The sequence below is a fragment of the Oscillibacter valericigenes genome, assembly GCF_016902445.1.
Taxonomy (GTDB): domain Bacteria; phylum Bacillota; class Clostridia; order Oscillospirales; family Oscillospiraceae; genus Oscillibacter; species Oscillibacter avistercoris.
This window is the reverse complement of record NZ_JACSNX010000006.1, coordinates 54,877-104,689: the sequence shown is the minus strand read 5'-3', so window position 1 is coordinate 104,689 and position 49,813 is coordinate 54,877. Positions and strand designations below refer to the sequence as shown.

63 protein-coding genes, 1 rRNA gene and 1 riboswitch (1 of these 65 cut by a window edge) are annotated in these 49,813 nt (G+C 62.5%); of the genes, 43 read left to right on the top strand and 21 right to left on the bottom strand.

Annotated features, from left to right (window positions below):
• The 6 genes from rrf to H9X91_RS06745 form a co-directional block, all read left to right on the top strand.
• Positions 1–105: ribosomal RNA gene (gene rrf / locus H9X91_RS06770) — 5S ribosomal RNA — on the top strand; the annotation flags it as partial.
• Between the two features lie 289 nt (positions 106–394).
• Positions 395–1,066 carry a VanW family protein gene (locus H9X91_RS06765; protein WP_338111957.1) on the top strand — a complete coding sequence of 224 codons (672 nt, stop codon included), beginning with the start codon at positions 395–397 and terminating at the stop codon, positions 1,064–1,066.
• A 241-nt stretch (positions 1,067–1,307) separates the two neighbouring features.
• Positions 1,308–1,574, top strand: coding sequence for a hypothetical protein (locus tag H9X91_RS06760; RefSeq protein WP_204803779.1), 267 nt, complete (start codon positions 1,308–1,310; stop codon positions 1,572–1,574).
• 52 nt (positions 1,575–1,626) lie between these two features.
• Positions 1,627–2,040, top strand: a complete 414-nt coding sequence (locus H9X91_RS06755) for a DUF2752 domain-containing protein (protein ID WP_204803777.1) — start codon at positions 1,627–1,629, stop codon at positions 2,038–2,040.
• A 110-nt stretch (positions 2,041–2,150) separates the two neighbouring features.
• Positions 2,151–2,645, top strand: coding sequence for an RNA polymerase sigma factor (locus H9X91_RS06750; protein WP_204803776.1), 495 nt, complete (start codon positions 2,151–2,153; stop codon positions 2,643–2,645).
• The gene (locus H9X91_RS06745; protein ID WP_204803775.1) at positions 2,638–3,696 is read left to right on the top strand and encodes a hypothetical protein; all 1,059 of its coding nucleotides are present in this window, start codon (positions 2,638–2,640) and stop codon (positions 3,694–3,696) included. Before H9X91_RS06750 ends, H9X91_RS06745 begins: the two co-directional genes overlap by 8 nt.
• Before the next feature lie 62 nt (positions 3,697–3,758).
• Here the strand turns inward: H9X91_RS06745 and glyA are convergent, their stop codons facing one another.
• The 4 genes from glyA to H9X91_RS06725 form a co-directional block, all read right to left on the bottom strand.
• The gene (gene glyA, locus H9X91_RS06740; protein ID WP_204803791.1) at positions 3,759–4,997 is read right to left on the bottom strand and encodes a serine hydroxymethyltransferase; all 1,239 of its coding nucleotides are present in this window, start codon (positions 4,995–4,997) and stop codon (positions 3,759–3,761) included.
• 181 nt (positions 4,998–5,178) lie between these two features.
• Positions 5,179–5,766: a 5-formyltetrahydrofolate cyclo-ligase gene (locus H9X91_RS06735; protein ID WP_204803774.1), complete on the bottom strand. Its 588-nt coding sequence runs from the start codon at positions 5,764–5,766 to the stop codon at positions 5,179–5,181.
• On the bottom strand, positions 5,763–6,977 hold the full coding sequence (gene dinB / locus H9X91_RS06730) for a DNA polymerase IV (protein ID WP_204803773.1): 1,215 nt from the start codon (positions 6,975–6,977) through the stop codon (positions 5,763–5,765). The genes H9X91_RS06735 and dinB overlap by 4 nt, the downstream gene beginning before the upstream one ends.
• Before the next feature lie 209 nt (positions 6,978–7,186).
• The gene (locus tag H9X91_RS06725; RefSeq protein WP_204803769.1) at positions 7,187–7,888 is read right to left on the bottom strand and encodes an ECF transporter S component; all 702 of its coding nucleotides are present in this window, start codon (positions 7,886–7,888) and stop codon (positions 7,187–7,189) included.
• A 101-nt stretch (positions 7,889–7,989) separates the two neighbouring features.
• A riboswitch (FMN riboswitch) is annotated at positions 7,990–8,114 on the bottom strand.
• A 131-nt stretch (positions 8,115–8,245) separates the two neighbouring features.
• Here H9X91_RS06725 and H9X91_RS06720 point away from each other — a divergent pair.
• The 5 genes from H9X91_RS06720 to H9X91_RS06700 all read left to right on the top strand — a co-directional run bounded on the left by H9X91_RS06720 (position 8,246) and on the right by H9X91_RS06700 (position 11,110).
• Positions 8,246–8,764, top strand: coding sequence for an SLOG family protein (locus tag H9X91_RS06720; protein ID WP_204803768.1), 519 nt, complete (start codon positions 8,246–8,248; stop codon positions 8,762–8,764).
• Between the two features lie 362 nt (positions 8,765–9,126).
• Positions 9,127–9,528 carry a helix-turn-helix domain-containing protein gene (locus tag H9X91_RS06715; RefSeq protein ID WP_204803767.1) on the top strand — a complete coding sequence of 134 codons (402 nt, stop codon included), beginning with the start codon at positions 9,127–9,129 and terminating at the stop codon, positions 9,526–9,528.
• A 13-nt stretch (positions 9,529–9,541) separates the two neighbouring features.
• On the top strand, positions 9,542–9,691 hold the full coding sequence (locus H9X91_RS06710) for a hypothetical protein (protein WP_204803766.1): 150 nt from the start codon (positions 9,542–9,544) through the stop codon (positions 9,689–9,691).
• On the top strand, positions 9,688–10,245 hold the full coding sequence (locus H9X91_RS06705; RefSeq protein WP_204803765.1) for a hypothetical protein: 558 nt from the start codon (positions 9,688–9,690) through the stop codon (positions 10,243–10,245). Before H9X91_RS06710 ends, H9X91_RS06705 begins: the two co-directional genes overlap by 4 nt.
• A gap of 22 nt (positions 10,246–10,267) precedes the next feature.
• On the top strand, positions 10,268–11,110 hold the full coding sequence (locus H9X91_RS06700; RefSeq protein WP_204803763.1) for a magnesium transporter CorA family protein: 843 nt from the start codon (positions 10,268–10,270) through the stop codon (positions 11,108–11,110).
• Between the two features lie 59 nt (positions 11,111–11,169).
• On the opposite strand, the gene H9X91_RS06695 is transcribed toward H9X91_RS06700, so the two are convergent.
• The 3 genes from H9X91_RS06695 to H9X91_RS06685 are packed head-to-tail and all read right to left on the bottom strand — an operon-like array spanning position 11,170 to position 13,569.
• Positions 11,170–11,322: a FeoB-associated Cys-rich membrane protein gene (locus tag H9X91_RS06695; RefSeq protein WP_204803761.1), complete on the bottom strand. Its 153-nt coding sequence runs from the start codon at positions 11,320–11,322 to the stop codon at positions 11,170–11,172.
• Positions 11,323–11,332: 10 nt separating this feature from the next.
• Positions 11,333–13,342, bottom strand: a complete 2,010-nt coding sequence (feoB, locus tag H9X91_RS06690; protein ID WP_204803759.1) for a ferrous iron transport protein B — start codon at positions 13,340–13,342, stop codon at positions 11,333–11,335.
• Positions 13,339–13,569, bottom strand: a complete 231-nt coding sequence (locus H9X91_RS06685) for a FeoA family protein (RefSeq protein WP_204803757.1) — start codon at positions 13,567–13,569, stop codon at positions 13,339–13,341. Before H9X91_RS06685 ends, feoB begins: the two co-directional genes overlap by 4 nt.
• 242 nt (positions 13,570–13,811) lie before the next feature.
• Here H9X91_RS06685 and H9X91_RS06680 point away from each other — a divergent pair, with 242 nt between their 5' ends.
• Together H9X91_RS06680 and H9X91_RS06675 are read left to right on the top strand one after the other, a co-directional pair.
• Entirely contained in the window at positions 13,812–14,180 is a 369-nt protein-coding gene (locus H9X91_RS06680; protein WP_204803755.1) for a VOC family protein, read from the top strand.
• Positions 14,181–14,333: 153 nt separating this feature from the next.
• A complete protein-coding gene (locus tag H9X91_RS06675) occupies positions 14,334–14,876 on the top strand; it encodes a DUF4352 domain-containing protein (RefSeq protein WP_204803752.1) in 543 nt (180 codons plus the stop codon).
• A gap of 50 nt (positions 14,877–14,926) precedes the next feature.
• Here the strand turns inward: H9X91_RS06675 and H9X91_RS06670 are convergent, their stop codons facing one another.
• Positions 14,927–16,183 carry a diaminopimelate decarboxylase gene (locus H9X91_RS06670; RefSeq protein WP_204803750.1) on the bottom strand — a complete coding sequence of 419 codons (1,257 nt, stop codon included), beginning with the start codon at positions 16,181–16,183 and terminating at the stop codon, positions 14,927–14,929.
• A gap of 256 nt (positions 16,184–16,439) precedes the next feature.
• Between H9X91_RS06670 and yedF the strand changes: the two genes are divergently transcribed.
• The 4 genes from yedF to H9X91_RS06650 are packed head-to-tail and all read left to right on the top strand — an operon-like array spanning position 16,440 to position 18,624.
• Positions 16,440–17,057 carry a sulfurtransferase-like selenium metabolism protein YedF gene (gene yedF / locus H9X91_RS06665; RefSeq protein WP_204803748.1) on the top strand — a complete coding sequence of 206 codons (618 nt, stop codon included), beginning with the start codon at positions 16,440–16,442 and terminating at the stop codon, positions 17,055–17,057.
• Positions 17,054–18,196: an aminotransferase class V-fold PLP-dependent enzyme gene (locus tag H9X91_RS06660; RefSeq protein WP_204803746.1), complete on the top strand. Its 1,143-nt coding sequence runs from the start codon at positions 17,054–17,056 to the stop codon at positions 18,194–18,196. The genes yedF and H9X91_RS06660 overlap by 4 nt, the downstream gene beginning before the upstream one ends.
• Positions 18,197–18,198: 2 nt before the next feature.
• Positions 18,199–18,435, top strand: a complete 237-nt coding sequence (locus H9X91_RS06655) for a putative Se/S carrier protein (protein WP_204803744.1) — start codon at positions 18,199–18,201, stop codon at positions 18,433–18,435.
• Positions 18,436–18,450: 15 nt separating this feature from the next.
• Positions 18,451–18,624 carry a DUF6472 family protein gene (locus H9X91_RS06650; RefSeq protein WP_204803742.1) on the top strand — a complete coding sequence of 58 codons (174 nt, stop codon included), beginning with the start codon at positions 18,451–18,453 and terminating at the stop codon, positions 18,622–18,624.
• A 69-nt stretch (positions 18,625–18,693) separates the two neighbouring features.
• Here H9X91_RS06650 and H9X91_RS06645 read toward each other — a convergent pair whose 3' ends face one another.
• Positions 18,694–19,530 (bottom strand): M15 family metallopeptidase, encoded by an 837-nt coding sequence (locus H9X91_RS06645; protein WP_204803740.1) that lies wholly within the window; start codon positions 19,528–19,530, stop codon positions 18,694–18,696.
• A 368-nt stretch (positions 19,531–19,898) separates the two neighbouring features.
• On the opposite strand from H9X91_RS06645, the gene H9X91_RS06640 reads away from it, so the two are divergent.
• The 5 genes from H9X91_RS06640 to H9X91_RS06620 all read left to right on the top strand — a co-directional run bounded on the left by H9X91_RS06640 (position 19,899) and on the right by H9X91_RS06620 (position 23,913).
• The gene (locus H9X91_RS06640) at positions 19,899–20,444 is read left to right on the top strand and encodes an LptM family lipoprotein (RefSeq protein ID WP_204803739.1); all 546 of its coding nucleotides are present in this window, start codon (positions 19,899–19,901) and stop codon (positions 20,442–20,444) included.
• Between the two features lie 121 nt (positions 20,445–20,565).
• Entirely contained in the window at positions 20,566–21,222 is a 657-nt protein-coding gene (locus tag H9X91_RS06635) for a response regulator transcription factor (protein WP_204803738.1), read from the top strand.
• Positions 21,223–21,225: 3 nt separating this feature from the next.
• A complete protein-coding gene (locus H9X91_RS06630; protein ID WP_204803737.1) occupies positions 21,226–22,626 on the top strand; it encodes a sensor histidine kinase in 1,401 nt (466 codons plus the stop codon).
• Positions 22,623–23,369: a hypothetical protein gene (locus H9X91_RS06625; protein ID WP_204803736.1), complete on the top strand. Its 747-nt coding sequence runs from the start codon at positions 22,623–22,625 to the stop codon at positions 23,367–23,369. Before H9X91_RS06630 ends, H9X91_RS06625 begins: the two co-directional genes overlap by 4 nt.
• Before the next feature lie 118 nt (positions 23,370–23,487).
• Complete coding sequence (locus H9X91_RS06620; RefSeq protein ID WP_204803735.1) at positions 23,488–23,913, top strand: DUF3298 domain-containing protein; 426 nt, start codon at positions 23,488–23,490, stop codon at positions 23,911–23,913.
• Between the two features lie 441 nt (positions 23,914–24,354).
• On the opposite strand, the gene H9X91_RS06615 is transcribed toward H9X91_RS06620, so the two are convergent.
• Entirely contained in the window at positions 24,355–26,118 is a 1,764-nt protein-coding gene (locus H9X91_RS06615) for a PstS family phosphate ABC transporter substrate-binding protein (RefSeq protein WP_243414468.1), read from the bottom strand.
• A 482-nt stretch (positions 26,119–26,600) separates the two neighbouring features.
• Here H9X91_RS06615 and H9X91_RS06610 point away from each other — a divergent pair, with 482 nt between their 5' ends.
• The 7 genes from H9X91_RS06610 to H9X91_RS06580 all read left to right on the top strand — a co-directional run bounded on the left by H9X91_RS06610 (position 26,601) and on the right by H9X91_RS06580 (position 33,126).
• A complete protein-coding gene (locus H9X91_RS06610) occupies positions 26,601–27,662 on the top strand; it encodes a type II glyceraldehyde-3-phosphate dehydrogenase (RefSeq protein WP_204803733.1) in 1,062 nt (353 codons plus the stop codon).
• Positions 27,663–27,674: 12 nt separating this feature from the next.
• Positions 27,675–28,934, top strand: coding sequence for a phosphoglycerate kinase (locus tag H9X91_RS06605; RefSeq protein ID WP_204803731.1), 1,260 nt, complete (start codon positions 27,675–27,677; stop codon positions 28,932–28,934).
• Between the two features lie 192 nt (positions 28,935–29,126).
• Positions 29,127–30,053, top strand: coding sequence for a sugar-binding domain-containing protein (locus H9X91_RS06600; protein ID WP_204803729.1), 927 nt, complete (start codon positions 29,127–29,129; stop codon positions 30,051–30,053).
• 202 nt (positions 30,054–30,255) lie between these two features.
• Complete coding sequence (locus H9X91_RS06595; RefSeq protein WP_204803726.1) at positions 30,256–30,864, top strand: DAK2 domain-containing protein; 609 nt, start codon at positions 30,256–30,258, stop codon at positions 30,862–30,864.
• A 39-nt stretch (positions 30,865–30,903) separates the two neighbouring features.
• Complete coding sequence (locus H9X91_RS06590; RefSeq protein ID WP_204803724.1) at positions 30,904–31,902, top strand: dihydroxyacetone kinase subunit DhaK; 999 nt, start codon at positions 30,904–30,906, stop codon at positions 31,900–31,902.
• 3 nt (positions 31,903–31,905) lie between these two features.
• On the top strand, positions 31,906–32,790 hold the full coding sequence (lsrF, locus tag H9X91_RS06585) for a 3-hydroxy-5-phosphonooxypentane-2,4-dione thiolase (protein ID WP_204803722.1): 885 nt from the start codon (positions 31,906–31,908) through the stop codon (positions 32,788–32,790).
• 12 nt (positions 32,791–32,802) lie between these two features.
• Positions 32,803–33,126: a VOC family protein gene (locus H9X91_RS06580; RefSeq protein ID WP_087292014.1), complete on the top strand. Its 324-nt coding sequence runs from the start codon at positions 32,803–32,805 to the stop codon at positions 33,124–33,126.
• A gap of 150 nt (positions 33,127–33,276) precedes the next feature.
• Here H9X91_RS06580 and H9X91_RS06575 read toward each other — a convergent pair whose 3' ends face one another.
• The 5 genes from H9X91_RS06575 to H9X91_RS06555 are packed head-to-tail and all read right to left on the bottom strand — an operon-like array spanning position 33,277 to position 37,743.
• Positions 33,277–34,485, bottom strand: a complete 1,209-nt coding sequence (locus H9X91_RS06575) for a hypothetical protein (RefSeq protein WP_204803719.1) — start codon at positions 34,483–34,485, stop codon at positions 33,277–33,279.
• Positions 34,485–35,630 (bottom strand): hypothetical protein, encoded by a 1,146-nt coding sequence (locus H9X91_RS06570; protein WP_204803717.1) that lies wholly within the window; start codon positions 35,628–35,630, stop codon positions 34,485–34,487. The genes H9X91_RS06575 and H9X91_RS06570 overlap by 1 nt, the downstream gene beginning before the upstream one ends.
• The gene (locus H9X91_RS06565) at positions 35,627–36,478 is read right to left on the bottom strand and encodes an ABC transporter ATP-binding protein (RefSeq protein WP_204803715.1); all 852 of its coding nucleotides are present in this window, start codon (positions 36,476–36,478) and stop codon (positions 35,627–35,629) included. The genes H9X91_RS06570 and H9X91_RS06565 overlap by 4 nt, the downstream gene beginning before the upstream one ends.
• Positions 36,465–37,214 carry a hypothetical protein gene (locus H9X91_RS06560; protein WP_204803713.1) on the bottom strand — a complete coding sequence of 250 codons (750 nt, stop codon included), beginning with the start codon at positions 37,212–37,214 and terminating at the stop codon, positions 36,465–36,467. The genes H9X91_RS06565 and H9X91_RS06560 overlap by 14 nt, the downstream gene beginning before the upstream one ends.
• On the bottom strand, positions 37,207–37,743 hold the full coding sequence (locus H9X91_RS06555) for an RNA polymerase sigma factor (protein WP_204803711.1): 537 nt from the start codon (positions 37,741–37,743) through the stop codon (positions 37,207–37,209). Before H9X91_RS06555 ends, H9X91_RS06560 begins: the two co-directional genes overlap by 8 nt.
• A gap of 439 nt (positions 37,744–38,182) precedes the next feature.
• On the opposite strand from H9X91_RS06555, the gene H9X91_RS06550 reads away from it, so the two are divergent.
• From H9X91_RS06550 to H9X91_RS06540, 3 genes are read left to right on the top strand one after another with little or no spacing between them, the layout of a single operon-like run.
• Positions 38,183–38,593 carry a peptide deformylase gene (locus H9X91_RS06550; RefSeq protein ID WP_204803709.1) on the top strand — a complete coding sequence of 137 codons (411 nt, stop codon included), beginning with the start codon at positions 38,183–38,185 and terminating at the stop codon, positions 38,591–38,593.
• A 13-nt stretch (positions 38,594–38,606) separates the two neighbouring features.
• Complete coding sequence (locus tag H9X91_RS06545; RefSeq protein WP_204803707.1) at positions 38,607–39,065, top strand: YfcE family phosphodiesterase; 459 nt, start codon at positions 38,607–38,609, stop codon at positions 39,063–39,065.
• Positions 39,065–39,565 carry a DUF6933 domain-containing protein gene (locus tag H9X91_RS06540; protein ID WP_204803705.1) on the top strand — a complete coding sequence of 167 codons (501 nt, stop codon included), beginning with the start codon at positions 39,065–39,067 and terminating at the stop codon, positions 39,563–39,565. Before H9X91_RS06545 ends, H9X91_RS06540 begins: the two co-directional genes overlap by 1 nt.
• 151 nt (positions 39,566–39,716) lie before the next feature.
• Here H9X91_RS06540 and trxB read toward each other — a convergent pair whose 3' ends face one another.
• Both trxB and trxA read right to left on the bottom strand, forming a co-directional pair.
• Positions 39,717–40,673 carry a thioredoxin-disulfide reductase gene (gene trxB / locus H9X91_RS06535; protein WP_204803702.1) on the bottom strand — a complete coding sequence of 319 codons (957 nt, stop codon included), beginning with the start codon at positions 40,671–40,673 and terminating at the stop codon, positions 39,717–39,719.
• Between the two features lie 13 nt (positions 40,674–40,686).
• Positions 40,687–41,010, bottom strand: a complete 324-nt coding sequence (trxA, locus tag H9X91_RS06530; RefSeq protein WP_204803700.1) for a thioredoxin — start codon at positions 41,008–41,010, stop codon at positions 40,687–40,689.
• 158 nt (positions 41,011–41,168) lie between these two features.
• Here trxA and H9X91_RS06525 point away from each other — a divergent pair, with 158 nt between their 5' ends.
• Positions 41,169–41,834, top strand: coding sequence for a Crp/Fnr family transcriptional regulator (locus H9X91_RS06525; protein WP_204803698.1), 666 nt, complete (start codon positions 41,169–41,171; stop codon positions 41,832–41,834).
• Between the two features lie 11 nt (positions 41,835–41,845).
• Here H9X91_RS06525 and H9X91_RS06520 read toward each other — a convergent pair whose 3' ends face one another.
• From H9X91_RS06520 to H9X91_RS06505, 4 genes are all read right to left on the bottom strand, one after another.
• A complete protein-coding gene (locus H9X91_RS06520) occupies positions 41,846–42,421 on the bottom strand; it encodes a 4Fe-4S binding protein (RefSeq protein ID WP_204803696.1) in 576 nt (191 codons plus the stop codon).
• Positions 42,418–42,627, bottom strand: coding sequence for an ATP-binding protein (locus H9X91_RS06515; RefSeq protein WP_204803694.1), 210 nt, complete (start codon positions 42,625–42,627; stop codon positions 42,418–42,420). The genes H9X91_RS06520 and H9X91_RS06515 overlap by 4 nt, the downstream gene beginning before the upstream one ends.
• Positions 42,628–42,881: 254 nt before the next feature.
• Complete coding sequence (locus H9X91_RS06510; protein ID WP_204803692.1) at positions 42,882–43,664, bottom strand: hypothetical protein; 783 nt, start codon at positions 43,662–43,664, stop codon at positions 42,882–42,884.
• A gap of 123 nt (positions 43,665–43,787) precedes the next feature.
• Positions 43,788–44,132, bottom strand: coding sequence for a winged helix-turn-helix transcriptional regulator (locus tag H9X91_RS06505; RefSeq protein WP_204803691.1), 345 nt, complete (start codon positions 44,130–44,132; stop codon positions 43,788–43,790).
• A 159-nt stretch (positions 44,133–44,291) separates the two neighbouring features.
• Between H9X91_RS06505 and acgA the strand changes: the two genes are divergently transcribed.
• From acgA to H9X91_RS06460, 10 genes are all read left to right on the top strand, one after another.
• Positions 44,292–44,708, top strand: a complete 417-nt coding sequence (acgA, locus tag H9X91_RS14795; RefSeq protein ID WP_420850732.1) for an ACGX-repeat peptide — start codon at positions 44,292–44,294, stop codon at positions 44,706–44,708.
• Positions 44,603–45,634 carry a radical SAM/SPASM domain protein, ACGX system gene (gene acgM, locus H9X91_RS06495; RefSeq protein ID WP_204803689.1) on the top strand — a complete coding sequence of 344 codons (1,032 nt, stop codon included), beginning with the start codon at positions 44,603–44,605 and terminating at the stop codon, positions 45,632–45,634. The genes acgA and acgM overlap by 106 nt, the downstream gene beginning before the upstream one ends.
• Positions 45,631–46,230 (top strand): pyridoxamine 5'-phosphate oxidase family protein, encoded by a 600-nt coding sequence (locus H9X91_RS06490; RefSeq protein ID WP_243414461.1) that lies wholly within the window; start codon positions 45,631–45,633, stop codon positions 46,228–46,230. The genes acgM and H9X91_RS06490 overlap by 4 nt, the downstream gene beginning before the upstream one ends.
• Before the next feature lie 2 nt (positions 46,231–46,232).
• Positions 46,233–46,844 carry a nitroreductase family protein gene (locus H9X91_RS06485; RefSeq protein WP_204803686.1) on the top strand — a complete coding sequence of 204 codons (612 nt, stop codon included), beginning with the start codon at positions 46,233–46,235 and terminating at the stop codon, positions 46,842–46,844.
• A 17-nt stretch (positions 46,845–46,861) separates the two neighbouring features.
• On the top strand, positions 46,862–47,818 hold the full coding sequence (locus H9X91_RS06480; RefSeq protein WP_243414460.1) for an SIR2 family NAD-dependent protein deacylase: 957 nt from the start codon (positions 46,862–46,864) through the stop codon (positions 47,816–47,818).
• The gene (locus H9X91_RS06475; RefSeq protein ID WP_204803684.1) at positions 47,787–47,960 is read left to right on the top strand and encodes a hypothetical protein; all 174 of its coding nucleotides are present in this window, start codon (positions 47,787–47,789) and stop codon (positions 47,958–47,960) included. The genes H9X91_RS06480 and H9X91_RS06475 overlap by 32 nt, the downstream gene beginning before the upstream one ends.
• Positions 47,961–48,158: 198 nt before the next feature.
• The gene (locus H9X91_RS06470) at positions 48,159–48,296 is read left to right on the top strand and encodes a hypothetical protein (protein ID WP_204803682.1); all 138 of its coding nucleotides are present in this window, start codon (positions 48,159–48,161) and stop codon (positions 48,294–48,296) included.
• A gap of 390 nt (positions 48,297–48,686) precedes the next feature.
• Positions 48,687–48,872 (top strand): excisionase family DNA-binding protein, encoded by a 186-nt coding sequence (locus H9X91_RS14790; RefSeq protein ID WP_204803680.1) that lies wholly within the window; start codon positions 48,687–48,689, stop codon positions 48,870–48,872.
• On the top strand, positions 48,869–49,270 hold the full coding sequence (locus H9X91_RS14340; RefSeq protein ID WP_243414459.1) for a hypothetical protein: 402 nt from the start codon (positions 48,869–48,871) through the stop codon (positions 49,268–49,270). The genes H9X91_RS14790 and H9X91_RS14340 overlap by 4 nt, the downstream gene beginning before the upstream one ends.
• Positions 49,194–49,813, top strand: the 5' portion of a protein-coding gene (locus tag H9X91_RS06460) for a phage/plasmid primase, P4 family (RefSeq protein ID WP_338111954.1). It continues 1,702 nt past the right edge of the window; the window shows 620 of its 2,322 coding nt (coding positions 1–620); the start codon lies at positions 49,194–49,196; its stop codon lies off the right edge, out of view. The genes H9X91_RS14340 and H9X91_RS06460 overlap by 77 nt, the downstream gene beginning before the upstream one ends.

Genomic DNA, 49,813 nt, shown 5'->3' with positions numbered 1-49,813 from the left:
TTAGGGCGAGGGTCCACCCGTTCCCATTCCGAACACGGTAGTTAAGCTCGTTCCTGCCGACAATACTTGGCTGGCGACGGCCCGGGAAAATAGGTAGCGCCAACACAGAGAGACAGTCTATGGACTGTCTCTTTTTGTTACTCTTTGTTATCGTTTTGCGGTGAATTCTCTTGAGATACCTCCTAAAATAGAGTAAAATACCGATGAAGTCGAAACAGCAGAGGAGGCTTCCTGCATGGTCGATCCGCAAAACAGGCAGCTCAGACCACCTGTCCACCGCAGCTGGCTCCGCCTGCGGTTGGGAAAGCTCTATTATGGCGGGCGGCGCAGGATGCTTTGGTTGTCTCCCCGGTTTCACTGGGCCAGACGGCGCAGGGCAGAACGGCTGCCCTGTGTGCAGTTTACCCATGCTACGCCGCTGTACCGTCATCTGCGGGGGGAGGATCGGATCCTTCAGGAGAACAAGGTGGTCAATTTACAGCTGGCGACAGCGCGTCTGGATGGGCTCGTTCTGTATCCCGGTGAGACATTCAGCTATTGGCGGCTGATCGGAAAGCCCAGCCGCCGGAAGGGGTACCGGGACGGCATGGTGCTGTTCCTGGGCCGGATCGGCAGCGATGTGGGTGGAGGGCTCTGCCAGCTCTCCAATCTGATCTTCTGGATGACGCTCCACACACCGCTGACCGTGGTGGAGCGGTACCGCCACTCTCACGACGTGTTTCCGGATGCCAATCGTACCCAGCCCTTCGGCAGCGGTGCCACCTGCGCCTATCCCCACCGGGATCTGATGATCCGAAATGACACAGATCAGCCTTTTCAGCTTTGCGTCCGGGTAGGGGAGCGGGAATTGGAAGGGGAATGGCGGGCGATGTCACCGCCGCTCTGCCGCTATGAGATCGTGGAGCGGAATCACCGGATGGATCAGGCCTCCTGGGGCGGCTACATCCGGCATAATGAGCTGTACCGCAGGACCTATGACCTGGATGGCTGCCTGCTGGAGGACGCCTTTCTCTTTGCAAATGACGCGATCATGATGTACAGTCCGCTTCTGCCGGACGAATCCTGAAGGAGACAGGGATGCAGGCCAAAAGATGGCGATGCGGATCCTGTGCTGTGATTTGATCTGCGGGCTTGCACGCCCTCCGCGGCTTCCGTATTTGGGGAGCTAATTGGAGCGTGAGCGCAGAGGCGGAGCATGGGAAGACGGGAATGCCGTTCCCGGCAGGGAGTTTGGAAGGCGGGCTTGTATTTCCGCCGGAAAGATGGTAGACTGATTCCAGAACGTTTGAAAGAACGAGGTATTGAACATGGATGCGAAAACAACAGGTATCGTCGCCTATATCACTTGGATCGGCCTGGTGCTGGCTTTTGTACTGGGCGATCGGGAGGGTGCCAAGTTCCACCTGAATCAGGCACTGGTCATCTGGCTGGCAGGACTGCTGAGCTTTATTCCCTGCATTGGTTGGCTGTGGGGCATCTTCTGCTTTATCTGCGCGGTGATGGGCTTTATTTCTGCCGTCAACGGTGAGGAGAAGGCCGTTCCCCTGCTGGGGCAGATCCGGCTGCTGAAGTAACGCCGAAAAGCCGCGCACAGCGCGGCTTTTTGCTTTTATGGGAGGGATTTGGATGCGGGGACGTCCCATGACAGACCGCGAGGCTTACCCGGCGGCCTGGATCACACTGGCTGTGCTGGCCGGGGCCTTTCTCCTGTGGCGTTTTGTTCTGGGGGAACCCACTGTCAGCCGCTGCTGGATCTGGGAACACTGGCATGTCTACTGTCCCGGCTGCGGGGGGACCCGGGCACTGATGGCTCTGGCCCGGGGACAGTTGGGACAGGCCCTGCGGTATCATCCGCCGGTGGTGGTCACATTGTTTCTGGCAGCGGCTTATCTGCTGACCCAGACGGTATGGCGGCTCCGGGGAAAGCGGGGGTTGGTCCTGCACTATCACCGCCGCTGGCCGGCCCTTCTGGTGGGGCTGTTCTTGGTGAACTGCCTGGTGCGGGACGTGCTGTGGCTGGGCTTCGGCATCCCGCTGTAAAGGACATAACGGCCGTCTCTTCAAGAGACGGCCGATTTTTTTCGGTCAAGCCGTAACAATTTGGCCCGCTGGCGGGTCATACAGGCAGAACAGGAGAGAGGGGGGAGGACATGGCGGTGCCGGAACAGGAGCGGGACCGGTTCTGCCGGGTGCTGCACGAGAGCCGGACCAGCCTGTACCGGCTGGCACTCAGCATCACCCGGAACAGCGATGACGCTCAGGAGGCGGTGGCAGAGGCGGTCTGCCGGGCCTATGAGCGGTATCCCCAGCTGCGGGAGAAGGACAAGCTGCCCCAGTGGCTGCTGAGGATCACCGCCAACGAGGCCCGCCGCCTCTGCCAGCGGCGGAGCCGGACCGTGCCCTTGGAGGATCTGCCCGCGGAACCGGCGGCCCCGGAGCGGGAGACGGGGGACGGCGCCCTGTGGCAGGCCGTCCAGAGCCTGCCCCGGGATCAGCGGGAGACTGTGGTGCTGTTCTACTATGAGGACCTGCCCACGGAGGAGATCGCCCGGATCCTGGGGACGACGCCGGGGGCAGTGCGGGTCCGGCTGAGCCGGGCCCGGGAGAAGCTGCGGAGCATCTTAAAGGAGGGAGATCATGGATGAGCTGGACGCCCGCCTGCGGGCAATGGCAAAACGGGAGCATTTGACGCTGCCCACGGCTTATGAGACGACCATGGACAGCCTGGAGGAGCAAGTCCGCCAGGGCACCCTGCCCCGGACCGGAAAGCGGCGGCTGGGGAAGCGGGTGCTGGTCCTGGCGGCGGCCCTGGCCGTGCTGGCCTGCGGCTTTGCTGTAGGGGCGGCACACTTGAACTGGCTGAGCCCAGTGGTGGACGACGGCGGCAGCAGCCTGATAGGGACCTATTCTGTCCAGGTAAACCAGACCGTAGAGGGGCGTCACTGTGATCTGACACTGGAGAACGCCATCACCGACGGCCGGGTGATCTACTGCCTGGTGACGGCCCGGTATGACGAGACGTTCCCGGATATCGACGACGTGATGGAGGACACCATTTTGATGGCGGGCAGCTGGGCGGACGTCGTCAGCTGCTGGCGGGTGGACCAGGGGGAGGAGCCCAACACGGCCCGATTCATCCTGGCCACCGGGCAGGTGTCGGAAACCGCCCCGGAGGACCGGGAGGAGAACTACCTGGGCCGGGAGGTGGAGCTGGTGGTGAAGATGCTGAACGACCGGGACACCGGCGTCATGCACACCATAGAGATCTTTGCGTTCCAGGTTCGGATGAACGATACGATCCCAAGCCGGGAGGCCGCCTGGCCCGACGGCACCCAGGCGGTGGTGACGCCCCTGCGGGCGGGGATTACCTTCACCACAGAGGTGGATGCCTGGCCGGTGTTTGCGGACGCCGGGGCCTATGAGGACTGGAACGAGCACATCCTGGCGGAACTGGACCCCACGTTCCGCTTCGCGGACGGGGAGACCTTCGGCCCGGAGGATGTGCTGATGGAGGAGATCCAGCGGGGGACCCACGGCCCGAGTCTGAGCTTTACGGACCTGGGGGATCCCACGGATCTGGACAGCACCCGGCAGATCCGCTGCAATCTGTACCTGCTGGCTCCCATCCTGTTGGACCCGGAGCAGATCACCGGCCTGGAGCTGGGTGGGGAATGGTATGAGTTCCCGGCGGAGTGAGCTGAGCAAAACAGGAGCGCCCCGGAGAGCTTTCGCTCTCCGGGGCGCGTTCTCATAGCAGATCAGTCCAGATACAGCGGGAACCGCTTGCACAGCTCCGCCACTTCCCCGCGGACCTGCTCCGCGTGGTCCGCGTAGTCCTCCCGAGCCATCAGGCCCATCCATCGGGCGATCTCCACCATCTCCGGCTCCCGGAAGCCCCGGGTGGTGACGGCGGGGGTGCCCACCCGGATGCCGCTGGTGACGAAGGGCTTCTCCGGGTCGTTGGGGATGGTGTTCTCGTTGACGGTGATGCCCACCTCATCCAGCCGGTGCTCGTATTCCTTGCCGGTGAGGCCGAAGTGCCGGGTGTCCACCAAAATCAGGTGGTTGTCCGTGCCGCCGGACACCAGCCGAAAGCCCTGCTTCACCAGCTCCTCCGCCAGGATGCGGGCGTTGGACACCACCTGCAGGCCGTAGGCCTTGAACTCTGGCCGCAGGGCCTCCCCCAGGCACACGGCCTTGGCGGCGATGATGTGCTCCAGCGGGCCGCCCTGGGTGCCGGGGAACACGGCGGAGTTGATCTTCTTGTACAGGTCGTCGTCATTGCACAGGATCATGCCGCCCCGGGGGCCCCGCAGGGTCTTGTGGGTGGTGGTGGTCACCACATCGGCGTAGGGGATGGGGGAAGGATGGACGCCGGCGGCCACCAGGCCGGCGATATGGGCCATGTCAACCATCAGCCAGGCGCCCACCGCGTCGGCGATCTCCCGGAATTTTGCGAAGTCGATGGTGCGGGGATAGGCACTGGCCCCGGCCAGGATCAGCTTGGGACGGCACTCCCTGGCGAGGGCAAGGAGCTGATCGTAGTCAATGGTTTCTGTGTCATCGGACACGCCGTAGGGGACGATGTGGAAGTATTTGCCGGAGATGTTCACCGGGCTGCCGTGGCTCAGATGGCCGCCGTGGGCAAGATTCATGCTGAGCACTGTGTCGCCGGGCTGCAGCAGGGCGAAAAACACCGCCAGATTGGCGTTGGCGCCGGAGTGGGGCTGGACGTTGGCGTGCTTGCAGCCGAACAGCTGGCAGGCCCGCTGCCGGGCCAGCTCCTCCGTCACGTCCACGGCGGCGCAGCCGCCGTAATACCGCTTACCCGGATAGCCCTCCGCGTATTTGTTGGTCAGGCAGGTGCCCATGGCCAGCATGACCGCCTCGCTGACGATGTTTTCAGAGGCGATCAGTTCGATGTTGTGCTGCTCCCGATCGAATTCCGCCTGGATGGAAGCGCCGACTTCAGGGTCCGCCTGAGAGAGAAGATTCATAATATCCTGGATCACGGGGAGGGTCCTCCTTTGTGTGTGATTGTCTCTGTGCGAGAAGCCTTCTCCAGCTTACCAGACTTCGCGGACCATGTCAAGAAAACGAAAGGTAATACCCCTACAAAATGTTGTGGAGATCCACGCCGGCTTTTGATGATTTTGCGGGAGGCGGACCTTTCCGCCCTCACTCCGGCCGGGCGGGGGTGCCGTCCTCGAACAGACCTGCCTCTGTAATGACCCAGGGAATGGGGTAGTCGTGGAGGTCGAAGGGGATCTCCTGCCGCAGCAGCCGCTCCCGGCACAGCAGCACCGCCGCGCCCCGGTAATGGGCCAGGAAGCGGTCGTAGTACCCGCCGCCACGGCCCAGCCGGCGGCCCTCCCGGCTGCAGGTGACACAGGGGATCACCGCCAGGTCGATCTGGTCCGGGGAAAGGGCGGGACTGTCCGCCGGGGGCTCCAGGATGCCGTAGGCGCCGGGGGAGAGCTCCTTCAGGTCCCGGACGGCCCGCAGCTCCATGACCCCGTCCGTCACGCACAGGGGGACGCACAGCGTCCTGCCGTCGGCCAGGGTCCGCTCCAAAATGGGGCGGGTATCGATCTCCCGCCCGGCGGAGACGAAGCAGAATACCGCTCCGGCACTCCGGTACTCCGGCAGGGACAGCAGGTGCCGGGCGATGGCCTCGTCCGCCGCTGCCCGGTATCGGGGAGAGAGCTGGGATGCCAGGCGGCGCATGGTCTTTCGCAGCTGCTGCTTTTCTGTGTCTGTGGTCATGGCAGGGGATCCTCCTCTTTTTCCGGACGGGAGGCGCCGTAGGAGATGACGTCGCTCCCGTATTTTCCCCGGAGGCGGTCCATGGCCGCCTCCAGCTTTTCCTGTCTTTCCTTCTTGGGCGCCGCCCCGGCAGTGAACAGATCCACCTGTTCATAGGCGTCCTCCGACCGTACCAGATGGATGGCGGTGACCGTCAGGGCCCGGACCGGGGCAGGGGGCTTCCACAGCTGATGAGTCAGGTCCATGGCTGCCGCCGTCAGCTCCCGGATCAGGTGCGTGGGGGCGGACAGCTGCATCTGGCGGGACCGGTCGTGGAACTGAGGATCCCGCACCGTCACCTGGAGCCCGCCGGCGTACAGGTCGCTGTGCCGCAGCCGGGTGGCCACGGAGTCCGCCAGTACGGCGATACCGCCCCGGACCTGCTCCGCCGTGGTGAGATTCTTGGGGAATGTGGTGCCGTTGCCCACGGACTTCACCATCTCCTCCTCGTACCGGGAGCGGACGGGGTCCGTGTCCAGCCCGTTGGCATAGTCGTGGAGCTGGCCCCCCATTTTGCCCATCAGGGTCTCCAGCGCGTCCCGCCTGCAGGCCGCCAGCTGCCCGATGGTCTTCACGCCGAACTGAGCCAGGATCTTCCGGGCGGCGCCGCCCACATACAGCAGCGCCCCCACCGGCAGGGGCCAGACCAGGCTTTTCCAGTTGTCCCGGGAGATGACGGTGGTGGCGTCGGGCTTTTTGTAGTCACTGCCCAGCTTGGCAAACACCTTGTTGAAGGAGACGCCCACCGAGAGGGTCAGGCCCATCTCCCGGCGCATCCGCTGCCGCAGATGGTCCGCCAGGGCCTTGGCGTCCCCGCCGAAGAGGTGGAGGGTGTGGGTGACATCCAGCCAGCTCTCGTCGATGCCGAAGGGCTCCACCAGGTCGGTGTACTGCTCATAGATGGCATTGACCTGTTTGGAGACCTGCCGGTACAGGCTGTGATGGGGCGGCAGCAGCACCAGTCCCGGGCACTTCTTCCGGGCCTGCCAGATGGTCTCCGCCGTCTGGACGCCGAACTTCTTGGCAGGCTCATTTTTCGCCAGGATGATACCGTGGCGGGAGATGGGGTCCCCGCAGACAGCCGTGGGAACGTCCCGCAGGTCCGGGTGGCTCCGCAGCTCCACGGAGGCGTAAAAACTGTTCAGATCGCAGTGCAGGATGATCCGGTCCATGGCCCCGCCTCCTTTCCGCCCTCTATCATAGCACATCTGTTCGCCCTTGAAAAGAGCGGTGGGGCTTGCCGGGAGGGGAAGATTCTGATATATTGATCTTAGAGAAAGCCAGCCGGACAGCCTGTGAAGACAGGGACAGACCAGGAGAAGCGGGCCTGAACGCAAAAGCGCGGGGACAGATGTCCCCGCGCATGTTTGTGTCTTGTGACTTACAGGATGTCCATCAGCACCAGGGCCAGCGTCACGAAGGTAGCCAGCAGGGCCAGAGAGAACAGGAGAAAGCCGGCATTGAGCCCACCCCTGCTCTGGACGGGGGTATGGGACTGCGGCACCAGCCGGGCCTTCCGCAGGGCGGTGACCACCGGCTTGTAGATCAGCAGGATCAGCGCCATGTTCAGGCCGCCCTTCACCAGGTTGAAGGGGAGGAAGACGGTGGGCAGCATGGCGGCCACCACGGCCCGGTCCATCCCCATGTAGATGGGGGTGATCAGGTAGTTCCACAGCAGCATCACCACGGTGAGGCACACGGTGCCCAGGGCCAGGCCGATGACGGCGCCCTTACGGGTGTGGAATTTCTTGTAGACGAAGGCGGCAGTGCAGCAGAAGGCGCAGGTGGCCAGCACGTTCATGATGCAGCCGATGGGGCCGGTGTCGCTGACGGAGAACATCTCCACCACCGCCACCACGATGGAGATGACGGCGGCGGACAGGGGCCCGAACAGGAAGCCGCCGATGCAGATGATGGTGTCCTTCAGATCCATCTGGAGGAAGTGCTGCACCTGAGGCAGCATCTTGCTGAGGAGCATCACCACATAGGCGAGGGCAGTCAGCATGGCCATGGAGGTCAGCGTCCGCACATTTGTCCTGGAGCGGACCGGGGCCTTGAGTACATTGACATTGGGTTCAGACATAAAAAATACACTCCTTTTCGCTGCTTGAAAACACCCTGGACGCTTTGACTTCTCCAAGGTGAACCGCAGCAAAGGAGCGCACATGCGCACGGCCTTGCCGGTGCCATCTTCTTCCATCCAGACTGTAACTGTTGGTCCCGGAGTTCCACCGGGTCAGCGGACGCCGAAGCGCCCGGTCGCGGACTGTACCGCCAGTGGGGACTTGCACCCCGCCCTGAAGACAAAGGATTCAGTTGTTTTCTAGTGGTAGTATATAACAGTGTCCTTGAAATTGCAACCCCTATTTTTCGGATTTTCCTTTACAAAAAAGAACGAATGTTCTATACTGGACCCATCATGGAGAGGGGAGGGAAGCCCATGCGGGGACGTCAGGTATCCTGCTGCTTCACCGGGCACCGGCCCGGCAAGCTGCCCTGGCGGTATGACGAGGAAGATCCCTGCTGCGCCGCACTGAAGAAGCGGATCTTCGACGCGGCGGAGGCGGCCTATCAGGAGGGATTCCGCCACTTCCTCTGCGGCATGGCCCTGGGGTGCGACCTGTATTTCTGCGAGTGCGTCCTCCGCCTGCGCCAGATGCACCCAGACGTGACGGTGGAGGCGGCCATCCCCTGCCCCACCCAGGCGGACGCCTGGCCGCCGGACCAGCGGCGGCGGTATCAGCGGCTGGTGGAGGCATGCGATTTCGAGACGCTGGTGTCCCGGCAGTACACCCCCTCCTGCATGCAGCGAAGGGACCGGTACATGGTGGACCACGCCTCGCTGCTGATCGCCGCCTTTGACGGGTCCCCCGGCGGCACCCGGTACACGGTGGAGTACGCCATGCGCCGGGGGCTGGAGATCGTGGACCTGCCCATCCTGCCGGAGCCAGCCCGCTAGGCCGGGACAGAGATTGCGCTCTGTCCCGGCCTCTTTTTCAAAATCCGCCCCCGGGCCGTTGCACCGGGACAGGAAATATGCTATGTTGAAGAGGGCGGGACTGCCCGGACCGCCGATAACCCCTGAGATCCGGGGAAACGGGAAGGAAGATAGCGACGAAAGAGACCCGGGATGGGTGTCTTTTGCTTTCAATCAGCCATTTTTCTGAGCTTTCTGAAGTTCTGAAAAGCGCAGGCAGCTTGTCGAAAAGCCCTTTTCGACAAGCTGTGCAATCTGAGATTGCGGAAGTTCCATAGCCGGTTGCTGGCATGCAACCGCCGGATTTGATAGTCTGATGGCATCCAGAAGAAGGGAGAATGCCTATGACATTCGGAGAAAAGCTGCAATCCCTCCGGCAGAGGGCCGGTATGAGCCAGGACCAGCTGGCGGAGCGGCTGGAGGTGAGCCGGCAGGCCGTCAGCCGCTGGGAGCGGGACGAGACCATGCCGGAGACGGACAAGGTGGTGGCCCTGGCGGACATCTTCGACGTCACCACCGACTACCTGCTGCGGCCACAGCCGGAGAGCAGCGAGACAAAGACAGAGAAGCCGCCCCGGGAACAGAGGGACTGGGTGGAGCGGTTTCTGGCCTTCGCCAAGCGGAAGTGGTACCTGCTGGGGTGGCTGCTGATCGTCTGGGGCGTGCTGGACCTGGTGCAGCTGGTGCTGTTCTATCTGGCGTACCGGGGGATGATCAGCGGATTGACGGGCCTGATCGGCTGGTGAGGAGGGCAGAGAGATGAGCGCTGTAAATGTATTTGACGGATTTCCCATGGGTATTCTGCTGTTCCCGGCGCTGTATGCCGCCGTGAAGATTGCGGCAGGCGTGCTGGTGCTGCACTTCGGCAAGCGATATGTAAAAAAGAAAATGGGGGAGAAGGAACTGTGAAGAGGATCTTTTGGGGATTCTTTTTTGTCTTTATCAATTTTAACCTATCATTCAATGCTCACACGCTGAATCTGATCCCCACCTTTGTGGGCTACATCCTGCTGTATCAGGCGGCGGGAGAGCTGACAGAGCAGAGCAGCCGATTCAAGACCCTCCGCCCCTTTGCTGCGGCAATGGCTGTATATACGGGGCTCCTGTGGGTGGGGGAACTGCTGGGCGTTGCGGGCGGAGACAGCTGGCTGGATACGATCCTGGGGCTGGCCGCCGCGGTCCTCTCTCTGATCGTGTCCTGGAATGTGGTCCAGGCCATTCTGGAAATGGAGAGCGCCCGGGGCGCGGATTTGAACGGCGCATCGGTGCGGACGGCCTGGTTCATCCTGCTGACGGTGCAGATCGCAGGCTATGCGGCGATTCTGCTGCTTTCCGCCGGGCTTGGTCTGATGGTGGGTATCGCCGGACTGGTGGGCATCATCTGGTTTCTGGCGGCACTCTGGAAATGCGCCAAGCGCTGTGAGGACCTGCCGCCCAAGGACGGCGGCCTGGGAGAACTCTGAGAAAACGGAGGAAGATGCGTTTATGCGGATGGTACTGCCCATGTCCCGCATCCGGGAGATGGAGCCCTATATGGATGCCAAGGTGCTGAACTACATCCATGAGGGGCAGATCGAGGCATTTGAGGGCTTTGAGAGCTTTGACCTCATTGCCTTTGACTGGTACGACGTACGGAGCCGGCGGACAGCGGCTTCTCAGATGCTGGTGTATCTGGACCGGGAGGATCTGTTCATCTTCTGTGAGGACGATGCGGCGGAATCCGCCGCCCGGGCAGTCCTGCAGGTGCCGGAGGAGGAAGGCCTGCCCAACGGTCAGGCCCTCTACCATTTCTTCGTCCGTCTGCTGAAGGGGGACATGGCCCACCTGGACCAGCTGGAGGCAGCCATCAGCGACGGAGAGACAGAGGTGCTCACCGGAGCTCACGAGGCGTATCTGGACCGGATCATCACCTGGCGGCAGGAGCTGCTGCGGCTGAAGCGCTATTACGAGCAGCTGGACTCCATCTTTGACGACCTGGCGGACAACGACAACGGCCTGCTGGACAAGCAGAGCGTCCGGCGCTTTGCCAATCTGGGCAACCGGATGGAGCGGTATCTGAACGCCGTCCAGTCCCTGCGGGAGTCTGTGGCCCAACTGCGGGAGGCATATCAGTCCCAGCTGTCCATCCAGCAGAACGACCTGATGAAGATCTTCACCGTGGTGACGGCGGTGTTCCTGCCCCTGACCCTGCTGGCAGGCTGGTACGGCATGAACTTCGCCAACATGCCGGAGCTCCGCTGGAAATACGGCTATCCGGCAGTGATCCTGGTGAGCGCGGCCATCGTGGCGGCGCTGCTGGCGTACTTCAAAAAGAAAAAGTGGCTGTAGAGACCCTTGGAAACAGAAAGAGCCGTCCCCGGAAGGGGACGGCTCAGTTTCTTTCACGATTACCGGCGGCGGGAAGCGGCGCTGCAGGACTGGCCGCAGTGGCCGCAGTTTCCGTCACAGCCGCCGCAGCCCTTTCCCCGGCGGCGGAGACAGGAGCGGAGAGCGAACACCAGCCAGACCCCCAGGGCCGCCAGGATCAGCAGTTCCAGCATATCGTCCACCTCACTCCAGGATCAGCATGGCGATGCGGCAGACCCAGAAGGCCACGAACCAGGCGATGACGCACTGGCTCAACGCCACGCCGGCAGCCTTCCAGCCGGAGCCCAGCTCCCGCTTCACTGCGGAAATGGCGGCCACGCAGGGCGTGTACAGCAGCGTGAAGGCCAGGAATCCGGCGGCGGTGGCGGGGGTGAACAGGGTCCCCAGGGCGGCGGCGCTGACGTCCGCACCGGAGCCGGTGAGGATGCCCAGAGTGGAGATCACGTTCTCCTTGGCGATGAAGCCGGTGACCAGGGCGGTGGAGACCCGCCAGTCCCCGAAGCCCAGGGGCTCGAAGATGGGGGCGATCCAGGCGCCGATGGCGGCCAGCAGGCTGTCGGCGCTGTCGGCCACCAGGTTCAGCCGGGTGTCGAAGGTCTGGAGGAACCAGACGATGATGGTGGCCACGAAGATGATGGTGAAGGCCCGGGTCAGAAAATCCTTGGCCTTGTCCCAGCACAGCTGGCCCACGCTTTTGGCGGAGGGGAAGCGGTAGTTGGGCAGCTCCATGACGAAGGGAACCGGGTTGCCCCGGAAGGCGGTGGCCCCCAGCACCTTGGCGGCCACGATGCCCACCAGGATGCCCAGGATGTACAGCCCGATCATCACCAGGGCGGCGTGGTCCGGGAAGAAGGCGGCGGAGAACACGCCGTAGATGGGGATCTTGGCGGAGCAGCTCATGAAGGGCGTCAGCAAAATGGTCATCCGCCGGTCCCGCTCGGAGGCCAGGGTCCGGGTGGACATGATGGCGGGCACCGAGCAGCCGAAGCCCATCAGCATGGGCACGATGCTCCGGCCCGAAAGGCCGATCTTCCGCAGCAGCTGGTCCATGACGAAGGCCACCCGGGCCATGTAGCCCGTGTCCTCCAGAATGGAAAGGAAGAAGAACAGCACCACGATGATGGGCAGAAAGCTCAGCACGCTGCCCACGCCGGCGAACACGCCGTCGATCACCAGGGAGTGGACCACCGGGTTCAGCCCGTAGGCAGTGAGGGCGCTGTCCACCGAGACGGTGAGGGCGTCGATCCCGGCGGCCAGCAGGTCCGACAGGAAGGACCCGATGACGTTGAAGGTCAGGAAAAAGATGCCCAGCATGATGGCGAAGAAGAAGGGCAGGGCCAGGTACTTGTTGGTGACCACCTTGTCGATGGCCTCACTCCGGGTTCGCTCCCGGGACTCCCGGCACTTCACCACCGTGCCGGCGCAGACGCTCTCGATAAAGGTGTAGCGCATATCCGCCAGGGCGGCGTTGCGGTCCATGCCGCACTCGTCCTCCATCTCCTTGACGCTGTGCTCGATGAGCTCCAGCTCGTTCTGGTCCAGGGCCAGCCGCTGGGCGATGTCCTCGTCCCCTTCGATGAGTTTGGCGGCTGCGAACCGGACAGGGAGGCCGGAGGCCTCGGCGTGGTCCTCGATCTGGTGGACCACCGCGTGGATGCACCGGTGGACCGGGCCGGGAGAGCAGAAGTCGTACACTGTGGGCAGTGTCTTGCTCCGGGCGGTCTGGACGGCGATTTTCACCAGCTCGTCCACGCCCTGGTTCTTCACGGCGGAGATGGGCACCACGGGAATGCCCAGCGCCTGGGACATTCCCTTCACGTCGATGGTGCCGCCGCCGGCGGTGACCTCGTCCATCATGTTCAGGGCCAGCACCATGGGGATCCGCATCTCCATCAGCTGGAGGGTCAGGTACAGGTTCCGCTCGATGTTGGTGGCGTCCACGATGTTGATGAGGCCGTCGGGCTTCTGGTTTAGGATGAAGTCCCGGGTGACGATCTCCTCCGGCGTGTAGGGCCGGATGGAGTAGATGCCCGGCAGGTCCACCACCGTGCAGTCCTTCTCCCCCCGGATGGCGCCGGACTTCTGGTCCACCGTCACGCCGGGGAAGTTGCCCACGTGCTGGTTGGAGCCGGTGAGCTGATTGAACAGCGTGGTCTTGCCGCAGTTCTGATTTCCGGCCAGCGCGAAGATCATACTCCGGCCACCTCCACTTCGATCTTGCCCGCGTCCTCCTTCCGCAGGGACAGGGAGTACCCCCGCACCCGCAGCTCCAGGGGATCCCCCAGGGGGGCGATCTTCTCAATGCGGACCTTGGTTTTGGGAATCAGCCCCATATCCAGCAGGCGGCAGCGCAGGGCGCCCTCGCCGCCCACGGCGGTGATGACGGCTTCCTGCCCCAGGGGCAGCTTGTCCAGTGTCATCGAAACATTCCTCCTTAAAAAGCAAACATCTGATCATTGAAAGTTTACCATGGCTAACTTTTGGGAACAACCCCAAAACAGGCCAAAAGCCTCCAAATTTTCCGGAGGAAATTGGTACAACATAGATAAAAACAGAGAGAGCCCGCAAAGCGGGAAATGGCGCTTGCCCTGCGGGCACGGAAAATGATATACTGGTGGCACCACGACCGGCGGCAGATCGCCCCGGAGAGCAGGAGGACTATATGCTGACATTCAATCACTTCAACTTCAATGTGTCCGATCTGGACAGATCACTGGCCTTCTACAAGGAAGCTCTGGACCTGGAGCCGGTCGGGGAGCGAAAAGTCGCAGACGACGGCAGCTTCATCATCGTCTACCTTGGGGACGGGAAGACAGACTTCCGTCTGGAGCTGACCTGGCTGCGGGACCACCCCCAGCAATACGATCTGGGCGAGTGTGAGTTCCACCTGGCTCTTCGTGCGGACGACTACGAGGCCGCTCATGCCAGGCACGCCGCCATGGGCTGCATCTGCTTTGAAAATCCCGCCATGGGGATCTATTTTGTGACAGATCCCGACGGATACTGGATCGAGATCATCCCCGCCCGGTAAAACTGTACAAAGGGCTGTGCCGGCACAGGGGCGTTTTTCTTTTGGAAGGCAGTTGCGCGGAAGGATCGGCCATGGTACACTGAGAGTGGTCCCCGGGGGCCTGTCTGGAGAGACGGGGCCTTGGGCGTATTTTGCGATAAGGGAGAGAGTGAAATGAAAAAGAGACTGTTCGCACTGGCGGCGGCAGCGGTGATGGTCCTGGGGCTGACCGCCTGCGGCGGAGGATCCAACGAGGGCCGTACCGGAGACACCATGGAGACCTATTTCTTTGATTTCACAGTCAACAGCGCATACCTCACCAGCGACTATGCAGGCTATACGCCTGCGGAGGGCAATGTCCTGCTGGTGGCGGACATCACCGTGAAGAACACCTTCCAGCAGAGCTTTGAGATGTACGATGTGGATTTCCAGGCCCAGTGGGACGACGGCGATGACGCCTTTGCCTACCCCATCACCACGGACATGGAGACCTATACCGAGGTGGATCCGGTGGGAGAGGATCAGCTGCCTGGTACATACTCCCTGGCCGTGGATGAGGAGCGGACCGGCGAGCTGGTGTACGAGGTGCCCTCTGGTTTCACGGATTTCTCCATCGCCTATCTGGAGCAGTTCGTGGATGACTCCGGTGAAGAGAGCACCGGCGAGACCTATTTCGTCTATTTCACTGCAGAGGACCAGACCGGCGTCTCCGCCTGAACGACATAAAAAAGCGCCACCGCGTGAGCGGTGGCGCTTTTGCTTCATGCTTACCACACCAGGGTACGGAAGTAATCCTCCGGCGTCTCGGCACGGCGGATCTGCTCCACGGTGCCGTCCTTCTTCAGCAGCAGCTCGGCAGAGCGGAGCTTGCCGTTGTAGTTGTAGCCCATGGAGAAGCCGTGGGCGCCGGTGTCGTGGATCACCAGCAGGTCGCCCATGTCGATTTTGGGCAGCATCCGGTCCACTGCGAACTTGTCGTTGTTCTCGCACAGGCTGCCGGTGATGTCGTACTTGTGGTCGCAGGGCTGGTCCTCCTTGCCCATGACGGTGATGTGGTGGTAGGACCCGTACATGGCCGGCCGCATCAGGTTGCAGGCGCAGGCGTCCACGCCGATGTACTCCTTGTAGATGTGCTTTTCGTGGATGGCCCGGGTGACCAGATGGCCGTAGGGGCCGGTCATGAAGCGCCCCAGCTCTGTGTACAGAGCCACGTCCCCCATGCCGGCGGGCACCAGAACGTCTTCATAGGCCCGGCGGACCCCTTCGCCGATGACGGCGATGTCGTTGGCGGGCTGCTCCGGACGGTAGGGGATGCCCACGCCGCCGGAGAGGTTGATGAAGGTAATGTGGACGCCGGTCTCCGCCTTCAGCTCAGCCGCCAGCTGGAACAGGATGCGGGCCAGGGCAGGGTAGTAGTCGTTGGACAACGTGTTGGATGCCAGGAAGGCGTGGATGCCGAACTCCTTGACGCCCATGGCGGCCAGCCGGGTGAAGGCCTCGGAGATCTGGGCCCGGGTCATGCCGTATTTGGCGTCGCCGGGGTTGTCCATCACCTGGAAGCCCTCCCGGGTCTCGCCCAGGGTGAACACGCCGCCGGGATTGTAGCGGCAGCAGATCTTCTCCGGCACATGGCCCAGCGCCTGCTCCAGGCAGTCTACCATGGTCAGGTCGTCCAGATTGATGATGGCCCCCAGGCGGTCCGCCAGCCGGAACTCCTCAGACGGAGTGTCGTTGGAGGAGAACATGATATTCTCCCCGGTGATGCCGCAGCGGTCCGACATCATCAGCTCTGTCAGAGAGGAGCAGTCACAGCCGCAGCCCTCCTCGTGCAGCAGCTTCAAAATGGCGGGCGTAGGGGTGGCCTTCACGGCGAAATACTCCCGATAGCCGGGATTCCAGGCAAATGCAGCCCGCAGACGGCGGGCATTTTCCCGAATGCCCTGCTCGTCATAGATGTGGAAGGGCGTGGGGTACTGGGCGGCGATGGCCTCCAGCTGGTCCTTTGTGACAAAGGGGGTTTTCATAAAAACGACCTCGGATCTTTTTAAACTCCACCGCGTCGAAATCTGCGGTGCCATAGACGTGTCCTATTTTACGTGCTGATCTATGGCTCTGTCAAGAAATTTGCCCCAAAAACGGAAAAACAGTCCGATTTTTTTACAGCTTTCCGGCCAGACGTCACAAACGCTGTTCTTTCAAAAAGAGAACCCTTGTATTTATATCCCTGCTGCATTACAATAAAGGGGAAATCAGCCGCTGCGGCGGAGAAAGGAACCGTCTATGAAAACCGTCATTGTAGATGCCGTGGGGGACCAGTGTCCCATTCCGGTGGTGAAGGCTACAAAGGCCCTGCGGGAGATGAGGGAGCCCGGTGCACTGGAGGTCCGGGTGGACAACGAGATCGCCGTCCAGAACCTGACGCGGATGGCAGCGGGGAACCATCTGCCGGCGAAAGCGGAGAAGAAGGGGGAGCACCTCTTCGTGGTGACCATGGAGGTGGCAGCGCCGGCGGGGGATGCCCCGGTGGAGGAGCCTGCCCTGTCCTGTGTCCCGGATGCCCGGGGGGACCTGGTGGTGGCCGTGGATTCAGAGACCATGGGCCGGGGCAGCGACGAGCTGGGGATGCTGCTGATGAAGAGCTTCCTCTTTGCGGTGGGCCAGCTGCCCCAGCTGCCGAAAACCATGCTGTTCTACAACGGCGGCGCCAAGCTGACGGTGAAGGGCTCCGCGTCTCTGGAGGACCTGAAGAGTCTGGAGGCCCAGGGGGTGGAGATCCTCACCTGCGGCACCTGCCTGAACTTTTACGGCCTGGCAGACCAGCTGGCAGTGGGCGGCGTCACCAATATGTATTCTATCGTGGAGACCCTGGCGAACGCCGGGAAGGTCATCAAGCCATGATCTACCTGGACAACGCCGCCACTACCCGGCCAAAGCCTCCCGGCGTGGCGGAGGCGGTGGCTGCAGCCATGAACGAATACGGCAACAGCGGCCGGGGCACTCATCCGGAGGCGCTGGAGGCGGCCCGGAGCGTCTACGGCGTCCGGCAGACTCTGGCAAGTCTCTTTGGCTGCCCCCGGGCAGACCGCGTGGCCTTCACCCCCAACTCCACCATGGCGCTGAACGTCGCCGTCTCCGGCCTTCTGGGGCCGGGGGACCATGTGCTCTCCACGGACCTGGAGCACAACTCCGTCCTGCGGCCCCTGTACCGTCTGCGGTCCCAGGGGGCGGAGGTGGACTTCGTCCCCGCCGACCGGCAGGGGAGGATCGACTACGCCGATTTTGACCGGCTGCTGCGGCCTAACACGAAGGCGGTGGTGTGCACCCACGGCTCCAACCTGACCGGGGACCTGGTGGACATCGGTTGGGTAGGGGACTTCTGCCGGCGGCATGGGCTGCTGTTCATCCTGGACGCCTCCCAGACCGCTGGGGTGTTTCCCATCGATATGAGGAAGCAGCACATCAGTGTGGTGTGCTTCACCGGCCACAAGAGCCTCATGGGCCCCCAGGGCACCGGCGGCCTCTGCGTGGGGGAGGAGGTGGAGATCCGCCCCTTCGCCGTGGGGGGTACCGGCGTCCAGAGCTACTCCGAGACCCAGCCAGAGGCCTACCCGACCCGGTTGGAGGCGGGGACCCTCAACAGCCATGGCATCGCCGGGCTGGGGGCGGCTCTGATGTTTCTGGAGCGCATCGGCTGGGATGCGGTCCGCGCCCATGAGAATGCCCTCGCCCGACGGTTCTATGAATCCGTCAAAATACTTCCTGGCGTAAAAGTGTACGGGGATTTCACTGTACAGGAACGGGCGCCTATCGTGACCCTGAACATCGCGGATCTGGACTCGTCGGAGGTGGCGGACGAGCTGGCGGAGCGGTTCCAGATCGCCACCCGCCCCGGCGCACACTGCGCGCCCCGGCTCCACCGGGCCCTGGGGACGGAGGACCGGGGCGCGGTCCGGTTCTCATGGTCCTATTTCAATACGGAGGCGGAGACCGACGCGGCTGCCGAGGCGGTTCGAACGCTGGCAGAGGAGGCCCTGTGACCATGCGGGAAAAGCAAGAGCGGTTCGTGGTGACGTTCGCCACCACCACCGGAGCCATGGCCATGGAGCGGGCCTGCCGGGCGGCGGACCTGCCGGGACGGCTGATCCCGGTGCCCCGGAGCATCACCGCCGGCTGCGGGATGTGCTGGTCCGCGCCGCCGGATGCCCGGCAGGAGCTGGAGGCCCTGGTGATCCGGGAAAAACTGGACGTGGACGGCCTGTATGCCGTTTTACTGTAAGGGAGGGGAGAGACCATGGCGGTCAACTGCGAGGAGTGCGTCTGGTACGACTATGACGACGAGCTGGAGGCCTACGTCTGCGAGGCGGACCTGGACGAGGACGAAATGGAGCGGTTCCTCCGGGGCGGCACCCGGAACTGCCCCTTCTACCGCCCCGGCGATGATTACCGCACGGCCAGGAGGCAGTGAGGGAAGACCAATATGGAAAGGCACCCTGGACAGCATGTATGTCCAGGGTGCCTTTTTTCAGTTGGCAGCTTACTGCGCGGAGAGCCAGTCCACATATTCCTCCAGACACATGCCCAGCTCTGTCATTTCCCGGGCGGCCTCGCGGCCCACGTAGCGGTAGTGCCAGGGCTCATAGATGATGCCCGTGATCTCGCTTTTTCCGTTGGGGTAGCGCAGAACAAAACCATATTCCCAGCTGTGCTCCATCAGCCACTGCTGCACCTGGGTGTTCTCCTGCTCCTCATCCAGGATCTGGTAGGAGGCATCCACGATGTCCAGAGCCAGGCCCGTCTGGTGCTCGCTGGTGCCCGGCACCGCCACCACACTCCCCGCCTCTTCCACGGCGCGTTCGTAGGAATACCCCTCATCCATCAGACGCTGGATCTTGTTTTCATACAGCTCCTGCTGCTTGTCCTGCGTCCGGTAGGAGGAGCAGATCTTCGGGTCCAGCCCCGCCGCCCGGCACGCGTCCATCATCTCCTGCAGGTCCGGGTATGCCCGGGAATCCACTGCGTGGCCCTGTTTCAGCTGCGTCAGCTCGAAGGTGTATCCATCGGGGATGGGGTTCCAGCGGTTCACCAGCAGGAGCCGCCAGTCATCGGGAGAGACCGCGCCGGAGTCCTCCGGCAGAGGATCCTGTGCCGGGAGGCCTGACTCCGGCACGGTCGGTTCTGCCGGCTGCTCCGCAGGCTCCAGCGGGGACAGGGGGATCGTTTCCGCTTTTGCGGCGCACAGCGCCCAGAACACGGCCGCCAGAACAAGGCATGTGCAGAGCAGCCGGAAGGGGTGGTGCAGCCTGCGGGGGCGCTTTCTGCGCCGCGCACGGCGGCTATGTACGGCATCTGGATACGCGTTTGGGCGGATCATGGGGCTCCTCCTTTGAGACCGGGACTTCCGGCCGGATCTGCCTTTTAAACGGTGGACCGGCAAAAAATGTTTCAAGCCAAGCAGACATCTTATAGACGTTTGACCGCCGAAAAAAGTTCTGGACCGTCGAAAAAAGCATCCGGCATGGGAGCGGGCGCCGGCAGAGAGGCCGAGAGAGACGGCAGATAGCACCGTTGAAACAGACGGTGGCCGCCGGCTTTCGCACGGGCGTGTGAGGCGCCGGAAAGATTTTTCCGCAGGAGGTCTGCACAGTAAAACTTTTTTCCGCCTTGGTTCGTCTATAAAAAGAGCCGGGGCCCGGAGAGGGCGTTCCGCCGGCAATTTCCAGGAAAGAAGGACCTTGAAGTATGCAGAGAAAACTTGTGCTGATGATCGTGGCGGGCATCCTGTGCCTGTCGCTGGCAGGATGCGGTCAGAGTGGGGACACGCAGCCGGAGGAAGAAGATCCCGTACAGTCCCAGCAGCCCGTGGATGAGAGCTCTGAAGCGGATAGCTCCGAAGAGGAGACCCAGGGACCGGCAGACCCGGAAGCGCCGGAGACTGCACAGTACACAGACAATTTTTCCGTTGACGAGGCCGCCGTTACTGCCTTTGCGGAGCAGATCCAGACAGCTGTGGCGGACAAGGATCTGGAGGCGCTGGCGGACCTGGCCGCATACCCGCTCTATGTGGGCTTTGCAGACGGCGGTCAGTCTGTAGAGTCCCGGGACGAATTCATTGCGCTGGGCGCAGACCGGATCTTCACGGAAGAGCTGCTCTCCGAGATCGCCGGGGCGGACACCGAGGGGCTGGAGGCCAGCATGGCCGGATTCTCCCTGTCCGCCAGCGGACGGCCCAATGTGATATTCGGTGTTGCCGACGGCCGCCTGGCCATCGTGGGCATGAATTACTGATCCATCGTGCGATGCAGAGGGGCGGCTGCCGGCGGCAGGCGCCCCCTTCTGCATTGCAGACGCCCGGATGATGCAAAAACGATGGATTTCGATGCTATGGTCCAGAAAAGGGGATGAGGAGATGAACAGGATCCTGATCGCAGAGGACGACGCGTCCATTGCGAACCTGATCCGGACAGTGCTGGTGGACGCAGGCTACCGCTGCACCTGGGCTCCGGACGGGGAACAGGCGGCCGACCTGCTGGAAAAGGAGTCGTTTGACCTGGCGCTGCTGGATATCATGCTGCCCGGCGTGAACGGATATGACCTGCTGGAGTACTGCAAGTCCCTGGAAGTCCCCGTGATCTTTTTGACGGCTCTGGGGGGAGTGGAGGACCGGGTCCGCGGACTGCGCAGCGGAGCGGAGGACTACCTTCCCAAGCCCTTTGCGCTGCCGGAGCTGCTGGCCCGGGTAGAGACGGTCCTGCGCCGCTGCGGGAAAGCAGAGCGGCTGCTGACGCTGGAGCCGGATATCGAGATCGACCCGGCCGCCCGGATCGTCCGGAAAAACGGAAGCCCCGTGGCCCTGACGGCCAAGGAGTTCGATCTGCTCCTGCTGTTCGCGCAGAACCGGAACATCGTCCTCTGCCGGGACCGCATTTATGAGCGGGTCTGGAACGAGGAGTATCTGGGAGACAGCCGCACGGTGGATCTCCACATCCAGCGGATGCGGAAGAAGCTGGGGCTGGAGGACCGTCTGACGGCGGTATATAAAGTGGGCTACCGTCTGGAGGGATGAGGGATGCGGCTGTTCTGGAAGCTGTTCTGCAGCATGGTCATCATCACAGCGCTGGCCTGCTCCCTGGGCGGCTTTATCCTGATCGACGGGCAGTTTCGCACCGGACTGGATGCCCGGGCGGAGACGATGATGACGGAAAATGCCCTTCTGCGCCGCACGTTCCTGCGGGAGCTGCAGTTTGCCGGAGGAGCCGATCAGGCATCTGCGGTCCGCCTGGCTGAGGAGACCTGTGCCCAGGCGGAACAGAGGGGGATCTTCTTCCGCCTTGTGGGCAGCCATGGACAGATTCTGGCCGGCAGCCGGCTGCCCGCAGAGAGCGGCCTGGCGCAGTCTCTGGGGGAGGGCCGGCATGGCTGGGAGCTCCTGCGCAGCAGAGAGCGGTCCTACCTGCATGCCTCCAGCCCGATGGTGCTGGAGGACTGTGTGGTGTATCTGGAGAACTGGTGCGGGGCAGACGATCTGTTCGCTGCCCGGGAGGAGCAGTATCATGTCTTCTTCTACCTGCAGATGGGGCTCATCCTGGCGTCGGCGCTGGCGGCACTGGCGGTGAGCGCCTGGATCTCCCGGCCGCTGGGCCGTCTGTCCGCAGCTGCCCGGCAGATGGCCGCCGGGGAACTCTCCCAGCGGGTAGAGGTGCGCGGAAGCGACGAGATCAGCCGTCTTTCCCGGGACTTCAACCAGATGTCGGATCAGCTGGAGCGGCAGGTGCAGGAGCTGACTGCCACCGCCTGCCGTCAGCGGGATTTCCTGAACAGCTTTGCCCATGAGACCAAGACCCCGCTGACGTCCATCATCGGGTACGCAGAGCTGATGCTCTCCCATCCGGACCAGCCGGAGCTGGTGCTGGAGAGCGCATCCTGTGTCTTCCGGGAGGGGCGGCGGCTGGAGAATATTTCCGGCAGGCTGATGGATCTGATCGTCCTGGACCAAGCAGCCCTTTCGACGCGCCGCGCGGACATGGCCGCTTTTCTGGAACGGGCAGCCGATGTGATGTGGCCAGCGCTGAAACAGCAGCGGATCCGCTTCTCAGTCCGCGCAGAGCCCGGGACCGCGGAGATCGAGCCGGATCTGATGGAGTCTGTATGCCTGAACCTGCTGGACAACGCCCGAAAGGCGGTCGAAGAGGAGGGCACGATCTGTCTGGAGGGGATCCGGGCGGGGGAGGAGTACTGCATCCGGGTGACGGACAACGGCAGGGGGATCCCGCCGGAGGAGCTGCCGCGGATCACAGAGCCCTTTTACATGGTGGACAAATCCCGGTCCAGAGCGTGTGGAAGCGCAGGGCTGGGGCTGGCGGTGTGCCAGCGGATCGTGGCCCTTCACGGCGGCCGGATGGAGTTTGAGAGCACACCGGGCCGCGGCACACGGGCCAGTGTCTGGCTGAAGGGAGCGGAGGACGCATGAAGCTGCTGCGGAAATGGGGACTCCCGCTCCTGACGGGAGCAGTGGTGCTGGCTGCGGTTTTGCTGCCCAGCAGGATCTCTGCGCTCCGGGACCGGCAGACGCTGTCGGTCCCCTGCACAGAGCCTCTGGCGCAGGAGGACCTGACCCTGCAGGAGACGACGCTGCCGGAAAAGCTGGAGCTGCTGGGCAGAGCCATCCGCTATCCGGAGCTGGATGTCTACTCCGCTGCCCAGCCGCTGGAGGCGGCAGATGAGCAGACCAGAGACAGGGCCGAGGCTGCGTTCCGCCGGGGAGTCGAGATGCTGGTGGACTGGGGAGCACTGCCGGAGGCGCTGGATCGGAGCACCCTGCAGTTTCAGGGCGGCAGCCGCGTGGTATATGTCCAGGCGGCCGGGGGCGGCTCTGCCGGCATGCTGTATCTGCAGGGGGAGTCGGCCCATCGGGATGATCTTTGGATGGTAGTGGATGAGGAGACAGGGCTGCCGGTCTGGCTGGACTGCACGCTCCGCTCGTGCAGGGAGGAGCTTTGCACAGATGAAGAACTGGGAGCCGCCTTCTGCGAGGGGCTGGGTCTGGAGGTCTGGCAGCGCGGCCCGGCAATCTGGGAAGTGGAGAGCGCCGGCGGCCTGGTATACAGTGCCTCTGTACAGAGCAGCAGCGGGCGCATCTGTGTGGAGCCGCTGGGGTTTGCCTGGGATCTGTTCGGAGAGCACAGGCAGACAGGCTCCGCAGAAGAAAAATGATGCAACAATGATGCGGCTTTGCGGCCAATCTGCCGGGATCTGCGCTTATTGTAAAGATACCGGAAGGGAACGGGCGCCCTGACTGGCGCCGGAGACAAACAGAATGGAGGAATGGATGATGAAAAAGGATCGACTGCATGGATTTGGACTTGCTGTGCTGCTCCTCAGCATGCTGCTTCTGACCGCCTGCGGCGCATCCGCCGCAGACACCGGCGGTACCGGATCAGACGATCTGCAGCAGACGGAAGGAACGGCTTCCCAGCAGGAGGACGCCACGCTGGAGGATCTGCTGGGAGAGGACTATGTGACCTATGTCACAGAGACGATCACGATGCAGATGGGCAACCGCATGGAGAAGGACCCGGAGGTCCGCTACTATCCGATCGAGGACAACGCGCCGCTCAGCGATTATGTGGCCATCGATGAGACCACGAAGTTCGACGTGGACGAAGAGGGAAATCCAGTGATCTATTTCCCGGCGGGAACCGTGACGGATGAGGCAAACGGCGAGCAGAGCTTCCGGATCCCGAAGCTGTACTTCTGAAGAGCGCCCCCTGGAGACATACCGCGGAGGCGCTGCGGCGGGCAGGCTGGAAGGCGGCCTTCCAGGTGTCTGAAGGGAACAACACCCCATCCACCAGCCGGATCTGCCGGCTGGTGGATGGGGTGCTTTTTTGCCAGGTTGACCTCCGGATTGGACGGGATCTCTCTTCCTTCGGAAGCGGTCCAAAATATACCGGTATTTCAATAAATGACAGGTGTATACGCTTTACAGCTGTAGAAACGGACGGCAGACGCGGTGAAGACATGGAAACGGGATTCCGGTGCATCCTGTAGACAGGCCGCCCAGGCGGCGGGAGACCATCCGGGCCTGTTCTGCTCCACAGCCGCTAAACACCGCAGGGCGCCAGGCAAATATCCGGCGCCCTGTGGTGCTGGTACAGGGGCATCTCCGCGCCCTCGTCCAGGGTGTGTGGTTCCAGGGTCATTTGACGGCCAGCGGCAGAAAGCCGGAGTCAGCCACAGCCTGCTGTCCTGCGTCGCTGACCATGAACTCCGCCAGACGCCGGGCGGGGGAGTCCTTCGGTTCATCGCTGCGAAGCACGATGTAGTTATAGTCCGCCAGAGGATAGGTCCCGTCAGCAATGGTCTCAGCGGTGGGCAGCACGCCGTCAACAGCCAGGAGCTTCAGCTTGTTTGGAGTCACGTCCGTCATCATCTCCTCATAGCTGCCGTAATAGGCGTAGACACTGTAGCCAATGGCATAGGCAGGCGGGTCCAGCGACAGCGCCGAGGCTACGTCCGTCAGAGCGGAGGACATGGCAACAGATACATTCCCCTGGAGGATCTCCGAGGCCAGAGACAGCTTCCCGTCCTCCAGGAAGTACCGCTCCATCAGGGCGTGGGAACCGCTGTCTGTATTGCGGCAGTATGGCAGCAGCTTTGCCTCCGGTCCGCCGACCTGATCCCAGCTGCTGTAGGCGTTGCGCACATAGATGTCCTGGATCTGCTGGCGGGTCAGGCCGTTGACGGGATTCTCCAGGTTGGTGAAGAACACCATGGCATCATAGGCGATGGGGATGTACTGCAGCTCCACGCCCTGCTCTGCGGCCAGCGACTCCAGCTCTGCGGACGCCTTTGTGGCTGCGAACAGGACATCCGCCTCTCCGCGGATCAGCCTTTCATAGGACGCAAAGCTCTTGGAGTGGCTCTTGGGGAACTGAGGATGCGCCGTTCCATTGGTGAAGAGCACACTGTAGACCCCTTGGGTATAGGGATAGGTAGAGGTGGACCCATCGATCACCGGCATCTCCCGATCCAGGCCAAACTGGATGGCTGCCTCTGTGGGATAGCAAGGCACCCAGCGCATGGCCTGATTCATGGACGTGATCGCCTCGCCACGGGTGATGGGGTTCTCCGGCTCGGCATAGTCGCCCAGCACGGGGGCATCCTCCCAGTGGTAGGCTCCGGTAGGTTTTTCTGTGACGGGCGCGATCCCCGGGTTGCATGCGAAGAGCGCCTGGTAGGCACCAGCCGCCCAAGAGGGGACCGACTCCGCGTCCATCAGGCCGGTGCCGGAGAGGTTACCCTCAGCCGGGATATCCAGCCAGCCGACGAACGACAGCGCCCGGGCCAGCAGGACGGTGAACTCCGCCCGCGTCATGGCCTGGTCCGGCAGGAACCGGCCGTCCGCCGCAAACAGACCGGCTGCAGCGGCGGCAGAGACCTCCTCATGATACCAGGTGTCCGGGGACACATCGCTGTATCCTGGCCGCTCCGCCGGCTGCAGGTCCAGCAGCCGGGCCATAAGGACGGCACCCTCCGCCCTGGTGAGGGGCGCATCCTGCTTCAGCCGGCCGGCGTTGTCGCCGCGGACCACCCCCCGGATCTGAAGATCGCTGGATCCATTGGCCGCAAGGTATTGCTCCCGCAGGTCGGTCCAGACCGGATCATCGCCCCTGAACACCTCCAACGGACGGTCTGCGTTCTCTGCCGGAACAGTGGCGAAGAGATACCCGTCCAGATAGGCGCTGGACAGCGCCACCGGCTCTCCGGTGTCCGCATACCGGACTGCCAGGTCAAAGGTATCGATCAAGGCCATGCCGGGCTCTCCCGACACACGGATGGTGATATAGCTGCCGTCCCCCTCCGGACGGCTCCAGGCTTGGCCGGCATCGCCGCCGGCTGCAGATGCGGCCCCCTGACACAGCAGCAGGCACGCAAGCGCAGATGCCAGAAGCTTTTTCATCTGCTTCAAAGCGCCTCACTCCCTTCAGAGCTCCGGCAGAGCAGATGCCGCCGGATAATCTCTAATTTCATATAATTTCATATTTTATCAGATCCGGGACGAAGAAGCATGAAGTCTTTGTAAAAATTCCCGCAGCATCTGCCGGAGGCTGCCGCCGGTCCGGAGGCAGGGCAGCTCCGGCGGTCCCTGACCGGGGGAGGAGCGTATGATGCGGCCGGAACAGACGCCGGTTTTCTTGTGAAAAAATTGCCAGGATCGTTTGTGAAATAACTACCGAAATTTCTGCATTTTTTGACTTTTCCAACATTTTTTCTCGTCATATAAGTGCAATTTCAACGCAAAATATGTGAAATATTTATCTTTTCTTGACTTTTTGAAAAACGCAGTTACAATCGATTTTAGTTCACTGCGGCGTCAGGGCGGCCTGCGGCTCGCCCGTCCCCCGGCAGACCCGAATTTCGAAAGATCTCAGGAGGATGACCATGAAAAAGATTCGTGTAGGAGTAGCCGGTTACGGCACCATCGGACAGCGGCTGGCAGACGGCGTTGCCCTTCAGGAAGATATGGAACTGGTGGGCATTGCGGACCTGGCGCCCACGCTGTCCCTGCAGGCCCTGCGGGAAAACGACATGATCGGCGCCAACGGCGTGGAGTACAAGCTCTATCTGGTGGAGGGAGCCGATCCCGCCGCCTTTGCCGCCATGGACATCCCCGTGGCCGGGACCTTTGAGGACCTGTGCCGCAGCGTGGACATCATGCTGGATTCCTCTCCCGCCGGCGTAGGGGCCAAGAACAAGGCCATCTATGAGCGGCTGGGCGTCAAGGCCATCTTCCAGGGCGGCGAGAAAAACGATGTGGCGGACGTGTTCTTCCACGGCTACGCCAACTACGAGCAGGGCCTGGGGCAGGACTACCTGAAGCTGACCTCCTGCAACACCACGGGCCTCATCCGCTCCGTGGACTGCCTGGACCGGGCCTTTGGCATCGAAAAGGTAGCCATCACCATCATCCGCCGGGTGGCGGACCCCGGCGACTACCACCGGGGCCTCACCAACGCCCTCCAGATGGAGAAGGCGCCCACCCACCAGGCCCTGGACCTGATGACCATCATGCCCCACATCAGCGCCACCGGCATCCTGGTCCACACGCCGGTGACCCACGGCCACATCATCACCGTGGTGGCCACCGGTAGGAACGGCCGGAAGATCACCCGGGAGGAGGCCCTGGCCGCCTTCTCCGCCCATCCCCGGATCCGGGTGGTGACGGTGGATGCCGGCTTCAAGGGCAACGCTTCCTTCTTCAAGTACGCCCGGGACCTGGGCAACCGGCGGGGCGACATGTACGAGATCGGCCTGTGGGCGGACTCCGTGGTGGAGAGCGGCAATGACATCATGTACGCCATCAACGTCCCACAGGAGAGTGTCACCATCCCGGAGACCATGGATGCCGTCCGGGCGGCCCTGCGGATGCAGCCCACACGGGAGGAGGGCACCGCCGCCACCAACCGCTATCTGAAGATCGGGCGGTTCAAGAACGCCCAGTAAAGGAGAGCTGCCATGCGATTCGGTATCTTTACCCTGGACGATTGGGACGTCTCCGGCAGGACGGTCCTCTGCCGGGTGGACATCAACCAGCCGGTGGACCGGGCCGCGGGGACCCTCCGCTCCACCAAGCGGATCGAGGCCTGCGTGCCCACAGTCCGGGAGCTGGCGGACAAGGGGGCCAGGGTGGTCCTGCTGGCCCACCAGGGCAGTGACATCGAGTATCAGAACTACTGGTCCACAGAGCCCCACGCGGCGGTCCTGCGCCGCCTGCTGGGCCGGGAGGTGAAGTGGATCGACGACGTGTGTGGTCCCGCCGCCCGTGCGGCCATCCAGGCCCTGGAGGAGGGGGAGATCCTCCTGCTGGACAACGTGCGCTTCCTGGCGGAGGAGCAGACGCTGTTCGAAAAGAGCCTGAAGCTGACCCACCAGCAGCAGGCCCAGACACTGCTGGTGCGGAAGCTGGCGCCTCTGGCGGACCTGTATGTGTGCGATGCCTTCGCCGCTGCCCACCGGGACCAGCCCTCCCTGTGCGGCTTTGAGCAGGTGCTGCCCTCCGCCATGGGCCGGCTGTTCGAGGAGGAGTACTGCGTCATCTCCGGATTGATGGAGCAGCCGGAGCGGCCCTGCGTCTTCGTGCTGGGCGGGGCCAAGGTGTCCGACGCCTTTTTGATGATGTCCAGCGTCCTGGAGAAGGGGGCGGCGGACACCATCCTCACCGGCGGCCTGGTGGGCAACATCCTCCTGGCCGCCCGGGGGGAGAACATCGGGGAGGGCAGTCTGGCCTTTATTGAGAAGTCCGGCTACAGCGGCCTCATCGACACGGCCCGGGATCTGCTGGCCCGGTACGGGGAGAAGATCTGTCTGCCCGTGGACGGTGCCTGGGTAGAGAACGGCTGCCGGGCGGAGGCGCCCCTGGGCAGCATCCCGCCGGAGGTGTCCCTCACGGACATCGGCGCGGAAACGGCGGCCCGGTACCAGGAGATCATCCGCGCTGCGAAGACCGTGTTCGTCAACGGCCCCATGGGGGTCTTTGAGCAGGCGGAGACGGAGCTGGGCACCAAATCGGTATGGGACGCCCTGGGAGATACAGCGGCCTATACGGTGGTGGGCGGCGGAGACAGTATTACCGCTACCACAAAATACGGCAAGACGGCGCAGATCAACTACATCTGCACCGGCGGCGGGGCCCTGATCCGCTTTCTCACCGGGGAGGAGCTGCCGGTGGTGCGGGCCCTGCGGCAGGCAGCCGAACAGTGGGGGAGCGGGCGATAGACGCTGTACCCGCATTAGTCCCGGCAGTGGCTCTCCATCCTTTGAATTTTGCGGCACTCTGTCCTCGGACAGGGCGCCGCATTTTTCTTCGCAGCGCGCCCGACCGTTCCAGCGCGCTGCGAAGGGGCCCTTGCATCCCGATACGCTTTATGCTATAAAGTAACATATGTAACATGTGGGAGGGAAGATCCGGTGAAGCTGGAAAAGCAGAGACGTCTGGCCCATGTGGCCCGCCGGTATTATCTGGAGGATCAGAAGCAGAGCGACATTGCCCGGGAGCTGGGGATCTCCCGTCCCATGGTGAGCCGCCTGCTGGCAGAGGCCCGGGAACTGGGCGTGGTGGAGATCCGCATCCACGACCCGGAGTGCCGGGAGGACAGCCTGCTGGAGCGGCTGAGGACCGCCGGCATGGTCCAGGGCGGCATCCTGGTAGAGGACGGGGCGGAGAACGATGAGACCAATCAGCGCCTCTCCAGGGGCGCTGTGGAGCTGCTGCGGCAGATCGGTGCCCGTCGTCTGGGAGTGGGCTGGGGCTACCTCATCGGCCAGCTGGTGACCTGGCTGGAGCAGCACCCCCAGCCTCACAGCGCCATCACCGACATCTGCCCCCTGGTGGGCAACGCCAGCGTCCCCGCCCGCAACTACCAGTCCAACGAAAACGTCCGCCTGATGGCCCAGCAGCTGGGCGCCGTCCCCCACTTCCTCTACCTGCCCGCCCTGCCGGAGAGCCTGGAGGAGCGGCAGCTGCTGTGCTCCACCGAGATCTACCGCCAGATCTGCCAGCAGTGGGAACAGATCGACACGGCCCTGGTGAACATCGGCGACTACCCCTCCAGCCCGGATTTTGCCTCCCTGGTCCGGTATGGGAGCCTGCTCCAGGACCAGCGGGCCTGCGGCCGAATGCTGATCTACTACTTCAACGAGGCGGGCACCGTCATTCAGTCCGACCAGGATTTCGCCATCCAGATCCCCATGGAGGCCCTGAAGCAGTGCCCCCGGATCATCGGAGTCTGCTCTGCCAATACCAGCGCCAGGGCCCTGCGGGGCGCGCTGAACACCGGGATCCTGACCCACATCGTCGCACGGGCGGACCTTGTACAGGAATTACTTGGAGAATAAGTAACATATGTAACTTTTTAAACCGATGCCTCTTTGATAAGAGGCATCGGTTTATCTGATTTGAACATATTTTTTTATAATATTCTGTGTGATTTATGGAAAATTAATTTTGAAAATTGACATTTGTTACTATAGGAAGTATAGTTTGGACAGATGTAACAGACTGCTGATCGGATCACAGAGCCAAAGGAGGTGACAGCACATGACGAGAGAACAGTTTGCATCCCGGCTGCTGAATGCCTGTGCATCTGTCATGGCTGCCGAACAGGAGCTGACGGAGATCGACTCCAAGTTCGGCGATGCAGATCACGGCCTGACCATGGCCAAGATCGCCAGGGCCATTACAGAGGCGGTAGAGGACGCCGACGGCGGCATCCAGACCATGCTGGACGACGCAGCCATGGCGGTCATGTCCCTGAATGGCGGCAGCGCCGTGCCCCTGTGGAACACTTGGCTGGACGGACTGCAGGAAGAAGCGCCGGAAGGGGAGGAAATCGATGTTCCCGGCATCCAGACCATCTTTGCCAAGGCGCTGGAGGAATTGAATGAGATGTCCGGCGCCCAGGTGGGGGACAAGACCATGATGGATGCCCTGATCCCCGCCAGCGAGGCCATCGCCGCCTATGAAGGCAGCGATGAAGATGCCCTGTTTGCTGCTGCGGCCGCGGCTGCAGCAGCCGGTGCGGAGAATACCAAAAATTTCGTGTCCAAATTCGGCCGGGCCAAGAGCTACGGCACCCAGACCATCGGGACCCCGGACGCCGGAGCCGTCTCCATGGCCCGATTCTTCCAGGGACTGGCACAGGCCTGATTGCAGCGTGATCTATTTTTGAATGGGAGGATTTCCGCAATGAAAATGAAGAAGTTCATCAACGCCCCTGAGACCATCACCGACGAGGAGCTGGTGGGTCTGGGCCTGGCCTACCCCGACATTTTGGACGTGGACGGCCATCTGGTTGTCAGCCACGACCTGGCCGGCGCGGACCGGGTGACCATCGTCACCTACGGCGGCTCCGGCCACGAGCCCGCCCAGGCGGGCTTTGTGGGCAAGGGCATGCTGGACGTCCAGGCGGTGGGCGACATCTTCGCCGCCCCCAACGGACAGCTGGTCTTTGACGCCATGAAGCTGGCGGACAAGGGCCACGGCGTGCTGCTGCTCACCCTGAACTACGCCGGCGACCAGCTGGCGGGCAAGCAGGCCATGAAGCTGGCCAAGAAGGCGGGCCTCAACGTACGCCAGGTGGTCACCGGCGAGGAGATCCAGTACGACCCCAACGGCGAGGACAACAAGCGGGGCCTGGCCGGCGCGGTGGCCCTGTACCACATCGCCGCGGCGGCCGCCCGGGAGGGCAAGAGCCTAGACGAGGTGGCGGAGATCGCCCAGCGCTACGCGGACAGCATGGCCTCCCTCACCGTCAAGTCCACCGACGCCACCCACCCCCAGAACGGCATGTCCTTCGGCGACCTGGAGGAGACCGACCTGATGGAGATCGGCGCCGGCCAGCACGGCGAGGGCGGCGGCGTCCGGGTGCCCATGATGTCCTCCAAGGACACCGTGGAGCACGTGGCCGGGGCCCTGTGCAAGGCCCTGGACCTGAAGGCCGGGGACAAGACTTTTGTGATGATCAACGGCTGCGGCGCCACCACCACCATGGAGATGCTGGTGCTGTTCAAGGACACGGTGGAGTTCCTGAAGGCCCGGGACATTGAGGTGGTGGCCAGCATGGTAGGCGAGATCCTCACCGTGCAGGAGGCCGGCGGCTTCCAGATGAATATCGCCAAGTGGGACGAGGAGTTCATCCGCCTTTGGAACACCCCCTGCCACACCCCCGCGTACAGCAAGGAGTAAGCCATGGCAGACAATATCGGAAACAAGGCCGCCCACGACTACCATCTGGACGTGCCCGTGGCCCAGGAGGGCTTCTATGTCCGGGGTGCGGCCAACTGTGACTTTGGCATGAAGAGCCGCCTGGCCCGCATGTTCAACCCCAAGTCGGGCAATGCGGTGATGCTGGCCTTTGACCACGGCTACATCATGGGCCCCACCGCCGGTTTGGAGCGCATTGACCTGGTGATCCCGCCCCTCATCCCCTATGTGGATGTGCTGATGGGCACCAAGGGGGTCATCCGCTCCTGCATCTCTCCCGCCCAGCGGGTGGCCCGCTGCGTCCGGGTGACCTACGACTCCACCGTCCTCTACGACGACATGTCCAACGGCGGCGGCATCGCCTGCGACATTGAGAACGCCATCCGCATGGATGCCGACTGCATGACGGTGCAGACCTTCATTGGCGCCTCCGGCGAGAGCCGTTCCCTGGAGCTGCTGTGCCGCACCGCCGACGCCGGCGCCCGGTACGGCATCCCCACCCTGGGCGTGGTGGCCGTGGGCAAGGAGATGGAGCGCACGGAGAAGTTCTTCCTGCTGGCCACCCGGGTGCTGGCCGAGAACGGGGCCAACATCGTCAAGAGCTACTTCTGCGACGGCTTTGAGCGGGTGGCCGCCGCCTGTCCGGTGCCCATCGTCATCGCCGGGGGCAAAAAGCTGCCCGAGCTGGAGGCGCTGGAGATGGCCTACAAGGCCATCGACCAGGGCGCCCACGGCGTGGACATGGGCCGGAACATCTTCCAGTCCGACTGCCCCGCCGGCATGGCCCAGGCCATCGGCAAGGTGGTCCACGAGGGCTACACCGCCCAGCAGGCCTATGAGGTCTACCAGGAAGTCAAGAACGCCAAATAAGGAGGAATCGCTATGTCCGCCACTTATATGCACATCGGCATCCCCATCACCAACAAGAAGCCCGGCATGGTCTACAATGAGGGGGCCAAGTTCTGGGTCAGCAATGTGGACGACTACGACTACAAGATCGAGTACCTGAAATTCGAGGAGGGCACCCCCTTCCCGGAGGAGATCCACCGCAACCCCCACGTGGCCTACAAGGTGGACGATCTGGAGCACTACATCGCCGACGCCGACTCGGTCATCTGCGGCCCCATGGCCGCCAACGACAAGGGCGACCGGCTGGCCTTCGTCTGGAAGGACGGGGCCATTCTGGAGCTGTATCAGGAGGCCTGACGCGCGCCTGAACGAGCGGAACAAAGGCACCTCTGGAGAATGGATCCGGAGGTGCCTTTTTGTTTTGAAAATGAAAAATAATTGAAATGAAGCAAATGTAAAGTAAATTTGCTTGCTGGCTTCGACGGGACATTTCAGCCGCCCCAGCCTTCAGAGCAGCTCCCGCCTTTTTTGCTGCCGGCAGGAAAGAATACACAGACTCAGCCCCAGCACCAGCAGGGCGGCCGCCGCAGCGGCCTCGATGCCCCGGGGCAGCCAGACGGCGCCGTTGCCCAGGTTGCGGAATCTGAAGGGCATATCCAGCAGCCAGGTGCCCAGCACCGCACCCACCGCCACGAACAGGGGAACGGCCTTCAGCAGCATGGCGATGTAGCTGCCGCTGTACTGGGAGAGAAACACCGTCAGCCCGGCGGCCCCCAGGGACAGGGCCAGGAGCAGCCCGACCAGCACCAGCAGATAGGTGCCGTAGATCCAGTCGAACCAGGGGGTGCCCCACTCCCAGATGCCGTCCAGCCCGCAGGCGGCAAACCGCAGGGGCCCCTGAGCCAGGAGGGGGACGGCGTAGACTGACACATTCACCGCTGTCAGCACCAGCGCGGAGAGCAGGGCAGTTCCCATCTGCGTGCTCAAAATGGCCCGTCCCCGGCGGGAGGCCCACTGCAGGGGCCGGGTGTTCCGCAGCCGGTCCCGCACCAGGGTGGGGGAGAGCAGGAGCACGATGCTGAGGACGCACCACACCGCCAGATCCTTGCCGTACTCCTGGGTGGAGTGTTTCACGGAGGACGGCAGCAGGGAGTGGGCCATCTCTGCGCTTGCCAGTTCCGCCTCCCGCCGGACCATGGCCTCCGGCTGGCCCGCTTCCCGCCGGTTGGAGACGGCCTGAGCGCGGCGCTCCGCCTGGGTGTCATAGGCCTCCATGGCCTGCTCCAGTACGGCTATCGTATACCAGCTGGTGCCGCCGTACACCCGGTTCAGCAGATATTCCGTGTCCATATCCGCTTGGCCGTCAGCATTGAGCACGCCATTCAGGTACTCCTCCCGAAAGGAGAGAAAAGATTCATAGTCCGTCAGTCCTGCCGCCGAGGCCTCCGGGATAGAGGAAATCTGTTGGTCAAAGGAGCCAATCTCCTCCGCCAGCTGTCCGTCCAGCTGCGCCCGCTCCTCCGGTTCCAGGGTGGGACCGTACCGCGCCACCCAGTCGGAGGCCAGATCGAACTGGGCTTCCCCACTGGGCCCGTTGCAGAAATATTCGATGTAGAACTGGGGGAACATCCAGTAGTACACCGCCCCCAGCAGGAGAATGGCCGCCAGGATGCCGGGCCGCCAGATCTTCCGCAGCTCCCATTTCCAAAGTTCCATCAGGACACATCCTTTCTGTCAAATCGACGGATGGCCAGCAGGGCTCCGCCGCCCCAGAGCAGCAGGTTGAGTCCTGCCGCGATGGTCTCCTGCCAGGGGAGGACGGCGTTGAGCCCCAGCTCCGTGAACCAGGCGCTGCAGGAGAGCCAGATCATCACCGGCTGGAAGCAGGCCACGAGATACGCCGCCCACCAGCCCAGCTCCCCGAAGGCGGAGACCAGCCCCATCCCGCCGAAGCACAGGATCCCCAGCACCAGCGCGGCCAGATAGGGATTCCGCACCAGCGTTCCGCACACCGACGCCAGCAGGGAGAACACCGCCGTCAGCACCGCCCCCAGAGCCAAAACGGCGGCCAGGTACTGGGCCACGGTGAAGTCCCCCCAGGTGAGGAAGGGGCGCACCACCAGCATATCGGAGAAATAGTTGAACTGGCTGGACACGCTGGCATCCCAGATACCGCCGTAGTCGTACAGCAGGAAATAGGGCACCAGGGTGCAGACCGCCAGCAGGCCGTACAGCGCCGCCGACGCCGGGAGAGCCGCCAGCACCTTGAGCCGCCGCAGGCGCCGCCCTGTCCGGGAGGAGCAGGCCAGGCCCTCCGTGCGGTGCATCCCCTCGTAGCCCAGTAGGTACAGCGTCCCCAGCATGGCCAGGATGGCGCTCTCGCACAGGACGGCCCGAAACAGGGAGCCAAACAAGAATTGGTGGCTTCCATAGGTAGCGGGACCGGCATACAAATCCATCGCCGCGTCGGTTTGGGCCAGATGTTCCACCCGCTCCGCCAGCAGACCGTATTTCCAGGTCATCCACTTTACCGCCGTGGGGGATTTTTCCACCACACCGGCGTAGAAATCCGCAAGTTCCCCGGTGTCATACGTCTCAAAGATGTCCTCCATCCCGGTGACGGACTGGAGCAGCAGGTCCCGGTTCTCCGTGGCGGGCATATCGTCCAGACCGGCCAGAAAATCTTCATCCACCCGCTGGCCCAGGGCCTCCGCCGCGGCGGACGTCTCGTTGAAGAACGCCCGGTCATAGGGGGAGAGCCCGGCGATGAGCAGGGCGTTGAAGGCCAGGCACAGAGCCAGAAAGGCCCACAAGGCCGGCAGGCGGAAAAGCTTCCGCCACTCATAGACCGCCAGATTCATGGCTGCCCCTCCCGGTAGATGGCGAGAAACGCGTCCTCCAGCCCCGGTGTCACCGGTGTCCCATTGACAGGGGGCATCTCGCAGAGGACCCGGAGCACCGGGCCGTCCGCCCCCTGCCCCTCGCTGAGCAGGAACTGCCCCGGAGCCAATGATGTCCCGGCGGGGAGCTGGAACACCTGGCCCTGGAACTGGGCGCAGATGTGGGCAGGGCTGTCACAGCAGTAGAGGCGGTGGTCCCGGAACATGATGATCTGCCCGGCGATGGTCTCAATGTCCGAGACGATGTGGGTGGAGAGGATGACGATACGTTCCCCGGAGAGGGCGTGGATCAGGTTCCGGAACCGCACCCGCTCCCGGGGGTCCAGCCCGGCGGTAGGCTCGTCCAGGATCAGCAGCTGCGGGTCATTCAGCATGGCCACGGCGATGCCCACCCGCTGGAGCATCCCGCCGGAGAACTTCTTCATCTTTTTGTCTGCTATGTCCCGGAGTCCCACCGTCTCCAGCAGCTGGTCAATGCGGCCGTCCGCCTCCCGCCTCGGGATGCACTGGAGGGCGGCGGCATAGCGGAGGAAGTGACGGGGCGTGTAGTTGGGATAGTACCCGAACTGCTGGGGAAGATACCCCAGCAGACCCCGGTACTCCGCCCCCAGGGCCTGGATGTCCTCCCCCTCCCACAGGATCTGTCCCCTGGTGGGAAACAGCAACGTAGTGAGCATCTTGATGAGGGTGGTCTTGCCCGCCCCATTGGGGGCCAGCAGGCCATAGACGCCGGGGGTAAAGGTCAGGGAGATATCCTCCAGAGCGGTGAATTGTCCGTACTTCTTTGTCACATGCTCAACGGAAAGCATAGGAGACGCCTCCTTCCATCGGGCGCCGGCAGAAGCGGCGCAGTTCCAAAAGGTACATTGTGATCCCGGCGGCGGCCAGCAGACAGAATACCACGGTGGGAACGGCCGTCAGCCACTCCGCAGCCCGGGGCCAGATCAGCGGCACCAGGCCCAGCAGGACCCAGCAGACCGGCGCTGCCAGCCATCCGGCAGGCCCCCGCAGCCGCTGGCACAGCAGGGAGAGGGCTCCGTACAGAAACAGGCTGGCCAATGACAGGGCCAGCATCCAACCAAAAGATCTCTCTTGTCCGGTGAGCAGCCACAGTGCCCAATTGGCCGGGACACACAGCAGCACGGACACACCACCGAAACCCAGCATCCGCAGGGCCGCCACCATCCGGGCAGAGACCCGGAAGGTCCAAGTCCACTCCCAGAGGCCGGTCTGCAAATCCTTCCAGCCGGTCAGCAGGGAGAGGGCGGCATACAGCAGGGGGGAGAACAGGAACAATGCCGGTGCCAAAGAACCGGTGGAGCCGGCCAAAACGAGAGCCGGCAGCAGGGACAGGGCCCAGATCAGCAGGGACAGGGCCAGGCAGTCCCAGGTGCCGAAGAACAGCACCGGGACGCCCACGGCCCGCAGGGTCTCCAGCAGCTCCCTCCCCAGGCTCGGCCGGGGGGACAGGCTCACGTCCAGGATCCGGGCAATGGCCCGCTGCTTTTCCGCCTCTGTCGGCATCGGAATTTTTTGATTACACATCTGCATCAAACTCCTTTCGCAGCCGCCCCATCAGGCGGTAGTAGCGGGATTTCACCGCCGCCTCCGGCTCCTCCAGGGCAGCGGCGATCTCCGGGAAGGTCTTTTCCCCGTAGATCCGCAGACGGAACACCGACTGCTCCTCGGGGTCCAGGCCGGAGACATAGGCCTCGATGGCCTCCAGCAGGGCCTGGTCATGGACGCGGGCCGCAAAGTCCTCCGCCGCCGGCAGCTCCATTTCCTCGATGGGGAGGGAGACCGGTCGGGCCTTCCGGCGGGCGTCGATGACCTTGTTGGCGGCGATGCGGTAGAGCCAGGTGCGGAAGGACGCCCGTTCCGCCCGGTAGCTGGGCAATGCCCGCAGGACGGCGATGAAGATGGACTGGGTCAGGTCCATGGCGTCCTCCTTGCTTCCGGTCTGGCGGCAGACAAAGCGGTAGATCTCGTCATAGTAGGATCGGATCAGCTGCTCCGCCGCACCCCGGGAGTTTCGCCGCTGGATGGCTCTGATCCATTTTTGTTCCTGCTCCATCGCCTCACCGCCTTTCATCAGGTATATTCGTTCGTACCGGAGATTCCGTTTCAATCCATCCATAAAAAAGAAAGCCGCTGTGAAAGATGGCCGTGGGCCTGCCGCTTTTTCCCGGAGCCTTTTCAGAGGCGCACAGCTTGCTTTTGTGGCAAGTATAGCACAGATCCGGGACGATCTCACAGATGTCGGATACAGAAGCGGTGCGCCAAACGGGGCAGGGTGGGAGACGGCGGCAGTGCGCGCGGTGACCGGATACGGACACAGACCCGTATTCCGGTCTTGCTCTGGCCGGCACATTCGGATATAATACAGAGAAAAGCGGCGGAAGGCGCCTGTCAGAACGGCACCAAGCGTCTTTTGCCGCAGTCTGCAGCCGGATCCGGGCCGGTGCGCCGGACACCGGCGCGGCAGCGATCCGTCAGCACGAGGAGGACAGATGATGATCCGAGAGATCTGCAGAGATGAGACGTTCCTGGCCAGGCGGGCGGAGACCGCCGGACCGGAGGATCTGCAAACGGCGGCGGACCTGCTGGAGACGCTGGAACACCACAGGGACGGCTGCGTGGGGATGGCCGCCAACATGATCGGTGTGAACAGGCGCATCATCGCCTTTGAGGACGCGGGTGCCTATACGGTCATGTTCAACCCGGAGATTATCCGGAAGTCCGGGCCCTATCAGGCGGAGGAGGGATGCCTGTCCCTCGACGGCGTCCGTCCGGCTAAACGGTGGAGGTCCATCAAGGTCCGCTGGCAGAACGAAAAATTTCAGGAGCGGCAGAAGACCTTTACCGGCTGGACCGCACAGATCATCCAGCATGAGATCGACCACTGCGAGGGAATCCTGATCTGAGGGAGGGAGAACCGTGAGACTGGCCATTCTCTCCGACACCCACGGCCTGCTGCGGCCGGAGGTGGCGGAGCTTCTGAAAAGCGCAGACGCCATCCTCCACGGCGGAGACATCAACCGGCAGAGCATCGTGGACCAGCTGCGGCAGTATGCGCCGCTGTATGTGGTCCGGGGCAACAACGACAAGGAGTGGGCGGAGACCATTCCCCACGATCTCACCGTCACCCTGGGCGGCGTGACCTTCTGCGTGGTCCACAACCGGAAGGAGGTCCCGGCGGACCTCTCCGGAGTTGACGCGGTGGTGTTCGGGCACTCCCACAAATATGCGGAAGAGGAGCGGGACGGCCGCCTCTGGCTGAATCCCGGCTCCTGCGGCCCGCGCCGGTTCCGCCAGGAGATCACTCTGATGATGGCTGAGGCGGAGGACGGAACGCTCCGGGTGGAGAAGATCACGATCCCCCATGAGGTGAAGTGATGGAGCTGGGACTGACCTTTCCCCTCCAGCGGTTCCTGAGGCGCAAGCCGCCGGACTACGGCACAGAGACGGACCGGCGCTTTTGCTGGGACCTCCATGTCATCAGCCTGCGGGGCCGCCGGTGCCTGCTGGCGGTCCACAGCCACAGCCGGTACACGTTTGTCCGCTATGATGTGGCGCCCCTCCAGTGGGCGGACCTTCCCGGACTGTTCCGGATGGGGCTGACAGAGAGCCTCACCGCCGTGGGATTCGGCGCGGAGCAGATCAGCGGCTATCTGCAGCTGGCGGGGCCGGCATCCCTCACCCGCACCCATGGGCGCCGGGAGGTGGCCTTTCTCAACCGGGCCTGGGAGGATGTGCTGGCATTGGACTTGTGCCTGGACACGGAACGGCCGGACCAGCCCCTGCTGGACCGCGCGGTCAACGCCCGCCCCAGCCGCTGCGCGGGATCTGACGGCCTGGGAAGGGGGCTGGAGCGGATCGCCGCGTCGCTCCCGTAAAGCGTGAGTGCAGAAAGCTGCCCGGAGGATCTGAAGGTCCAGATCCTCCGGGCAGCTGTTTTGGATTCGGATCTCACATCCGACGGGGTCCTGAAACAGCGGGGAATCCCCTTCCGGCAGGCACGGACCCGGGACACGGGTGCCCGCTCCTTCATGTACCGGCCGGGGACCGCGCTGCGGGGGCGCCTCCTGCCAGGTATTCCTCCGCCATATGGACCGCCATGGCGCCGTCGGCCACAGCCGTCACCACCTGGCGCAGGGGCTTCGTCCGCACATCGCCCGCGGCGTAGACGCCGGGGAGACTGGTCTCAGTGGTCTCGCCGGCCGCCACATAGCCGCCGGCATCCAGCTCCAGTTGGCCGCGCACCAGCTCCGTGGCCGGCTTTCTGCCCACGCTGATGAAGAGCCCGTCGCAGGGGAGGATGGATTCCGCGCCGGTGTGCACATCCTTCAGCCGGACGCCGGTCAGCTTCCCCTCGGGCAGCAGCTCGGTGACGGTGCTGTTCCAGCGGAACTCCACGTTTTCCGCCTGCATCAACGGCGCGTGATAGACCTTTGTGGCCCGCAGCTGGTCCCTGCGGTGCACCAGGATCACCTTTTCGGCGATTCGGCTCAGCAGCAGCGCGTCGGCAGCGGCGGAATTTCCCCCGCCCACCACGACGACGGTCCTGCCCTTGTAGCGCATCCCGTCACAGGCGGCGCAGTAGGCCACGCCACGGCCCACCAGGGCCTTCTCGCCGGCAAGGCCCAGCTCCCTGGGGCCGCCCCCCGTGGCAAGGACCACGGTCCTGGCGGCAAACGGCCCCTCGCTGGTCTCCAGCACCTTGGGCTCCGCGGTGAGGTCCATGCGCTCCACCTGTGCGTATTCTGTCCGCGCGCCGAACCGCTCGGCCTGCCGCTGCATCTTCTCCGCCAGAGTGAAGCCGTCGATCCCGTCCTCATAGCCGGGATAGTTGTCGATCTCCTCCGTCAGGGCCATCTGGCCGCCGGCCGACAGCTTCTCCAGCACCAGGGTATCCAGTCCGGCTCTGGCCGCATAGAGCGCCGCCGTGTAGCCGGCCGGCCCGCCGCCCACCACGATCATATCGAAGACATGTGTGCTGCTCATGGGTCCTGCCTCCTCACTTTGCCAGGGCCTCCCGGATGAATTGCTCGATGGCTGCTTTGGATTCGGGGTTGACGATGGAGTCCACGGCCTTTCCGTCCCGGTACAGGACCAGGGTGGGGATCACCTCGATCTGCTCCGCCTCGGCCAGCGCGGCCTCCTCGTCGATGTTGATCTTTGCAACGGTGAGCTGGTCGCCGTATTCGTCCGCGACCTTCTCATACGCGGGCCCGATCCGGCGGCAGTAGCCGCACCAGGGAGCCCAGAAATCCACCAGGACAGGTCTGCCGCTGTCCGTCATCTGCTGAAATTGTTCCTGATTGATATTGATAGCCGCCATGCTGGTCAGCTCCTTTCTTGTGTTTGACCTTAGTATAACCCAAAGTCTGTTTTTTTCTGTGATGACATCACAGAAGATCCGGGGCCGTCCGCCGACAGGGCGGTTGACAGCAAAAGCCCCGTCCACTATACTGAGAAGACGATGAGGAGGGACATAGGATGACCTTTCAGGACTGTTTTCCCATCTGGGACCGGCTGGATGCGGACCAGCAGGCGCGCATCCTCGGCAATCTGGCGTTTCGGAGCGTCGGGAAGGGAACGATCCTTCACAACGGAAACGCGGACTGCACGGGGCTCCTTCTGGTGAAGTCGGGACAGCTCCGGGCCTATATCCTCTCTGACGAGGGGCGGGAGATCACCATCTACCGCCTGTTCGACAGGGATCTGTGCCTTCTCTCCGCGTCCTGCATCATGCGCTCCATCCAGTTTGAGGTCACCATCGAGGCGGAGAAGGACACGGAGATCTGGGTCATCTCCCCGGAGGTCTACCAGAGCCTCATGGAGGTGTCCGCGCCGGTGGCCAATTACACCAACGAGCTGATGGCCAGCCGGTTTTCAGAGGTCATGTGGCTGATGGAACAGGTCATGTGGAAGAGCATGGACAAGCGGCTGGCGGCCTTCCTGCTGGAGGAGGCCGCCATCGAGGGGACCAGTGCCCTGAAGATCACCCATGAGACCATCGCCAACCACCTGGGCTCCCACCGGGAGGTGGTCACCCGCATGCTGCGCTATTTCCAGAGCGAGGGCATGGTGCGGCTCTCCCGGGGCATGGTGCAGCTCCTGGACGAGGAGAAGCTGCGGAGACTGCAGGACGACAGGGCGTGAGGGCGGCGCCGTCAGGCACGGCCGTTTTTTGCCCGGCAGATCAGCTGTGTCATGGTGCCCATGGGGCAGTAGACGCACCAGCTGCGGGGTTTGAACAGCACCATCGTGATCAGACCGAGGACGGTGGAGGTCAGCATGACGCTGTAGAAGCCGAAGGCGAACTGCGCCACGCCGGGGTGGAACAGGGTGCCGTGATAGGCCCAGTTCCAGGGCAGCCGGAACGTCCACAGCAGGGTGACCGCCTGCCCCAGATCCTGCGCCCCGGCGAACACCAGATAGGTGTTCCACAGCATCAGGAAGAACATGGCGAAGAAAAAGACGAGAAAGCCGTATCGGAAGGCCTTGCTCTTCATCCAGCCGGGGATATCCCGCCTGCGGGACAGCCCGAAACGCCCGCCCAGCAGGCTGAACAGCTGGCCCCGTCCGCAGTAGCGGTTGCAGTAGCCCTTCGTCCCGCCGGCCACGGCGATGAAGAGCGGGATGAAAAAGCACAGCAGGCCCAGCCAGGCAAACAGGATGTTGAAGAACCCCAGCAGAAGGTACAGGAGCGAGACGATCCACAGATTATCATACCAGTGCTTCCTCATGCCTCCACCTCCCGGATCACGATGACGCTGGCCGGGCACTCTCTGGCGCACTTCCCGCAGCCCACGCATTTCTCCTGCCGGACCTGGGCCGTGATGCCCCGGACGACCTCGATGGCCTGCAGCGGACAGACCTTCACACAGCAGCCGCAGGCCACGCAGGCCGATGGATCCACCACGGCTCTGCGCCGCTTTTTCACGGAATTCATACAATGCCTCCCCCAAAATCAAGTGGGTCCATTATACCGCAGATCGATGCGCCGGACTGTGATGAGATCACGGAGACGGCAGATGCCGCACACGGAAGGGCGACAGGGAGGGGATGGACGATGCATCGCCGTTTGCCTCTGTCCGCGTCTGTGGCCTGGCCCATCTATACAGCAGAACGCCCCCGGCTGCCTGGATATCCAGGCAGCCGGGGGCGTATTTTTTGCCGGACGGCTCCGGGCGGTGTGCAGAGACCTCAGGACGTCTGACTGCGCAGGGCCTGGGCGACCTGAGCGATGGGCAGACTGATCTTGACGGCCTCCGCCCTGGGCAGGAGGAATCCCTTCGACGTCCCTCTCAGGGCCTCCGCCTTGCGGCAGCCGGCAGGTGGATCGTTTTCCAGAACGATGCGCCGGTAGTAGTCCATCAGGCGGTCCTTGGGGAGGATCAGATAGTCGCCGATCACCCCGTAGAAGTAGTAGCGGGTGTTGTCCTTTTTCAAAAGGCCGCTCTCCACCCAGCTCCCCTGGGCGGTGAGGCGCTCCATGTACTCAAAGTAGTAATTCCCGGTTTCCTGGGACTTCTTGTCGTGTTTGATCTCGATGCCGGCCCTCGTCTCGCCGACCTCATATTGCTGCTGCCTGCCGTAGAACAGCCCGATATCGATGCCGTACTGCCGGAAAACCCATTCGGCATATACCTCGAAGCGATGAGAGTCCTCCAGATTGGAGATGTAGTAGTTGCTCTTGCTGCGGTCGTCCCAGATCACGGGCTTCTCGACCTCCCAGGGCTGCGCCTCGTATGTGCGGCGGAGCGCGGCGACCGGACCGGGATCCTGCCGCAGCAGCGCGTCCAGTCTGTTCTGGAGGACGCTGCGCTCCTCCTGGTTGAAGGCGCGGATCAGGCCCTCCGTGAGCCGCCACGACCGGTATTCCGGCAGCTTCCCGGTGCCTGAACGGATGGCGCTGTATAGATACAGCTGCATGAGCTCCTGAAACGACAGCCGTTTTTCCGGATCGATCCTTTTGATTTCCATCAAGCCCAATGACCTCCTTTCCAAGTCTCCGCCCCGCACAGGGCATTTGCGGCTTGGGCGCTTCTGCAGACATTGTAGCATACGGCCACGCCGCTGTCGAGCACTGCCGGAAGACCTGCGGAGCGGTCAACGGGAAGGGACTTTGCCCTGCACCAGCTCCTGATAGTCGCGCCCCCACTGTTCCATGGCGGAAATGATCGGACGCATGGACTCACCCAGCTCGCTCAGGGAGTACTCCACCCGGGGCGGGACCTCCGGGTAGACCGTCCGGGTGACGATCCCGTCCTCCTCCAGGGACCGCAGTCTGTCGGAGAGGACCTTCTGACTGATCCCATCCAGACTTTTCTTCATCTCATTGAACCGCCAGGGCCGGGCCAGCAGATTGCGGAGGATCAGCAGCTTCCACTTGCTGCCGACCAGTGCTACTGTGGTCGCCACCGGACAGGCGGGCATTTCCTCTTTTGTCAGCATGGGTGACCTCCTTTTCAGATGGATCCGCCGATTTTCAATCTATTATAGTATCCGGGCCCCGGCCGGTCAAGAAGTTACAAAAAAGTGACTGAGTCATAAAAAAGTGCGTACTTGTGGCGAGCTTTTCCGACCGATATACTGTGGGCAAGGATCAGGCAGATGCCTGACCGCAAAACAAGATCCAAGGAGGAACTGATCATGGCACTGAAGAATCTGTTTGGCTGGAGCCGCAAGACTGAGGACAAGGCGTCTTCCGCCTGTGGGAGCGCCTGCGGCGCCGGGGACAAGCCCGCCGGCCTGCGGAGCCGCCGACCCCAAGCCCACCGCCTGCGGCGCCGGCGACAAGCAGTAAGCGCCCGCCCCCCGCGGGGCAGCCTGCGGGGGCGCACTTCCCAAGGGACGGAGTCTGCTCCGTGTTTTGGGAAATGCGCCCCCTTCTCAAAGAACAAACGATCAGGAGGAAACTTGAGATGGAATACTTTGCCTTTCAGTGGCACATCACCGATGAATGCAATCAGCGGTGCAAGCACTGCTACATTTTTGCCGAGGACGCCTGCAAGCAGCTGGACGCCATGACCTGGCCCCAGATGCAGGACACCTTCTACAACTGCCTGGACTTCTGTGAGGTCTACCACCGCCTGCCCTACTTCTACATCACCGGCGGCGACCCCATCCTGCACCCCAGCTTCTGGGACCTGCTGGGACTGATGAAGGAGCACCACATCCCCTTCACCATCCTGGGCAATCCGTTCCACCTGAATGACGAGGTGTGCCGGCGGCTGAAGGAGTACGGCTGTGAGAAGTACCAGCTGTCCCTGGACGGCCTGCGCCAGACCCACGACTGGTTCCGCAAGCCCGGCAGCTTCGACTGCACTCTGGAGAAGATCGCCTGTCTCAAGCGGGCGGGCATCCGGGCGGTGGTCATGACCACGGTCTCCGGCACTAACATCGACGAGATCCCGGAACTGATCGACACCGTGGTGGCCCACAAAGCGGATGTGTTCGCCTTCTCCCGCTACTGCCCCACCAGCGAGGAGAAGGACGTGGGTATCGAGCCCCTGCGCTACCGCCAGCTGCTGGCCGACTGTGACAGAAAGTTCAAGGCGTATGAGGCCGCCGGCTGTGAGACCTGGTTCAACAAGAAGGATCACCTGTGGACCCTGTACGAGTATGAGACGGGCGAGTTCCGTATCCCGGAGAACGCGCAGGAGGGGATGATCTACGGCGGCTGCAACTGCGGCAACTGCCATTTGACCATCCTGCCCACCGGCGACGTGTACGCCTGCCGCCGGGTGCAGAACAGCAAGGTCGGCAATGTGTTCAGCGACCGGCTGGCAGACCTGTGGGTGTGTCAGATGGAGCAGTACCGGGACTACGCCAGGTTTGAGAAGTGCGCCAAGTGCGAGCTGCAGCCCTGGTGCCGGGGCTGCCCGGCGGTGGCCAGCGGGCGGGACGGCAGCTTCTATGCCGCCGACCCCCAGTGCTGGAAGGAGATCGGATGAACCGGGAGCAGACACGCTGTTTCACCGTGCAGAAAGTCCTGCTGGTGGTGATGGGCATCCTTCTGGTGTTTGTGTCAGTCTGGTCGTATATCACGGAACAGGAGCATCGGGATGTGACAAATCTGGAGTTTTTTCAGTCTCTGGACTATGAGGACGGCCTGGATGTGGTGGTCAGGACGCTGGACCGCTTTCCGCTGCAGTACGCGGCCACCCTGGGACAGGACGGGGACCCGCAGATCCGTCCCATCGAGTTCAAGTTTGAAACGGACGGCGTGCTGTACTTCGACACCGTGGAATTCTATACATCCTATGAAGAAATGAAGGCCCACCCCTATATCCAGATCTGCGTCTGCGACCCGGAGACCAGGACCTATCTCCGCCTGGGCGGGCGGGTGAACTTCACAAAGGACGAGGACATCGTCAGCCGCTGCTTTGCGGAGAGTCCCATCCTAACGGAGCAGTTCGGAGAGGCCCGCGACATGGTGGTAGCCTATTACCTGACGGAGGTTCGGGCGGAATTCCGCTCTTTTTCCAGGGGGCTGCCGCAAATGCGATATACGCTGCCAAATCCATATGACACACAGGAGGTGCAATAAAGATGGAAAACCGGAAACATGCAGTTATGGAGACGATCCTGCACCGTCGGTCCATCCGCCGGTTCGCACCGGAACAGGTGCGGGAGGAGGAGCTGCAGCAGATCCTGCAGCAGATCCTGCAGGCAGGGCTGTACGCTCCCAGTGCCGGCGGCCGGCAGGGTCCGATCTTTGTTGTCAGTCAGGACCGGGCGGTCAATGTGCGGCTGGGACGGATCAAGCGGGCCAACTCCCATCCCCGGATGGCCACAGCATCCAGCTATGTCTCCAGGGAGCAGCCCAGCATCGCCGATGATCCCGGGATCACAGACGCCTTTTACGGGGCACCCACAGTGATCACGCTGTTCGGGCCGAAGAACTTCCTCTTCGCGGCCGAGGACTGCGCTGTTGCCGCCGAGAACATGATGCTGGCGGCAGACGCTCTCGGCGTGGGCTCCTGCTATATTGGCCAGGGGTGGCCTGCCTTCGACGATCCCTTCGGGCAGGAGACGCTGGGGAGGTGGGGGATCCCCGCGGACTACTATGCAGTGATGCAGCTGCTCCTGGGCTATCCCAAAGCAGACGATGCCCATCCCACCCCCAAGCCCCGGAAAGAGGGGCGGATCCTGCGAGTTTGAAAGGAGGTGAGCGGTGCATGCTGCTGCAAGATCTGAAAAATCCGGCGCACCAGCCGCAGCTCCGGGCGGAGGCACGGCTGTCCCAGGCGCTCCGGGAGGCAGATGCCGTTGTGATCGGCGCCGGGGCCGGTCTGTCCGCCTCTGCCGGATTCACCTATGCGGGGGCCCGTTTTTCCCGATATTTCGGGGACTTTGAAGCCGCCTACGGCTTTCACGACATGTACACCGGCGGCTTTTATCCCTACCGCACACCGGAGGAGCGATGGGCCTACTGGAGCCGATATATCTGGGTGAACCGTTACCTGGACCCGCCGGAGCCGGTCTACCGGGACTTGCTGGAGCTGGTGCAGGACAAGGAGTATTTTGTCCTCACCACCAATGTGGACCACTGCTTCCAGAAGGCCGGGTTCGAAAAAGAGCGCCTTTTTTACACCCAGGGGGACTACGGCCTGTTCCAGTGCGCGGAACCCTGCTGCTGTGAGACCTGGGACAACCGGGAGAGCGTCCGCCGGATGCTGGAGGAACAGCGCGGATTGCGCATCCCCACAGAACAGATCCCCCGGTGTCCCAGATGCGGCAGACCTGCGGCCATGAACCTGCGCTCTGACGGCAGATTCGTGCAGGATGCGGGCTGGGACCGGGCGGCAGCGCGGTATGAGTCGTTCCTCCGGCGTCACGCAGAAGGGAAAACGCTGTATTGGGAGCTGGGTGTGGGGTACAACACCCCCTCTATCATCAAATATCCATTCTGGCATCTGACGCTGCAGAACCGGCAGGCAGTCTATGCCTGCGTCAACACCGGACAGGCCTTCGCACCGCAGGCACTTGGGCGCCGCGCCATCTGCATTGACGGAGACATCGGCGCAGTGCTGCGGGACTTGCGGGCGCATGACAGACCACAGAAGGCCGCCCTCAAAGCACGACCTGAGAAGGGGCCGTTCCATGGAATTGAAGCTGCGGACGGAAACGCCTGAATCGTCCGATTCTTCCGGCCTTTTCAAGCGGAGAGCGGGGCCGTTCGTGGGGCAAATCACAGGGCAGAAAATGAAACCCTCGAAAAAGTACAAAAAACCCGCCGATTTCAAAGAAATCAGCGGGTTTCCTGGTACGCCCTGAGGGATTCGAACCCCCGGCCTTCTGGTCCGTAGTTGGAAAATTTGCTTTTTATAATTTTTTACATCATCAAAAAAAACCTTATATATCAATGGTTTACGGGTTTGGTTTTGCCGTAGTCTGTCATAGACTGCGGCATTCTTTTATATCTTTGTGCGCCAAATGTGCGCTAAATGGTGGGTGCAGTACGAGGCGGAGAAGATGGCTATTGGCGGACAGCCTGGAAATGCCAACGCGAAAAACGAAGCGGACAAAATGTCCAGTTCGTTTAAGTCCAGACGTGAAATCAAAGACGGCACCGCTGGCCGCATCGGCAAGGAGTATGGCGTGAACGGGTGAGCCAGCTGATAGAGGACCCGATACCGTCAAAATTCAGTGAAAATGTAGAAATTATTTTTTAGGTTTCCCTAGAATAAATATTTAATCACAATTAATAAATAATTATTAGTAAAAAGTGATAAAATATAGCCGCCGTGTACAAAAAAATACGTCTCGCATTTAATTTTTAGGGTGTCAATTCAATGTGATATACACCTAAAGTTAAATGTTGCCGCATGACATAATAAATGATAGAATGAGGTTGCAGAGACAGAGCAAATGTTTGCAAAAACTCATAAAAATTCAAATCGGTAGCAAGGAGACCGAAAACATTTACAGTTCTTTATTTAGTGTGGGTGATACTGCAAAAAGCGCTCTGTGCTATGCTAATCTTTGAAAGGAGTGTATCGTATGACGCGGGTTCGGACAATCGATCAAATGTATCAGGAGCTTAAGGCCGACGATCCATCTTGCGCTCTCACCAAGAGTGGACTGCGGAGACTGGTTTCATCGGGAGTAATCCCTGCTGCAAAGGTGGGGAACAAGTTCCTGGTGAGCCGCGAGGCCGTAGAACGGTATCTGGAGGCGGCGGTATGAGAAAAAGCAAGAAAAAAGCCCCCACCAGCGCGGCAACGCTGACAGGGGCGGCGGAAACGGGGACAACTGGCAAGGCGCCCTCTGCTTCCATTTTGAATGATAACACTAGGCGCGGCGGAGGTCAAGCGGGAGGAATTGCCTCTTTATTGATGACCGGATCGGAGAACGGCCTCCACCTTCAGGACCTTGTCCGGCTAACTGGATTGACAGAGCGAGAAGTCAGGCTGCAGATCCATGCAGAGCGGCGGCAAGGTGTTCCTATTCTGTCAGACAACGCAAGCGGCTATTTTCTGCCCGGCAGCCAGCAGGAATGCGAGGCATGTGTGCAGTCACTCCGCCACCGTGCAAAGGAGATCCTGGCGGCGGCTGAGGCCATCGAGGGATCGGAAGCGTGGTGATACTGTGGCGGATAACACCTTCTTGAGATGTGCGAAATACTATACGGAGGGACTAGGGCTTCGGGTGTTCCCCTGTAACGGAAAAGTCCCAGCCACTCCGCACGGATGCAAAGACGCCACCACAGACCCAGCGCAGATTGCGGAATGGTGGGGCGGCGGCAGTACATACAATGTTGCAATCGCTACCGGAAGCGGCCTGGTGGTGCTGGATGTGGATGTAGACCACGATGCCGGGAAGTTTGGGGACGAAACCCTCGCAGACCTGGAACAGCAGTATGGCCCCCTCCCTGAAACCTGGACTTGTCTGACCGGCGGCGGAGGTGTTCACTACTACTTCCAGTGTGACGACCCGGCCCTGACCGTGACGGTGGGCTTTGCCCCCGGCCTGGACTATCGGGGCACGGGCGGCTATATTGTCGCGCCGCCGTCCAAGCACCCCCAAACAGGGCGTTGCTACGAGTGGGAGGCCAGCAGTACGCCGAAAAACGTATCACTGGCCCCGCTTCCCGAATGGCTCCACCGTCTTATGCTCCAGGGCAAGAA

Coding starts and splice junctions, on each gene's coding strand:
- H9X91_RS06565 (WP_204803715.1), bottom strand. CDS start 36,478: ATGCTTTCCGTTGAGCATGTGACAAAGAAGTACGGACAATTCACCGCT.
- H9X91_RS06490 (WP_243414461.1), top strand. CDS start 45,631: ATGAACCGGGAGCAGACACGCTGTTTCACCGTGCAGAAAGTCCTGCTG.
- H9X91_RS06685 (WP_204803757.1), bottom strand. CDS start 13,569: ATGACACTGGACAAGCTGCCCCTGGGGCAGGAAGCCGTCATCACCGCC.
- H9X91_RS06750 (WP_204803776.1), top strand. CDS start 2,151: ATGGCGGTGCCGGAACAGGAGCGGGACCGGTTCTGCCGGGTGCTGCAC.
- H9X91_RS06570 (WP_204803717.1), bottom strand. CDS start 35,630: ATGAATCTGGCGGTCTATGAGTGGCGGAAGCTTTTCCGCCTGCCGGCC.
- H9X91_RS06485 (WP_204803686.1), top strand. CDS start 46,233: ATGGAAAACCGGAAACATGCAGTTATGGAGACGATCCTGCACCGTCGG.
- H9X91_RS06745 (WP_204803775.1), top strand. CDS start 2,638: ATGGATGAGCTGGACGCCCGCCTGCGGGCAATGGCAAAACGGGAGCAT.
- H9X91_RS06470 (WP_204803682.1), top strand. CDS start 48,159: ATGGCTATTGGCGGACAGCCTGGAAATGCCAACGCGAAAAACGAAGCG.
- H9X91_RS06625 (WP_204803736.1), top strand. CDS start 22,623: ATGAAGCTGCTGCGGAAATGGGGACTCCCGCTCCTGACGGGAGCAGTG.
- H9X91_RS06760 (WP_204803779.1), top strand. CDS start 1,308: ATGGATGCGAAAACAACAGGTATCGTCGCCTATATCACTTGGATCGGC.
- H9X91_RS06715 (WP_204803767.1), top strand. CDS start 9,127: ATGACATTCGGAGAAAAGCTGCAATCCCTCCGGCAGAGGGCCGGTATG.
- H9X91_RS06635 (WP_204803738.1), top strand. CDS start 20,566: ATGAACAGGATCCTGATCGCAGAGGACGACGCGTCCATTGCGAACCTG.
- H9X91_RS06645 (WP_204803740.1), bottom strand. CDS start 19,530: ATGATCCGCCCAAACGCGTATCCAGATGCCGTACATAGCCGCCGTGCG.
- H9X91_RS06725 (WP_204803769.1), bottom strand. CDS start 7,888: ATGTCTGAACCCAATGTCAATGTACTCAAGGCCCCGGTCCGCTCCAGG.
- H9X91_RS14790 (WP_204803680.1), top strand. CDS start 48,687: ATGACGCGGGTTCGGACAATCGATCAAATGTATCAGGAGCTTAAGGCC.
- acgM (WP_204803689.1), top strand. CDS start 44,603: ATGGAATACTTTGCCTTTCAGTGGCACATCACCGATGAATGCAATCAG.
- H9X91_RS06735 (WP_204803774.1), bottom strand. CDS start 5,766: ATGACCACAGACACAGAAAAGCAGCAGCTGCGAAAGACCATGCGCCGC.
- H9X91_RS06505 (WP_204803691.1), bottom strand. CDS start 44,132: ATGCTGACAAAAGAGGAAATGCCCGCCTGTCCGGTGGCGACCACAGTA.
- H9X91_RS06605 (WP_204803731.1), top strand. CDS start 27,675: ATGCGATTCGGTATCTTTACCCTGGACGATTGGGACGTCTCCGGCAGG.
- H9X91_RS06680 (WP_204803755.1), top strand. CDS start 13,812: ATGCTGACATTCAATCACTTCAACTTCAATGTGTCCGATCTGGACAGA.
- H9X91_RS06525 (WP_204803698.1), top strand. CDS start 41,169: ATGACCTTTCAGGACTGTTTTCCCATCTGGGACCGGCTGGATGCGGAC.
- H9X91_RS06555 (WP_204803711.1), bottom strand. CDS start 37,743: ATGGAGCAGGAACAAAAATGGATCAGAGCCATCCAGCGGCGAAACTCC.
- H9X91_RS06480 (WP_243414460.1), top strand. CDS start 46,862: ATGCTGCTGCAAGATCTGAAAAATCCGGCGCACCAGCCGCAGCTCCGG.
- H9X91_RS06710 (WP_204803766.1), top strand. CDS start 9,542: ATGAGCGCTGTAAATGTATTTGACGGATTTCCCATGGGTATTCTGCTG.
- H9X91_RS14340 (WP_243414459.1), top strand. CDS start 48,869: ATGAGAAAAAGCAAGAAAAAAGCCCCCACCAGCGCGGCAACGCTGACA.
- H9X91_RS06695 (WP_204803761.1), bottom strand. CDS start 11,322: ATGCTGGAACTGCTGATCCTGGCGGCCCTGGGGGTCTGGCTGGTGTTC.
- H9X91_RS06550 (WP_204803709.1), top strand. CDS start 38,183: ATGATCCGAGAGATCTGCAGAGATGAGACGTTCCTGGCCAGGCGGGCG.
- H9X91_RS06575 (WP_204803719.1), bottom strand. CDS start 34,485: ATGGAACTTTGGAAATGGGAGCTGCGGAAGATCTGGCGGCCCGGCATC.
- H9X91_RS06560 (WP_204803713.1), bottom strand. CDS start 37,214: ATGTGTAATCAAAAAATTCCGATGCCGACAGAGGCGGAAAAGCAGCGG.
- H9X91_RS06630 (WP_204803737.1), top strand. CDS start 21,226: ATGCGGCTGTTCTGGAAGCTGTTCTGCAGCATGGTCATCATCACAGCG.
- H9X91_RS06475 (WP_204803684.1), top strand. CDS start 47,787: ATGGAATTGAAGCTGCGGACGGAAACGCCTGAATCGTCCGATTCTTCC.
- H9X91_RS06620 (WP_204803735.1), top strand. CDS start 23,488: ATGAAAAAGGATCGACTGCATGGATTTGGACTTGCTGTGCTGCTCCTC.
- H9X91_RS06615 (WP_243414468.1), bottom strand. CDS start 26,118: ATGAAAAAGCTTCTGGCATCTGCGCTTGCGTGCCTGCTGCTGTGTCAG.
- H9X91_RS06610 (WP_204803733.1), top strand. CDS start 26,601: ATGAAAAAGATTCGTGTAGGAGTAGCCGGTTACGGCACCATCGGACAG.
- H9X91_RS06660 (WP_204803746.1), top strand. CDS start 17,054: ATGATCTACCTGGACAACGCCGCCACTACCCGGCCAAAGCCTCCCGGC.
- H9X91_RS06515 (WP_204803694.1), bottom strand. CDS start 42,627: ATGAATTCCGTGAAAAAGCGGCGCAGAGCCGTGGTGGATCCATCGGCC.
- trxB (WP_204803702.1), bottom strand. CDS start 40,673: ATGAGCAGCACACATGTCTTCGATATGATCGTGGTGGGCGGCGGGCCG.
- H9X91_RS06580 (WP_087292014.1), top strand. CDS start 32,803: ATGTCCGCCACTTATATGCACATCGGCATCCCCATCACCAACAAGAAG.
- trxA (WP_204803700.1), bottom strand. CDS start 41,010: ATGGCGGCTATCAATATCAATCAGGAACAATTTCAGCAGATGACGGAC.
- feoB (WP_204803759.1), bottom strand. CDS start 13,342: ATGATCTTCGCGCTGGCCGGAAATCAGAACTGCGGCAAGACCACGCTG.
- glyA (WP_204803791.1), bottom strand. CDS start 4,997: ATGAATCTTCTCTCTCAGGCGGACCCTGAAGTCGGCGCTTCCATCCAG.
- H9X91_RS06595 (WP_204803726.1), top strand. CDS start 30,256: ATGACGAGAGAACAGTTTGCATCCCGGCTGCTGAATGCCTGTGCATCT.
- H9X91_RS06520 (WP_204803696.1), bottom strand. CDS start 42,421: ATGAGGAAGCACTGGTATGATAATCTGTGGATCGTCTCGCTCCTGTAC.
- H9X91_RS06650 (WP_204803742.1), top strand. CDS start 18,451: ATGGCGGTCAACTGCGAGGAGTGCGTCTGGTACGACTATGACGACGAG.
- H9X91_RS06655 (WP_204803744.1), top strand. CDS start 18,199: ATGCGGGAAAAGCAAGAGCGGTTCGTGGTGACGTTCGCCACCACCACC.
- H9X91_RS06700 (WP_204803763.1), top strand. CDS start 10,268: ATGCGGATGGTACTGCCCATGTCCCGCATCCGGGAGATGGAGCCCTAT.
- H9X91_RS06670 (WP_204803750.1), bottom strand. CDS start 16,183: ATGAAAACCCCCTTTGTCACAAAGGACCAGCTGGAGGCCATCGCCGCC.
- dinB (WP_204803773.1), bottom strand. CDS start 6,977: ATGGACCGGATCATCCTGCACTGCGATCTGAACAGTTTTTACGCCTCC.
- H9X91_RS06755 (WP_204803777.1), top strand. CDS start 1,627: ATGCGGGGACGTCCCATGACAGACCGCGAGGCTTACCCGGCGGCCTGG.
- acgA (WP_420850732.1), top strand. CDS start 44,292: ATGCCTGACCGCAAAACAAGATCCAAGGAGGAACTGATCATGGCACTG.
- H9X91_RS06590 (WP_204803724.1), top strand. CDS start 30,904: ATGAAAATGAAGAAGTTCATCAACGCCCCTGAGACCATCACCGACGAG.
- H9X91_RS06720 (WP_204803768.1), top strand. CDS start 8,246: ATGCGGGGACGTCAGGTATCCTGCTGCTTCACCGGGCACCGGCCCGGC.
- H9X91_RS06640 (WP_204803739.1), top strand. CDS start 19,899: ATGCAGAGAAAACTTGTGCTGATGATCGTGGCGGGCATCCTGTGCCTG.
- lsrF (WP_204803722.1), top strand. CDS start 31,906: ATGGCAGACAATATCGGAAACAAGGCCGCCCACGACTACCATCTGGAC.
- H9X91_RS06675 (WP_204803752.1), top strand. CDS start 14,334: ATGAAAAAGAGACTGTTCGCACTGGCGGCGGCAGCGGTGATGGTCCTG.
- yedF (WP_204803748.1), top strand. CDS start 16,440: ATGAAAACCGTCATTGTAGATGCCGTGGGGGACCAGTGTCCCATTCCG.
- H9X91_RS06540 (WP_204803705.1), top strand. CDS start 39,065: ATGGAGCTGGGACTGACCTTTCCCCTCCAGCGGTTCCTGAGGCGCAAG.